This is a genomic window from Nonomuraea sp. NPDC047897 (assembly GCF_043204415.1).
Taxonomy (GTDB): domain Bacteria; phylum Actinomycetota; class Actinomycetes; order Streptosporangiales; family Streptosporangiaceae; genus Nonomuraea.
In genome coordinates, this window is the sequence record NZ_JBIDCC010000022.1 from 1 (window position 1) to 53,629 (window position 53,629).

Here is a 53,629-nt window from a genome sequence, read left to right on the forward strand (position 1 = left end):
TGAAAGATCTCCCATAACTCATCAGGCACCAGCCGCTGCAGGAACACTTCCACGACCCATACAACGAGCAACCACCAAATGAGTCACGCTCTAAGAGCCTGCTGACGAAGGGCTTTGGTGCTGTGGCAGGGTCAGGAGATCGCAGGCATGCGGTCATCTTCGGGTCATAGGCAATCCTCTGGGACGCGCGACGCGATGAACCGGCGGCCGTGGAAGCCGTGATGGACCGTGAAGAGGAATCGGGGGTTCGCCGAACTAGGGGTGTTCCAACGCAACCGCCTGAAAGGCCGGCATGCATGACAGCTCCCCCCAAAGATTCGGCGCCTCCCAGCGAGGGCACCGACGCGCAAGTGATAGAGGCGTCGTGGCGTCACCCTGACCGCTTCGGCGCCGTCTTCGATCGCTATTTCGCATCCATCCACCGCTATGTTCACCTGCGCTTGGGCGAGTCGGCCGCGGATGACCTCGCCGCGGAAGCCTTTCTGCGCGCCTTCCGCAGCCGGGACCGCTTTGACCTCACCTGCTCCAGCGCGCGGCCCTGGCTGTACGGCATCGCCTCCAACCTGGTCGCCGAGCACCGCCGCGGTGAGGCGCGCAGGTATCGGGCACTGGCCAGAAGCGCCGATGCCGCGGAGATCGCCAGTCACGACGAGCGCGTAATACAGCGGGTCTCTGCGGCGGTCATGCAACCGCGGCTGGCCGCAGGTCTCGCCAGGCTCTCGGCCGGGGACAGGGACGTCCTGCTGCTGGTCGCCTGCGCCCAACTCAGCTACGAGGAGGTGGCCGAGGCTCTCGGCATACCTCAGGGAACGGTGGGATCGCGTCTCAACCGTGCCCGCAAGAAACTCCGCAAGATCATCGGTCCCGCCGGGGAGGCACTGTGATGAACGAACTCGAATCGATCAAGGACCACCACGACAGCCTGCCCGAACCCGCGCCCAATGTGACCGCGCGTGCATGGGTGCTGGTGGCCGAAGAGATCGAGGCCGAGCGGATCGGGAGCGGCCACCGTCAGCCGGCGCGGTCACGTCGGTGGCCTCTTCACGGTTTCCCGGCCGGCTGGTGGGCGATGAGGGCCGGCGTGGCCGTGGGCCTCGCGGCGGCGGTGACCGCGGGCCTGGTCATGGTGCGTGGCGGTCACGACTCCGCCCCGTTCGGGACCCCTCCGGCCAGCGCCGCCGAGTTGCTCCGGCATGCGGCCTCGGTCGCGGCACGGGAGGATGTGCGGCCCGGGCCGGGGCAGTTCGTCTACGTCGACCAGAAGAACGTCACGTTCGCCTCCGGTTCAGAGGGCGAGTACACCCAGGACGTGCGCCGAGAGGTGTGGATGCCCGCCGGGGATCCCGGCAAGGCCCTGACGCGCTCGACGTACGGGCAAACACGCGCCACCAGCGGGCGCCCTGAGCACGTGCAATCCCCCGGAACGGTGGAGTATCAGCGTGCTGGGCAGTGCCACGAGCGCTCCTTGGGCCTACCGTTCCAAGCCGCCGATCTTCCCACCGATCCGGATCGGGTTCTGGCGAAGATCCGCCAGGACGCGGAGACGTTCGTCCGGTCGGACCAGCGCAGACGAGGAGAGACGGACCTGGGCGAGAACGAGATCAACATGCGGGTCGAGAAGGTCGTCGCGAGCTCGTTGCTCATGCTGGCGCAGGACCCGCTCACCTCCTCCCAGACCAGGGCCACGGTCTTCGGCGCGCTGTCGAAGCTGACGACCGTGACCATCGTCCCAGGCCTCACCGACCCCGCCGGACGACACGGGGTGGGTGCCTCGCTCAAGCTTGAGACCCCCGACGGCTGGGAACGTGGGGAGCTCATCTTCGAGCCGGCCACCTACCGGTTCCTTGGCTACCGGAGCTGGATCGGGCAGCAGGAGGGCGGGCGGGTCAGAGAGATTCCTGGCGCCAGTACGGCGGTGATGACAGTGAAGGTCGTCGACTCCATGCCGGAGATTCCGAAGGACGCCGGCAAGCCGATGTTCTGCTGACTCGATCATCACGAGCGGATCGCCCGTGCTCTCGGTGAACAGGCCTGACCTGGCTCAGGAAGGTCTGGACTGTGGGGTGAGCTGCGGCGTTCGGGGCAGACCGCTACCATTCACCAGATGTCAGGTTCGTCTGGTGTGGCGGCCCCACCTCGACCTGCGCCGTCGCCGGCCCCGAGGATGCCGTCGCCGTTCTCGCTCCCCCTGCACGCGCTGCGGCTGCTCGGCCGGTGCGGCCTCGCGCTGGCCCTGTGGTTCTCGGCGGGCGAGGTGGTCCGCTTCGGCCTGCTCTACGCCGCGACGGAGGTGGCGTACGGCGACTACCGGCAGGTCCGCCTCGTCATCATGACGACGCTGCTCACCCTCGTCGTGCTGGCGGCGATGACCGTCGTCACCGGCATGCTGCACACCCTGCGCGGCGCCCTGTGGGAGACGCGGGCCCGCGCGGCCGAGGGCGCGGCGGACGAGCCGTTCTTCACGGCGCTCGACCGGGTCGCCCCGGCCTTCGCCGTCCTCTACCTGGCCTGGGGCTTCCAGGTGGAGGACGCGCGCGACCTGGTGCAGATGGACCTGTTCCACCACGTCTTCGAGCTCACCGACGCCGCCTTCTTCGGTGAGAAGTCGCAGGTCGGGCGGGGCTTCATCGACATCGACTGGCGCGTGTCCGTCGGCACGATGGTCGTCGCCTTCGGCCTGAAGACGCTGTTCGCCAAGCTGGTGGAGAGGGGTGGCGGCGGCTTCTACGGCTTCGCCGCCGCCTTCTCCGAGTTCGCCTTCGTCTTCTACGGGCTCAGCGCCACGTTCGCGCTCGCCGAGGCGAGGTCGGAGTGGGTGGAGCACCGCGCGGTCGTGTCCGGCGCGGAGGAGGCGCTGACGAACGCCAAGAAGAACGTCCCGGTGGTCGAGGCCGTCACCACCGCCCTGGGCGAGGTGTGGCCGCTCCTGCTCAGCGCCGTGGCCCTCCCGCTCGTCTGGCTCACCGTGGCGATGCTCGTCTTCGGCACGTACGCCGACGACACCCGCTCCATGGTCAGCGGCACCCGGTTCGAGCGCGGCGTCGAGCGCCTCGAAGGCAGCCACGACCTGACCCGGAGGTCGGTCAACCGCCTCACCGGCGGATTCCAGGAGCGCTGGGTGCCGCTGGTCAACTCCCTGCGGCTGATCGTCAAGGGCGGCGCGCCGCTGTTCGGGATGATGTGCCTGTGCCACGTGGCCGTCACGGTGGGCGCGCAGTACGCCGACCGGGCGGTGCGGACGCTGATCGGCTCGCAGGTCGAGTGGGCGTGGTTCTACCTGGGGGCGCCGGTGTCGTTCGGCCGTGACCTGCTCGTGACGACGGTGACCATGGCGCTGCTGGCGGCCGCCTTCGACCTGGCGGCCACCCGGGCCCGGCTGCGCGGCGAGGCGTTCACCGCCGGAACCGCAGCGTCGTCCGATCCGGCTGGGGGCCCGTCGGCCGTTTGAACAGGTCGCCGGTCGGCGTGTCGGAGCGGTAGGAACTGGGCGTGAACGCCAGCTCCACCTGGTCCGCCACGGCCACCGGCACCACCGCGAGGCCTCGCAACGGGTACTCGCGGCCCACCTCCAGCCGGTCCGTCGGCCGGTCGCCGGAGCCCAGCTCGACGGCCCAGCTCCGGCCCGCCCGGTCGTGCAGCCTCAGGTCGGTCGGCAGTCCGGTCAGCGTGGCGCTGCCGTCGGACAGCACCTTCTGGGTGATGTCGATCTTCATCCAGGCGACGTCGGCGCCGTGCCTACTGCCCGCCGGGGCCTTCGTCCGGGCGACGGCGGCCTTCCACTCGATGTCGTGGACCCTGCCGGCCCGGCCGGCGGGCACCACGACCTCCGTGGCGTCCTCCTGCGTGGACACCTGCTCGTAGAAGAGGTAGCCGTCCACGGTGTGCGCGGTGACGGCGGCGAGCACGCTGACGACGGCTCCGGCGGCGAGCAGCGCCGCGCGTCCCCGCCGCCGGGGCGCCGCCTCCCGCACCGGCGGCGCGGCGGACGGCGGGGCTGCTGCGGGGGTCCCCTCCCGCGGGACCGGCGGAGCAGCCGGGGTAGGGGTCGGGGGCAGGGTCGGGGGCGGCGGCGCGGAGGGGCGCGGCAGCGGCAGCGCCGCCTCGCGCACGGCCGGCATCGGCTGGGTGACGCCTTCCCGCGACAGCGGCGGCCAGACCTGCTGGTCGGGATACGGCGTCCGCGTCGACCGCGCCGCCCGCCACGGAGACGGAACGGGCGACGGAGCGGGCGACGGGCGCGGCGGCGGAGCGGGAGGCGCGGGCGGCCCGCCGTCCCGGGGAGGGGTGTTCCTCGGCGCGAACCAGTCGCGCTCCTCTGTGCTCATGTCCGATCACTTCTCCACGAGGGAGTAGACGTCCTGCGGCGCGGCGGCGAGCCTGCGGGCGGCCTGCTCGTCAAGCCCTAGGTCGATCTCGGCCTCCGGCGCGTACGGCTCGACCGGCAGCGCCGACCCGGGCAGCGAGAAGACGACCCTGGCGTCCGGCAGCGCCGAGGCGGGCACCTCGAAGAAGAACGGCCCGCTGACCCAGATGTCGGGCTGCACCCACTTGTCGGCCAGCGTCCTGGCGGCGTCCACCCGGTCCGTCGCGGCGAACCTGCGCCCTTCGGCGTCCATCAGCACCGGCTGGGCCAGGTGGTAGGGCCGCAGGCTCGACTTGGCCGATGCCCGCACGACCAGGAACACCTGGTCCGTCTCGACGGTCTCGGTCGCGCTGACCTGGATCGCCTTGGCCGCGCCGACCGAGTCGAGCCGGACGGTGAAGCGCCGCGCGTCCACCGCCTGGCCCTTGTCACCCACGTACGTCAGCGGCGCCGAGGCGTCGTTCTCCGACAGCCCGAGCGACTGCAGCCCGACGGCGGCCCCCACGAGCAGCAGGCCCAGCGCGGTGTTGAGCGCCAGCGAGCCGCGGCGCCCGGTCCGCCCGCCGCGGCGGCCGCCGGCCGCCCGCACGGGCGGTTCGCGGGTGACGGTCATGCCGGCTCACCTGCCTCGACGGGCAGCGTCACCCGAGCCTTGACCTCCGGCACCAGCCGGCCGTCCGCGTCCTCGGCGACCTTCTGCCAGCGCTCGGTCGGGTCGTTGAAGCCCGGCTCGTAGGCGAAGCCCGCGACGTCCAGCGTGACCTTCTCCGGCGGCTCGTCGCCGTCCTTGAGCCGGTAGCGGACGATGACCGTGCTCTTGACCCCCGGATGGAGCTGGCGGGTCTCGCCTCCCTTGGCCAGGGCGAAGACGAACGGCCCGGCGTCCGCGGGGAAGGCGGGCGAGACCTTCACCAGCGAGCTGGCGAAGGTCTCGCCGAGCGCGGCCTGCTCCTGCTTCGACGGGGGCAGCCCGACCGGCGTCGTCTCGTTCCCCTTGTTCGTCACCTCGAACACCAGCTCCACGAACCGCCGGTCCTCGCCGAACGGCGAGTCGGCCGGCACCGCCCGCACCCGCGACGCCACGAACCGCGTGGCGTAGCGGCCCTGGTCGAGCACCGCGCCCTTGCCCAGGGCCGGCGGCTCGTCCGGAGCCTCGTTCAAACCGCCGAGCAGGGCGGTGACACCGAGGGCCGTGACCGCCACCAGGCCCACCACGGGCACCACCACCGGGCGCCCGGGCCTGTCGCTGCCGCCGGAGGGTTCGGTCATGGGTATGGATGGTAACGGCTCACAGTCGCACCATCCGCCGCAAAACTCCCTTCGGGCTGGTGTAATTGCCCAGAACCCTGCCGCAGTCGGGCGCGTAGCTCATACGCTGTCACGGAGCGGAGGATTCGAGCCCTACTCCTAACGACATATCGCGGCCGGAGGGTCACGTGGTGGACGTGCATCCCGAGCATGCGCAGCTCCAGGCGGACCGCATCTACCTGGGCTGGCAGTACATCCTGCTGCATCCCGACCCCGGCCCTCCGCCCAAACGCCCCTCCCCGGCCGACGAGACGCCCGCCCAAGGGCCCGACCCCGACCTGGTGCGCCGCGAGCGCCTGCAGCAGGACCTGCTCAACCGGCCGATGCGGATCTTCCGGCGGTTCATGCTGGTGCTGACCGTCCTGCTCCTCGTGCCGGCCTCGGCCGGCTACCTCGACTGGTCGTTCGCGCTGCTCGGCATGGTGGCGACCGGCGGTGTCGCGCTCATCTGCAGCTACGCGCTGGTCGAGGGCGACCGGGCGGTCCGCTACCGCATCCAGGAACAGCAGGCCCGCGCCGACCGGCGGCGGCAGGAACGCGACAGGGAACTGTTCCGCGCGCAGGAGGAGCACGCCCAGCGCTACCGGGAGTGGCAGGAGGTCAAGGAACGCCACGACCGCCAGCTCACCTGGTACGCCGTGGCCGTGCCCGACGACGTGGACCGCATCGACGTGGCGGGCGGCACGCTGCCCGGCTGGTCGGCGCTGGTCACGCTGATCGGCGCGACCCGCCTCTACAGCGGCGGCCACCTGACCGTGCTCGACCTGTCCGAGGGCGCCATCGCCAAGGACCTCATCGAGCTGGCCCGCCGGGGCGGCGACGAGCCGCTGGTGTGGGTGCTGCCGACCGACCTGCCCCGGCTCGACCTGGGCGCCACGCTGAAGCCCGAGGCGTTCGCCGACGTGCTCGCCCACGTGGTCAGCGTCAGCGAGGAGCACCGTTCCACCCGCGACCTGAGCTTCGACAACGCGATCCTCGAACGGGTGCTGGAGGTGCTCGGCGAGAACGCCACGATCAGCCAGGTGACCGCCGCGCTGCGGGCGCTCGCCCAGGTCGGCGACCCCCGCGACGACCTCAGGTACGGCCTCATCACCGCGACCCAGCTGGAGCGCATCGGCACGCTGTTCGGCCGGGGGGTGAGCGACCGGGTCGTCATCGAGCGGGCCTGGGCGCTGGAGTCGCAGCTGCGCAAGCTGGAGACCCTCGGCACGCAGGCGGTCCGGCTGCCGCCCGCCCGGCTGCGGGTGGTGAGCATGGACCGGCAGGCCGGCGTGTTCGGCAACCGGGTGCTCGGCACGTACGTGGCGACGGCCCTGACCCACATCCTGCGCCAGTCGCCCGCCTCCGACCGGCCCTGGTACCACACGATCATCGTGGCGGGGGCCGACAAGCTGCGCGGCGACGTGCTCGACCGGCTCATGGACGCCTGCGAGACGTCCCGTACCGGACTGGTGCTCACCTACCGCTCGCTCACCCCGACCGTCCGCGAACGGCTCGGCAGGGGACACGCGGCGGTGGCGTTCATGCGGCTCGGCAACGCCGAGGACGCCCGGATCGCCAGCGAGCACGTCGGCACCGAGCACCGGCTGGAGCTGGCCCAGCTCACCGAGACGATCAGCGACTCGCTCACCGGCCTCGACGGCGCCTACACCTCCACCATCGCCCAGGCCGACGGCAGGGCGGAGGCGCCCGGCGACGGCGCCACCGACCTGGCCGGGGACATCACCGAGTCGACCGAGTGGGGCAGGACCGCCGACAAGATCGGCGAGAGGGAGCGGGTGCTGCAGCGGTCCCGCGAGTTCCTCGTCGAGCCGCACCAGCTCCAGCAGCTCCCCACCACCTCCGTCATCGTCACCGACGCGACCGCGCAGGGCCGTCGGGTCCGGCTGGCCGACGCCAACCCGGCGATCCTCACCTTCCCCAGGACCACCCTCGGCGAGCTGGAGGACGTGCGCGAGTCCGTGCTCTCCCTCGACCCGGAGCAGGCCCGCGCGGGCGGCGAGGAGCCCCCGCCCAACCTCGGCCCCCCGCCGCCGCGCCTCGACTGGCGCAAGGACCGGACGTGACGCGGCCCCTGCTTACCGCAAGGGCCGGTAATGACATGGTCAATGTCAAGGTGACGGGCTGACGGTCGGCGGACTTTACTAAAGAACCGTCTGTGGGGGGATGAAATGCAGCCGAGTGTCTCGCTGAGCGGGCCCTGGTACCGGATCCAGTCCATCGCGGCGCCCTCGCGAAGCTCGTCGGCGGAGTGGGACTTCGTCACCGTGCTGCCCGCCGTGCTGTCCGCCGCCCAGCGTGACCGGCCGTTCGCCATCGGCTGGCTGTCGCGCGGCTCCGGCGCGCCCCTTGAGCTGATCACGAACGCGGGGCCGCTGTCGCCGCCCCGGCAGCCGCGCCGGGCCACCGGCGCGTTCGGGGCGCCGTCCGGGCCGCAGCCGCTGCTGTTCCCCGGCGGCGCGCGGGGCGTGCAACTCGGCGAGGAGTACCTCGCCGACCTGGCCGACCTGGTGTGGACGCCGTGCCCGGGCCGCCAGGCGCCGCCGCTCGGCGGCAGGCGCGAGTTCGACCCGGACGAGCTGAAGCGGCCCACGCTGTTCGAGTCGACGCTGATCACGCTGATGTCGCGGCCGTTCGCGTGGCTGGTGGTGGCCGAGCCGACCGACCTGCTCGACGCCGAGGTGGCCCACCTGCGCACCCAGCTCAACGTGTTGCGGCAGTACGGCGACGCCTCCGAGCGTTCCCGCTTCGACGCCGAACGGGCCGAACGCCGCATGCAGGAGCTCGACGCCTTCCGCGAGGCGGGGCTGTGGAACGTCCGGGTGCTGGCCGGCGGCGCGACCGCCGACGAGCTGCGCCAGATCGCCCCCGTGCTGGTCGGCTCGGTCGAGATGAGCCACCACCCCTACCGGCTGCGCAGCGCCCAGGGCGCGGTCTACCCGCTCGCCGAGGCGCTCGCCATCACCATGCAGGACCCGGCCGACGGGGCCGCCGCGCCGTTCGCCGCCACGGCGGGCGCGCTCGCGGCGCTGGCCGGGCTGCCGCGGCGCGAGGTGCCGGGTGTGCGGGTGCTGGACGCCGGCTTCTTCGACGTGACCTCCGAGGCCGACGACGGCGAGCTGGACCTGGGCGAGATCCTCGACGGGCAGGACCGGGGGGTCGGCTCGTTCCGGGTGCCGCTGGCCACGCTCAACCGGCACGCGTTCGTCACCGGCGCCACCGGCTCCGGCAAGTCGCAGACCGTCAGGCATCTGCTCGAACAGCTCAGCCGCGCCCGCATCCCGTGGCTGGCCATCGAGCCGGCCAAATCGGAGTACGCCGCCATGGCCGGCCGCGTCGAGGCGTACGGGCCGGTGACGGTGATCAACCCGTCGGCGCCCGGCGGCGTGCCGTTCAGCATCAACCCGCTGGAGCCCGAGCCGGGCTACCCCGTGCAGGCGCACATCGACATGGTCAGGGCGCTGTTCATGGCGGCGTTCGACGCGGAGGAGCCGTTCCCGCAGATCATGTCCCTGTCGCTGCAACGGGTCTACGAGGCGACCGGCTGGGACGTCGTCACCGGCGGGGCCGTGCCCGGCTCCAGGGTGCCGCCCAGCGTGCCGACGCTGGAGCAGTTGCAGCAGCACGCGATGGACGTGATCAAGGAGATCGGCTACGGCCGGGAGGTGCAGGCCGACGTCGAGGGGTTCATCTCGCTGCGGCTGCGCTCGTTGCGGGTCGGCTCGGCCGGGCGCTTCTTCGAGGGCGGCCACCCCGCCGACGTCGGCGGCCTGCTGGAGCGCAACGTCGTCCTCGCCATCGAGGACGTGGCCAACGACGAGGACAAGGCGTTCCTCATGGGCACGCTGATCATCCGGATCGTGGAGCACCTGCGGATGCGGGCCCGCACGGAGAAGTCGCCCGACCTGCGGCACGTCATCGTCATCGAGGAGGCGCACCGGCTGCTGCGCGACCGCGGCGCCGGCCGGGCCGCCACCCACGCCGTCGAGCTGCTGGCCGGCATGCTCGCCGAGATCCGGGCGTACGGCGAGGGCATCGTCGTGGCCGAGCAGATCCCCACCAAGCTCGTCCCCGACGTGGTGAAGAACACCGCGCTGAAGGTCGTGCACCGCCTGCCCGCCGAGGACGACCGGCAGCTCGTCGGCGCGGCCATGAACCTCAGCCCCGAGCAGTCACGCCAGGTCGTCTCTCTCCAGCCGGGCTGCGCGGCGGTGTTCGCCGACGGCATGGACCGGCCGCTGCGGGTCAGGGTGCCGCTCGGCGAGTCGCGCGAACGGCTGGCCGCCGGCCCGCCGCCGCCGATCCGCGGCCGCCGCTCGGCCGCCTGCGGCAGCCAGTGCCGCACCGGCCAGGCGTGCACGCTGGTCGAGCTGCGCGAGGCGGACGTGCTGGCCGACGCCCCCGACTGGGCGTGGCTGCGCATCTGGTGCGACACGGTGGTGCTCGCGTTCGTCACCAACCGGCCGCTGCCCGGCGTGCCCCGCGCCCTGGCCGCCGCCTGGTCCGAGCTGCCGGCGCGACGCCGCGAATGCCTGCTCGCCACCCTCGTCGAACGGTCTGTACGGCGGCGCGCCTGGTCGCTGCGGAGCTGGATCGACCCCGCGCTGCTGACCGAGAAGGCCGCCGAGAGCGCCACCCGGCTGCTCGGCCGGCTCGACAGCGGCGGCGAGCGGCCCGGCTCCCGGTGGGTCATCCCGCAGGTGCGCTGGCTGCACGAGGTCGACAGGCTCTTCCCGTACGACCGGCCCGCGCCCGACCTGCGCGCCCCGGCGCCGCCCCTGGAGTACGCCCTGTTCGGCCCGTCGCCGGGGCAGGACGCCGCCGACCCGGCGCCGGCGGGGGAGCCGGCCGAGCCCTCCCCGGCCGCGAACGGGCAGGGCGAGCTGCTCGGGCACCGCGCCAAGGCGTTGCGGCACCACCCGCTGTCCATGGAGATCGAGCACAACCGGGCGCTGGCCTGGCGGGTCGTCCTCGGCGACGACGAGAGCGAGAGCGTGCAGCGCGACGTCATGACCGTGGCGATCGGGCTCGACCCGTCGGCCCGGCTGAGGCACGTCGGCCAGACCATGGGCGCGGGCTGGCTCGAAGGGGTGCTGTCGTGGCCGCGCCGGTTCGTGCTGCCGTTCGAGGAGGAGGGCGCGCCCGAGATCAGTTTCGCCGAGCCGGGTCAGCCGCGTTCGGGCGTTGCGAGGGGAGTCGGGATGCCTCGGGCCGACTAGGATCCAATGCCATGACCCAGCTTCCCCTGCGGGCACAGCTCGCGAGCGCCCTGGGCCGCAGTGCCGCCACACTGTCCAGGATGACCGGGCGCGGCGACGGTTCGGTGATCGGCGGCCGGGTCGGCCTGATGCTGGAGCCCGACCTGCTGCGCAAGCTGGCCCGTGACCGCAAGCTGGCCCTGGTCAGCGCCACCAACGGCAAGACCACCACGACCCGGCTCATCACGTCGGCACTGCTGGACCTCGGCGAGGTCGCCACCAACGTGTTCGGCGCCAACATGCCGGCCGGCCACGTCTCGGCGCTGTCCCAGCACAAGGACGCCCCCTACGGCGTGCTGGAGGTCGACGAGAAATACCTGCCCGAGGTGCTCGACACCACCGGCGCGGGCGTCGTCTGCCTGATGAACCTCAGCCGCGACCAGATGGACCGGGCGGCCGAGATCTGGCTGCTCGCCCAGAAGTGGCGGCGGGCGCTGTCCGGCAGGCCCACCCACGTCATCGCCAACTGCGACGACCCGCTCGTCACCTGGGGCGCCTCGACCGCGGCCAAGGTGACCTGGGTCGCGGGCGGCCAGCGGTGGAAAGAGGACTCCTGGTGCTGCCCCGAGTGCGGCGGCCCCCTCGACCGCAAGGACGCCGACTGGGCGTGCCGCGAGTGCACCTTCCACCGGCCCGAGCCGCAGTGGATCGTCGACGACGAGGCCGTCATCGACCCGCGCGGGCAGCGGTGGCTGCTCGACATCCAGCTTCCCGGCCTGGCCAACCGGTCCAACGCCGTGATGGCGCTGGCCGTGGCCGAGGCGTTCGGACTGCCGGTGGAGCGGGCGCTGCCCCGGCTGCGCGAGGTCACGTCCGTCGCCGGCCGCTACACCATGGTGGAGCGCGACGGCCGGCACGCGCGGCTGCTGCTGTCGAAGAACCCCGCCGGCTGGCTGGAGGCGTTCGACGTCGCCGACCCGCGGCTGCCCGTCATCCTGTCGGTCAACGCGCAGGGTCCCGACGGGCGCGACACGTCCTGGCTGTGGGACGTCGACTACCGCATCCTGCGCGGGCGACCGGTGTTCGTCACCGGTGAGCGCCGCCTCGACCTGGCGCTCCGGCTCGACGTGGCCGACGTGCCGTTCGTGCTGTGCGAGACGTTCTCCGAGGCGCTGGCCATGCAGCCGCCCGGCCGGGTCGACGTGATCGCCAACTACACCGCCTTCCAGCAGATCCGATCGGAGTTCGGTCGTGCCGTCTGACAGCGTCCTTCGTATCGTCTGGATCTACCCCGACCTGCTCAGCACGTACGGCGACCAGGGCAACGCGCTCGTCCTGGAGCAGCGGGCCCGGCGGCGCGGCATCGAGGCCGAGATCGTGCACGTCCGCTCGGCCGACCCGGTGCCCGACTCGGGCGACGTCTACCTGATCGGCGGGGGCGAGGACCGCCCGCAGATCCTCGCCGCGCAGCGGCTGCGCAAGGACGGCGGCCTGCACCGCGCCATCGCCCGTGGCGCCGCGATGCTGGCGGTGTGCGCCGGCTACCAGATCATGGGCAGCACGTTCGGCGGTGAGGAGGGCCAGCCGGTCGACGGCATCGGGCTGCTCGACATCGCGAGCTTCCGGGGCCAGTCGCGCGCCGTCGGGGAGCTGGTCGCCGAGGTCGACTCCGCGCTGGGCCTGCCGATGCTGACAGGTTTCGAGAACCACATGGGCGTCACCAGTCTCGGGCCGGGCGTCCGGCCGCTGTCGCGCACGGTCGTCGGCACCGGCAACGGCGACGGCTTCGAGGGCTGCTACGCGGGCCACGTCATCGGCACCTACCTGCACGGCCCGGCGCTGGCTCGCAACCCGGCGCTCGCCGACCTGCTGCTGAGCTGGCGGGTCGGCGACCTGCCGCCGCTCGACGACACCCGTTACGAGCAGCTCCGCCAGGAACGCTTCAGCGCCGTCCTGCCGCGCTGACGCTGACCTGCTGCGCTTGACCTCCCGCGCTGATCTGCCGCACTGACGGGCGTCTCCGGCCCGCCCGTCAGGCCAGGTCGTCTGGACACTGACGATCGCGCAACCTTCCTCTCCCGCTCAGCTCGTGGATGGCTGCCCGTCCCGGCGGTCGTGTGTCATGCCAATCCCACGGACGGGAAGAAGCACCATGAGCTGACTGCGCATCGCCACCGCGGCCGCGATTCTCGGCGCCGCCCTGACCCTGCCGACGGCCGTCGCCCACGCTGACGAGTTCCGCGACGCCTCCCGCAACACCCTGGACCTGCGTGGACTCCGCTGTCGGCGATCCACCGCCGGCTGGCGCCCGGGCTGCTCCGTGACGCCGAGGCGAGGGGGCCCAGGAAGGCGTCCAGCTCAGCGGAGATGTATCCCTTGTCGGCGATGATGAGCAGGCCGGGGCGCTCGGCCACGAGATTCGGGTCGTGTTCGATGATGGCCATCAGCACCTGGCGTTCGGGCAGTCCGGCCGGGGTGCCGATCAGGTGCAGGCGCAGGCCCCAGAGCGCGAGTGGGAGCGGCAGTAGCCGTAGCCGGCCCACCTTGGCGCGCGGCGCCCGATCCATGCTGGCCGGAGCACACACGTTCCCTCAAGTACCGACAGCTTTGTCGGGTACCGACAAGAATGTAAGTATGAGTCGAACACGTACGTTCACCTGCGGCCTAGACGCCGCCATCGCCGTCACGGGCGGCAAGTGGAAAGGGGATCCTCTTCGCGCTGCAGGACGGCCCCCTGCGTTTCGGTGAGCTGCGGCGCGCGGTTCCCGGCATCAGCGAGCGGGCGCTGATCCTGCAGCTCCGCGAGATGGAGACGACCGGGCTGCTGCATCGCGAGGTCTATCACCAGGTCCCGCCGAAGGTGGAGTACTCGCTCACCGAGTTCGGTGGTTCGCTCAACGCGGCGATGGCGCCGCTTGGCGAGTGGGGTGAGGAGCACATCGAGCGCCTCGAAGCCATCCCGTGGGACCAGGTCAGGTGAACCGGCGTTCCGGCCTCGTATCCCCCGTCCGGGGGAAGGAGATGGCTCGCGCCGGGGAGGTCCGCGCGTCACCGCCGCGGGCACGATGGGTCGCATGACGATGGTGTGGGCCGGCCGATGGACCGGCTACGCGGCGGCCGGCTGGACCCTGCTCTATGTGGTGTCGAAGGCTCACTTCGCCCTTGAGGAACGGATCGGTGTCAGCGGCGGCCCACGGGTGGCCGCCGACGCGTACCGGAGCTATGGGCCGGGCGAGGTCGCACAGGCGCAATGGGCCAACGCCGCAGGCGGCGTCCTCATCGCCTTGCTGCTCCTGGCGTCCCTGACACCCGTCCGTCGGCGGTTGGCGCGGTGGACGCTGCTCGTGCTGCTGGGCATCTGCTCGGCCATGGCCGCCGCGGGCGCCATCGGCATGCTCGGCGGGGCGCTTCTCACCGACCGCGGCGGCGTGGTCTTCGGCGGCTACTGCGCGATATGGGCGGCCCTCCTAACCGCCGCGACCCTCGCCTTCCATCGCCGCGACAAGGCGTAGACGCGGGCCGCTCGCCCCGGGCCAACACGGAGGCAGTCACCGTCGATGCCCTGGCGCAGGAAGTCGGCGTGGTCGTTGTGTGGCGCGTACTCCTCCACCATGTGCACCATCACCCACCGCAGCGTGATCGTGCCGCGCCAGTGATCCGTACCGGTCACCTCCAGGGTCGGCGTCTCGGCCACGAAGCGGTCGGCGAAGTCGACTTCCTCCTGCCAGAGGCGCCATGCCTCGGCGCCGGGCACGGCGTCGTCGAACGCCGCGTCGGGGCTGTCCTCGGTGCTGAAGTGCAGATCGACCGTGCGACCGGCCATGTCCCGCCGGAACCACCGGCGCACGACGTCGGCCAGATGCCACACCAGCAGCGACAGGCCCGAGAAGGGCACCGAACGCTGGGCGAGGGCCTGCGGATCGAGCTCCGAGCACTTCAGATCAGCGTCTGGCGCTGCCAGCTCAGGCAGACGGCGAGCATGGCCTTCTCGTCGCCCGCCCACGAGGCCGCTGTCGCCACCGACTTGCCGGCCTGCGAAAGCGGGTGGCTGCAGATCCTGGCCGATGCCGCCTACGCCGCACAGCCGGCGGACGGGTCAGCTCATGCCAACCCACCCACCTTTAGTAGACCAGGGCCTGGGCGCCCTCGGTCACGGCCTCCTCGACGAACGCGGGAGCGCCGGCGATGCGGACACCGTCGATGAGGTCGTCGACCGTGATGTCGCGCCGGGCCGCGCACTGCGTGCACACCGTCACCCGGCCGGCGGCCAGGACGGCGTCCAGCAGGTCGGTCAGCGGAGCCGCGTGCGGCAGGCTGAACTCCTTGGCCCGGCCCGGCAGCGCGAACCACGAGGCCTCGCCGGTCAGCCAGAGGGACACGGGAACACCGCTCGCGAGCGCGGCCGCCGCGACCGTGAACGCCTGGTTGCAGCGCTCGGGGGCGTCGGCCCCCGCGGTCACCTTGATCACCAGTGATCGTGCCATGCCCGCCACCCTAATGCGCCCGCCGCGCCCGCGTCGCCCCAGGTGCTCCGCTGCGGGCGGAGCCTGCGGGCCGCCGGGGACGCCACTAGGGTGGGGCGGTATGGAAGAACCTGAGATGCATCCCAATCTCGAGCCGATCGCTTTTCTCATCGGCAGGTGGGAAGGCGCGGGGGTCGGGGGTTACCCGACGATCGAGAGCTTCAACTTCGGTCAGGAGATCGAGTTCGGCCACAACGGCAAGCCGTTCCTCAGCTACGTGAGCCGCACTTGGCTGCTCGACCAGGCCGGCGACCGGGTCAGGCCGCTGGCCACCGAGTCCGGCTACTGGCGTGCGCTGCCCGACCGGCAGCTTGAGGTGGTGCTCTCGCATCCGACCGGGATCGTGGAGATCTACGTCGGCGAGGTCGTCTTCCACAAGATCGAGCTTCAGACGGACGTCGTGGCCCGCACGGTCACGGCCAAGGAATACACCGCGGGCCGCCGGCTCTACGGGCTGGTCAACGGCAACCTCATGTGGGCCTACGACATGGCGGCGGTGGGGCACCCGCTGACCTCCCACATGTCGGCCGAGCTGAAGAAGGTCGCGTGAGCGGCCCGTTCACGGCCGACGTCGTCGAGGCCATCAAGCGCCACATGAACGACGACCACGGCGACGACGCGCTCGTCATCGTCCGGGGGCTGGGCGGGCGGCCCGACGCCACCCGCGCGACGACCAGCGGCGTGGACGCGGAGGCGATCGAGTTCACGATCGACGGCGGCGAGCTGGTGCGGGTGCCGTGGGGCGAGACGCTGACCGAGCGGCCCCAGGTCCGCATGGCCGTGGTCCGGCTCTACCGCGAGTCCTGCGCCACCCTCGGCATCCCGGCCCGCGGCGAGCACTGACCCGAGCGCTGACCTGGGAACGGGCATGAAAAAAAGGGCCCCCGGGCGTGCTTCCGCCTGTCGGACAGACGGGCTGGATGGACCATGGTCGGGAAGGATTCCCGCCCTCCAGCCGCCGGGGGCCCCGGTGGTTGCCTCGTATTCGCCGAACGGCGCGAGACGGGGCGTCCGCGTCGTCAGCGGACAACCACCTCGCTAGCCCAACTATGAATCACCATTGTTTGGACCACCTCCTTTCCGCGTACCCATGACGTTATGCGGACTCCTTCGGACCGGGCAAGCGAATTACCCGCGGCCGTAGACTCGGGACATGACCGACACGCAGTGGCACGAGGAACTCCGCGCGAAGGGTTACCGGGTGACTCCCCAGCGGCAGCTGGTGCTCGAAGCGGTCAAGGATCTCGGACACGGCACCCCCGAGGAGATCTGCGCCAGGGTCCGCGAGACCGCCCGGGGCGTCAACATCTCGACGATCTACCGCACGCTGGAGCTCCTGGAAGAGCTCGGCATGGTGACGCACACCCATCTCAGCCACGGCGCGCCGACCTACCATCTGGCGGCCGACGCCGACCACGTCCACCTGGTGTGCCGCGGCTGCGGCGAGGTCGGAGAGGTGCGGCCGGAGCTGGCCGAGGGGCTGGTCAGGGGGCTTGACGAGGAGCTGGGCTTCGAGGCCGACGTGCACCACCTGACCGTCTTCGGCCGCTGCCGCGCCTGCCGCTGACCGCGTACCGGGTCGCGCCGCCTCCGGCGGCGGTCGCGGGCGGCCGGGCGGCTAACCTGGAAGGCATGCGTAGCCCTCTGCTCGATCTCCCCGGCGCCGTCCCCGCCGAAGCGCCGGACGCCGACGTAGCCGCGCACTACGGCGACCTGTTCGCCGAGCAGCGCGCGCTGGCCAAGGGGGAGGCGGTCGTCGACCGCAGCAACCGCGAGGTGGTCCGCATCTCCGGCGCCGACCGGCTGAACTGGCTCAACGACCTGACCTCCCAGAAGCTCGACACCCTCGCCCCCGGCGAGTGGACCCAGACGCTCGACCTCGACCTGCAGGGCCGCATCCTGCACCACCTGACGCTGGTCGACGACGGCGAGAGCGTGCTGGCCCACGTCGAGCCGGGCACCGCCGACAGCCTCGTCGCCTACCTCGACCGGATGCGGTTCATGCTGCGCGTCGAGGTGTCACGCGCCGACGACCTGGCGGTGCTCTCCTCCGCCACCGAGGACTTCCTGGTGCCCCGCGCGGAGCTGGCCGAGCACCTGGGCCGGCCGCTGGCCGGGCTGTGGGCGTACGAGGCGCTGCGCATCGAGCGGCACCACCCGCGGCTCGGTCTCGACACCGACCACAAGACGATCCCGCACGAGCTGGGGCTGATCGGCACCGCCGTGCACCTCGGCAAGGGCTGCTACCGCGGCCAGGAGACGGTCGCCCGGGTGCACAACCTCGGCCACCCGCCCCGCCGGCTGACGTTCCTGCACCTCGACGGCAGCGTCGACACGCTGCCGCCGCACGGGGCGCCGGTGCTGTTCGAGGGGCAGGCGGTGGGCGTCGTCGGCTCGTCCGCCCGCCACCACGAGCTCGGCCCGATCGCGCTGGCCCTGCTCAAGCGCACCGTCCCGGTGGACGCCCCGCTGCTCGCCGGCGGCGTCGCCGCCGGTCAGGAGGTCATCGTCCCGCCGGACGCGGGCCGCAACGTGCAGATCGACCCGTCCCTGCGCCGCCGGGTGCGCTGACCCGGTCGGGCGAAGGCGCCCCGCACGCGCAGGCCGGGAGCGGCTAGACGTCCACGACGAGGGTGATCGGGCCGTCGTTGACCAGCGACACCTTCATGTCCGCGCCGAAGCTGCCTGTCGCCACCCGTGCCCCGAGGGCTCTCAGCTCGGCCACCACCGCGTCCACCAGCGGCTCGGCGACGGGCCCCGGGGCGGCGGCCTGCCAGGTGGGGCGGCGGCCCTTGCGGGCGTCGCCGTACAGGGTGAACTGGCTGACCACCAGCAGCGGCGCGCCCACGTCGGAGCACGACTTCTCGCCGTGCAGGATGCGCAGGCCCCACAGTTTGGCGGCGAGCCTGCGCGCCTCGGCGGGCGTGTCGGTGTGGGTGACGCCGACCAGCGCCAAGAGGCCGGGCTCGTCGACGGCCCCCACCGTGCGGCCGTCCACCACCACGGAAGCCGATGTCACCCGCTGTACCACTGCTCGCATGGGATCCCATTCTGGCGCAACGGACGGCCTCCGTAGACTCATGCCGGAAAGGGGCGAAGATGTCACTGGTGGTGGAGGTTGTCCGGTCCGGGTTCGTGGAGTCGCGGCACCATGCCCGGATGCTGACCGTCGACGCGGCCGGCCGGCCGGTGGAGGCGCACGGGGCGGTGCACGTTCCGGCGTCGCCGCGGTCCTCGATGAAGCCCCTGCAGGCGCTCGGCATGCTGCGCAACGGGCTGGACCTGACGGGCGAGCTGCTCGCGCTGGCCTGCGCGTCGCACTCCGGCGAACCGTTCCACGTGGAGGGCGTCCGCAAGATCCTGGCCGGAGCGGGGCTGGACGAGTCGGCGCTGCGCTGCCCCGAGGACTACCCGGAGGACCGCACGGTAGCCCGGCGGGCCCGCGTGCACATGAACTGCTCAGGCAAGCACGCCGCGATGCTCGCCACCTGCGCCGCCAACGGCTGGCCGCTCGCCACCTACCTGGAGCCGGCGCACCCGTTGCAGTGGGCGATCCGCGCCACGGTCGAGGAACTGACCGGGGAGCGGGTGGCGGCCACGGGCGTGGACGGCTGCGGCGCGCCGCTGCACTTCGTGTCGATGGCGGGCACGGCCAGGGCCTTCCGCGCGTTCCCGCTGGGGGAGACGGGCTCGTACGAGCGGCGGATCTACGAGGCCGTCACGGCGCACCCGGAGTGGACGTCGGGCACGCACCGCCCGGAGACGGCGCTGATGCGGGCCGTGCCGGGGCTGATGCTGAAGGCGGGCGCGGAGGGCTTCGAGGCGTTCGCGCTCGGGGACGGCCGCGCGGGTGCCGTCAAGGTCGAGGACGGCGCGGCACGGGCGCGCACGCCGGTGACGGTGGCGGCCCTGCGTTCGCTCGGCGTCGAGGTGGCTGACCCGCCGGTCACGCCGGTTCTGGGCGGCGGCCGGCCCGTCGGTGAGATCCGGCTCCGGCTCACCTGACCGGTCCTCTGCCTCCCTCTCGCCGGTACGGCGTGACCGGCACGGTCAGGGGCGGGGGCCGGTGGCGTCCCGGAGGATGGCGGCGATCTCCATCTGCCCGCGGCCGACCGCGTGCTCGAACGCGGTCACGCCGTGGCTGTCGGCCAGGTGCGGATCGGCCCCGGCGGCCAGCAGCAGCCGGACGATCTCCTGGTACGGCTCCGACCCGTCGCCCAGCACCACGGCCTCCAGCAGGGCGGTCAGGCCCAGGTCGTTGACGTGGTCGACGTCGATGCCGGTCGTGAGCACCTCGCGCACGTAGGCGACGTGGCCGCGCTCGCAGGCGGGAATGAGCGAGACGCCGCCGTAGCGGTTCGTGAGGGTCAGGTCGGGGCCGGCGCGCAGCAGCACCCGCATCATGGCCACGCTGCCGGTCACCCCGGTAACCAGCCACGGCGTGTCGTGCTGGGAGTCGAGGGCGTCGGGGTCGGCGCCGGCGGAGACCAGGATCTGCGCCACCTCGACGTGGTCGGCGGCGGCGGCCAGCAGCAGCGGGGTGCGCCGCCGGGCGTCGCGCGCCTCCAGGTCGGCGCCCTCGGTCACGGCCTCGCGCACGGCGGCGGCGTCGCCGATCGCGGCGGCGGTGAGAAGCTCTTCGTCGCGCACCCTAGGTCCTTTCGCCGCGGCCCCGGATCTGCGGCCCCCGATCTGCGGCCCCGAACAGCGGCCGGGTGCCGCGGGAGAGGCCGCCCCCGCACCCGGACGGCTACCCATCCGGCGGCCGGTCGCACCATCTGCCACCAGCGACAGCATCCGCCGCCGGGCCCCGTGACGTCCAGAGACGCCGCCGCGCGGCTCACAGACTCCTGAACTGGCGGGTCGCCGAGATGGCCCCCGACGTGGTCGTGGTGAACGTGCGCATCGAGCCGGCGAACTTCGACAGGTCCCACTCGGCGGGCCCGTGATACCAGTAGAGGTTGTCGGCCCGCTGCCCGTCGCCGGTGACCGAGGCGACGACCCGCGACCAGTGCTCCACCCCGTCGAAGATCACGGCGTACGGCAGGTAGCGGGAGAACAGCTCGACGCGGTGCTGCTCCGGCACCTCGCCCAGGTCGCCGGAGAAGAGATACTCGCGGAACGCCAGGGTGTGCGCCAGCGCGGCCGACCCCTTGGCGGTCTTGGCCGGCATGTACTGCCCGCCCACGGCCAGCGCCCCGCCCCCGATGACGACCGCGAGCCCGATCAGCCCGTACGTCGTCATCCAGGCCAGCGCGGCCGTGGCCAGCAGCCCGGCGACGACGAGCACCACGCCGAGCGTCGTCCAGCGGGTGCGCTCGGTGTCGGGCCGCCGGGCGAACCAGCCCTGCCGCACCACGTCGTCGTAGAGGGCGTCGCGCACCTCGCCCAGGTGGCTGGCGAAGGAGCCGGACAGGTGGGACAGCGGCACGGCGTCCCGCCCGTCGAAGATCGCGTCGTAGAGCGCCTGCTCGTACGGCAGCAGCGATCCGGGGGCCGCGGTGGGCAGCTTGACCAGCACCCAGTCGGGCGCGTCGTAGGCCTGCCGGGGCTGCTCGTCGATGCGGAGGTGGCCGCGGACGGCCAGGTCCACGATGGTCGCCGTCACGTCGATGACGTCGGCCTGCTCGTCCACCAGCGTGCCGATCTGGCCCGGCCGCACGCCGTCGGGCGGGCTGAAGTGGCCGTTCTGGACGGGGGCGGCCATGCCCTGCTCGTGGCCGATGACCCGGGCGTCGCGCCCGCGCGTCCAGTAGAGCAGGCCGGTGCCGCCGAGCATGAGCACCAGCAGCGCGACGAGCGCGCCGCCGGTGACCGTGTCGAGGGTGAAGGCGGCGGCCAGCGAGAAGCGCCGTTCGAGGATCGGCGCCCCGGAGGTGGCCCCTTCGGGGTAGCCGACGATGACGGTGAGCGCCTGGCCGGGCGCGAGGTCGTCCTGCTCGAAGACGGCCTCGGTGGCGCCGTGGTCCATGGAGGCGGCGGTGCAGCCGATGACGGAGGTCAGGTCGCCGGCGAAGCACGCCAGGTTCTGCACCTGGCGGGGGCCGCTCACCTCGACGGTGGCCTTGGCGACGGGGGTGTTCCACCCGCTGAGGGCGAACCAGCGCAGCTCCTGCGCCTCGCCCGTCGGCGTGACGGCGCCCTTGACGTCGTACTCGACGGTGGCGGGCGCGGTCACGGTGAGCACGTCGCCGGCCAGTTTGCCGCCCTTGACGTTGCGGATCTCGTAGATCCGGTCGTTGCCGTCGTCGTGGCGGGTCCTGGTGAGGAACGTCCGCTTCAGCTGGCCCGAAGCCCCGGCGATCTTCTCGACCACGTGGAGCGTGCCGTCCTTGCCGAGAGTCATGGTGATCTCGTCGGTGATCCCCGCCGCCGTCGCCGTGGCGGGCGTGGACGTCAGTGCCAGAACGGCCGCGCCCACGGCGGCGAGCACGCGCCTGATTCCCGTCATGGCCGCACATCGTATCGGGTGGGTATGACGGGAAATCGTCAGGACGGGCCGGGCCTGCCGGTGCCGAGCGCCTTGCTGAGGGTGCGGATCGCCTGCTCGACGGCGGCCGTGGCCGCGTTGGTCGAGCGGACGGGGTTGAGCATCATGAAGTCGTGGATGATGCCGTTGTAGCGGACGCTGGTCGTCGGGACCCCGGCCTCGGTCAGCCGGCGGGCGTAGGCCTCGCCCTCGTCGCGCAGCACGTCGTTCTCGTCCACGATCACCAGGGCGGGCGGCAGCCCGGCCAGCTCCTCCAGGTCGGCGCGCAGCGGTGAGGCGGTGCTCTCCGCCCGTTGCGCCGGGTCGGTCGTGTACGCGTCCCAGAACCACGCCATGGCCTTGGCCGTCAGGAAGGGGCCGTCGGCGAACCGGCGGTAGCTCTCGGTGTCCTGGGCGGCGTCGGTGACGGGGTAGTAGAGCGACTGGTGCACGAACGTGACGTCGCCGCGCCGCTTGGCGAGGATGGCCAGCGCGGCGGCCATGTTGCCGCCGACCGAGTCGCCGGCGACCGCGAGGCGTGAGCTGTCGAGCCCCTCGTCGGCGCCGTGCCGGGTGATCCACCGGGCGGTCGCGTAGGCCTGCTCGATCGCGACCGGGTACTTCGCCTCGGGCGAGCGCTCGTACTCGACGAAGACGATAGCGGCGTTCGCGCCGACGGCGAGCTCGCGGACGAGCCGGTCGTGGGTGCCGGCGTTGCCGAGGATCCACCCGCCGCCGTGGACGTAGAGGACGGCGGGCAGCACGCCGGTCGCCCCGGCGGGCTTGACGACGCGCACGCGCACGTCGCCCACCTCGGCGGGCACGGTGATCCACTTGTCGTCGACGTCGGGCTTGTCGACCGGCGCGGCCTGGATGTCGTCGAGGACCTTGCGGGCGGCCTCGGGGCCCAGTTCGTACAGGAACGGCGGGCGGGACGTGGCGTCCGCGATCTCCTGGGCCGCCGGTTCGAGGATCGGCTTGCTCATGTCGGCGTGTTCCCCCTGCTCGTGTTCGACTGCGTGCAGTCTCGACAAGGGGGATACGTCTGAGTGTGCTCCCTGAGCGGGTCCTCGAACCGTGCCGGTCAGCTCGGCGTCTCTACCAGGGGCCGTAGGGGCCGCTGCCGCCGCCGCGGCCGCCCATGCCCTTCACGGCGGGCTTGACGTCGACGATGTAGACGACGGCGGCGATGACCGCGGCGATCGAGAAGATGTTGACGGCTCCGAGGCCGATGAACTGCATCCCGCCCAGCATGAGGAACGCCTGAAGGAACGACCACGCGCCGCCCGCCGAGAACAGGGTGGCGAGCGCCAGGATGATCAGCCAGATGTTCTTCTTCAGCTTGCCTGCCGAGACGAACGCGTTGTCGGGCACCCGCAGCGCGTGCACCAGCGCGTAGCAGGCCATCCCGAAGATGCCGATGGCGAGCAGCAGGAAGAGAAGGTTGAGCCCGCCGTTGATGAGGTCCATGAGTTCGCTCCGCCCGACGCCCGCGATGACGGACCCAGCCTAATGGCCGATCCCGCCCGGCGGGCACCCCGCGAACGACGCAAGGCCCGTCCCCCGGCGGGGACGGGCCTCACGGCGTGGATCAGGACTGCGCCTTGGGCGCGGCCTTGGTGGTGCGGGTCTTCTTCGCGGGGGTCACGGGGGTGGCGACGGGCGGCTCGGCGGCCTCCGACACCTCCTCCAGCTCCAGCGCGGCCTCGCCGCTCACCTGGCTGACGACCTTGCGGCCGCGGGTGGCGAAGTCCTCGTAGACGAGGGTGGCGCGCTGGGTGAGCTGGTCGGCGTAGTCGCGGGCCTTGTCGGGGAGCTCCTTGGCGAAGCCCTCGGCCAGGTCGGCGTAGGTGCGCGCCCTGACGGGCAGCTCCTTGGCCAGGTCGCCGCGGCGGGCCTGCAGCTTCTGCAGCTGCTCGGGCAGCTCGCGCAGCTTCTCGACGGCGTAGTCGCCGACACCGGCGACGGCGTAGAACGGCTTGGAGTCGGTGAGCTTCTTGACCTCGGTGGCGAGCGTCATGGGTTAACCTTCCTTGGTTTCCTGGTTGACGGTGCCGTTGTCGCCGGACGCCGCGTAGGGCTCGAGGGCGGCGAGGAAATCCTTCGGCAGCGGCTGCTCGTCGTCCGTGACGGAGTCGCTCCGAGGGTGAGCGTTCTGGGAGGTCTGCTCATCCTCGGCGCGCTTCTCCTTGCGGAACGACTCGTAGATGTCGATCAGCACCTGGCGTTGCCGCTCGGTGAGATGCGTGTCGGCCCTGATCGCGGCGACGACGTCGCTCGGCGTCTCGCGGTCCTCGATGAGGCCCGCCTGCACGTAGAGCGCCTGCGCGGAGATGTGCAGACCCTTGGCGATCTGGTTGAGGATCTCGGCGCTCGGCTTGCGCAGACCGCGCTCGATCTGGCTGAGGTAGGGGTTGGAGACCCCTGCCGCCGCCGCGAGCTGGCGCAGCGAGATCTTCGCCTGCTGCCGCTGCTCGCGGATGTATTCGCCGATCGAGCCGACCTTCGGTAGTGCCATGCCTCCAGTGTGCCTCGCACTGCTTGCAATTGCAAACAGGGTGGCTAACTCCTGCAAGCATTCAGAGCTGGTAGACCCACAGGAAGGGCGCGGACGTGAGCAAGGTCACCGAGAGGGCGAGCATCCCGTAGCGCAGCCGCATCGGCAGCTCCGGGGCCGGCTTGACGAGCCTGTCGACCCTGGCCATGAGGCTGTTGGCGTGCACCCCGAGCATGCCCTGCGGCGTCGGCATGGCCCCCGCCGTGCCGAACCTCAGCAGCGCCGTCGCCAGCCTGCGCGGGCTGCAGTAGCGGCGGGCACGGTCGTCGGCCGCCATCTCGACCAGCAGCTCCACCTGAGCCTGCGCGTCGCACACCACCTTGGACCAGGGCAGCGCCCTGCGCAGCGCGGCGAACGGCAGGAGCACCAGGTCGTGGCGCTCGCGCACGTGGGCGGCCTCGTGCGCCAGCACGGCCGCCATCTCGTCCTGCGAGAGCAGCTTGAGCGCGCCCTCGCTGACCACCACCTGCGAGCGCAGCCCCGGCACGCAGTAGGCCGCCGCGCCCGGATGGTCGAGCACCCGCACGCCGGGCAGCACCGGGTTGTCGTGGGAGATCAGCGTGAGCAGCATGCGGTGGCGGCGGCGGGCACGCAGCGCCTGCACGCCGGCGGTGAGCAGGACCGCGACGAGCACGGTCAGCGCCGTCAGGCCCGCGACCATGGCGAGCACGTGCAGCGCGTCCCACGGCTCGCGCGGGGCCCGGCCGTCGGCGAAGGCGATCAGCCCCGGCAGCACGCCCATCCCGTACGGCTCGACGGCGTAGGCCAGCATCGCGCCGGTGGTCGCCAGGCCCCAGGTCACGCCGAGGGACTGCCAGAGGATGATCGCGATTCGGGGGGCCTGGGAGGTCCACCGGGCTGTCGTGAAACGCCAGGAGCCGACCGCGCACGCCGTGGCGAGCGCTGCCAGCGCCGCTGCCGTGATCACTCGTCCTCCAGCTCCGTAAGGGCTCTGCGCAGGATCTCCGCCTCCCGCCCCGTCACGGCCTGGGCGAAGCGGGTCAGGGCGGCCGACCGGTCGCCCGTCATGTCCAACGCCTCCAGCATAAGCTCGGCGATGTACGCGTCGCGGGTCGCCGCGGGAGCATAGCGCCATGCCCGGCCGTCACGGGTGCGCTCCAGGAAGCCCTTGCGCGTGAGCCGGTCGAGCACGGTCATGATCGTAGTGGGGGCCAGGTCGCGGTCGGCGATCAGCCTGCCGACCTCGCGGGCGGTGAGCGCACCGCTCTGCGCCCAGAGGATGTCCATGATGCTGCGTTCGAGCTCGCCAAGACCCTTCACACTCACCAGCGTAGTACTACACCCTGTCGAGCAGGCATCCGGGAAAGGTGACATCGACCTCACGTGTGTCGCGACGGGCCTCGATCAGGGCGCGACCGCGGCCCACGGCAGCGTCAGCTCGCCGAGCCGCCAGCGCGCCGTCCCGCCCAGCGGCGGATGCCGTGGCACCGGCCAGGAGCCGCTCAGCTCGGCGACCGCCGCCAGCCACCGCTGGCGCGCCCCGTGCGCGCCGTACGGGGCGCTCACCGCCCACGCCCGGTCGAAGTCGCGCAGGAAGGCGTGGATCCGCTCGCCCGGGACGTTGCGGTGGATCAGCGTCTTGGGCAGCCGGTCCGCCAGGTCGGAGGGCCGGTCGAAGGCGTCGAAGCGGGCCGAGAAGGTCAGCGTCCGCGGCCCCTCGCGCGACAGGCCCACCCAGACCGCCCGGTGACCCACCTCCGAACAGGTGCCCTCCACCAGCACGCCGCCGGGCGCGAGAGCGCCGCACAGCACGTCCCAGTAGTGCCACGCCTTCGCCTCGTCGTACTGGCGCAGCACGTTGAAGGCGCGCACCAGCACCGGCGGGCGCGGCACGGGCAGCTCGAACCCGCCCAGCGCGAAGCTCAGCCCCGGCCGCTCGTACGGCTTGGCCAGGGCGACCCGGGCCGGGTCGATCTCCAGGCCCGTCACCTCCACGTCGGGCCTGATCCGCCGCAGCCTGGTGAACAGCTCCAGCGTGGTGGCGTGCGAGGCGCCGTAGCCGAGATCCACGACCAGCGGCCGATCGGCGCCGCGGAGCAGCGCCCCGTGCGCCGCGGCGATCCACCGGTCGGACCGCCGCAGCCGGTTGTGCGCCGTCGTGCCCCTGGTGATGGAGCCGACCGGTCTAGCCACCGACCCGGTGCACCTTGTGCTGGGCGGCCTGGGCGCGGGGGCGCATGACGATCCGGTCGATGTTCACGTGGGCGGGGCGGGTGACGCACCAGGCGATCGCGTCGGCCACGTCGGCCGAGGTCAACGGGTCCGGGACGCCCTCGTAGACGCGGGCGGCGGCCGCCTCGTCGCCGCGGAAGCGGGTCACCGCGAACCCTTCGCTGCGCACCATGCCGGGGGCGATCTCCACCACCCGCACCGGCTCCCCGGCCAGCTCCAGGCGGAGCGTGCCCGCCATGGAGGACTGGGCGTGCTTGGCCGCCACGTACCCGCCGCCGCCCTCGTACGGCACCAGCCCCGCCGTGGAGGTCAGCAGCACCAGCACCCCGTCACCCGACGCGACGAGCCGGGGCAGCAGCGCCCGGGTCATGCGCAGCGTGCCCAGCACGTTCGTGTCGTACATCCGCTGCCAGTCCTCGGGCCGCCCGTCCGCGACGCTCTCGGCCCCGAGCGCGCCGCCCGCGTTGTTGACCAGCACGTCGCAGCGGTCCAGCGAGGCGGCCAGCGCGTCGACGGACTCCTGCGAGGTCACGTCGAGGGTGACCGGCCTGATCGAGGGGACCTCGGCGGCCAGCGCGTCCAGCCTGTCGCGCCGCCTGGCGCCCGCCACCACGTCGTAGCCCTCGGCGGCCAGCCGCCTGGCCGTCGCCTCGCCGATCCCGCTGCTCGCGCCCGTCACCACAGCCGTCTTCTTCATGGCCCACATCCTGCCAGGGCGCCGCCTCGGGACCCCGCCGTGACCCTTTGTCGGGAATGCCGGAAAGATTCGGGCAGTTGTCCATCGTTTGGAGGTGGTGTCGGGTGAGGCGACGACGGGTCAACCGGGTCGCGACCATCAGCATGCACACGTCACCGCTGGACCAGCCCGGCACGGGCGACGCCGGCGGCATGAACGTGTACATCGTCGAGTCGGCCAGGCGGCTCGCCCAGCTCGGGGTGGAGGTGGAGATCTTCACCCGGGCCACCGCGCGTGACCTGCCGCCGGTGGCCGAGCTCGCCCCCGGAGTCCTCGTCCGCCACCTCACCGCCGGCCCGTACGAGGAGCTGGACCGCGCCGACATGCCGGGCCAGCTCTGCGCGTTCCTGTCCGGCGTGCTGCGCACCGAGGCCATGTACGACCCCGGCCGCTACGACGTCATCCACTCCCACTACTGGCTGTCCGGCCAGGTCGGCTGGCTGGCCAAGGAACGCTGGGGCGTGCCGCTCGTGCACACCATGCACACCATGGCCAAGGTCAAGAACCAGCTCCTCGCCGCCGACGACAAGCCCGAGCCGCAGGCCCGCGTCCTCGGCGAGCAGCAGGTCGTGGAGATCGCCGACCGGCTCGTCGCCAACACCGACGACGAGGCCCGCGAGCTGATCGACCTGTACGGCGCGCACGAGGACCGCGTCGCCGTCGTCAACCCCGGCGTCAACCTCAATGTCTTCGAACCCGCCCCCCAGGGCGCCGCCCGTGGCCGCCTCGGCCTGCCGCAGGACGCCCGCGTGCTGCTGTTCGTCGGCCGGATCCAGCCGCTCAAGGCCCCCGACGTGCTGCTGCGGGCCGCCTCCCGCCTGCTCATCGAGGACCCGTCGCTGCGCGAGCGCCTGATCGTCGCCTGCGTGGGCGGCCCGTCGGGCAACGGCCTGGCACGCCCCTCCCACCTCACCGAACTGGCGGCCGAGCTGGGCATCTCCGACGTGGTGCGTCTGGTGCCGCCCGCGCCCCAGCGCGAGCTCGCCGACTGGTACCGCGCCGCCGACGTGACCGTCGTCCCCTCCTACAGCGAGTCGTTCGGTCTCGTCGCGCTGGAGTCGCAGGCGTGCGGCACGCCCGTGGCCGCCGCGGCAGTCGGCGGGCTGCGCACCGCCGTGCGGGACGGGGTGTCCGGCGTGCTGGTCGACGGCCACGACTCGCACGAGTGGGCGCGCACGCTGCGCCGCTTCGTCACCTCGCCGCGCTGGCGCGCCGAGCTGTCGGAGGGTGCCCGCCGGCACGCCGCGGGCTTCGGCTGGCAGGCCACCGCCTCGCACCTCATGGAGGTCTACTCGGGCGCCGTCGGCCACCTGCGCAGCGTGCCCGTCGCCTCGTGCGGCGCCTCGTGAGGCGTCTCGTAGGGTGAGCGGCATGCGCGATGTCGTCCGGGCCGCCCTGGAGGCGGCCGAGGTCCCCTACGACGAGCCCCGGCCGGGCGCGTTCCTGGCCAGGCTCCCCGGCCAGCACAAGCTCGCCACCATGACCTGGCTCATCGTCGGCGAGCAGGTGCTGCACGTCGAGGCGTTCTTCTGCCGCCAGCCCGACGAGAACCACGCCGAGTTCTACCGGTGGCTGCTCGGCAAGAACGGCGCCACGTACGGCGTGCACTTCTCCGTCGACTCCGTCGGCGACGTCTACCTCGTCGGCAGGGTGCCGCTCGCCGCCGTCACCGAGGAGGAGATCGACCGGCTGCTCGGCTGCGTGCTGACCTACTCCGACGACTGGTTCGACCGGGCGCTGGAGCTCGGCTTCGCCTCCTCGATCCGGCGCGAGTGGGAGTGGCGGGCCAAGCGGGGAGAGTCGCTGGCCAACCTGCAGGCCTTCGCCCGTTTCGCCGACCCGGCCCGCTCCGGCGGCTGACCGCCTGCCCCCGTCCCCGCGGGCGAACCATAGGATTGGCCGCATGGCGACTTTGGTGCTGCTGCGGCATGGCGAGAGTGACTGGAACGCGAAGGGCCTGTTCACCGGCTGGGTGGACGTGAGCCTGTCGGCCAAGGGTGAGGACGAGGCCCGCCGGGGAGGCAGGCTCCTCATCGAGGCCGGCGTGCGCCCCGACGTGGTGCACACGAGCCTGCTCACCAGGGCCATCCAGACAGCCCAGCTCGCGCTCGGCGAGGCCGGCCTGCCGTGGCTGCCGGTGCGGCGCTCCTGGCGGCTCAACGAGCGCCACTACGGCGCCCTGCAGGGCAAGAACAAGGCGCAGACGCGCGAGGAGTTCGGCGACGAGCAGTTCATGCTCTGGCGCCGCTCCTACGACGTGCCGCCGCCCCCGATCGCCGACGGCGACGAATACTCCCAGGCCGGCGACCCGCGCTACGCGCTGCTGCCGCCGGAGCTCATGCCGCGCACCGAGTGCCTCAAGGACGTCGTGGAGCGCATGCTGCCCTACTGGTACGACCAGATCGTCCCCGACCTCGCCGCCGGCCGCACGGTGCTCGTCGCCGCGCACGGCAACTCCCTGCGCGCCCTCGTCAAGCACCTCGACGGCGTCGGCGACGAGGAGATCGCCGGGCTCAACATCCCGACCGGCATCCCGCTGCGCTACGAGCTCGACGACGACTTCAGGCCGCTGGTGCGGGGCGGCGAATACCTCGACCCCGAGGCCGCCAAGGCCGCCATCGAGGCCGTGGCCAACCAGGGCCGCTGAGGCCGCTCGTGCCCCCCGGCCCGGCGTCTCAGCTGGGCCGGGACCCCGTCACCAGGTAGACGACCGCCTCGGCCACCCGCACCGCGTGGTCGGCGTACCTCTCGTAGTAGCGCCCGATCAGCGTGATGTCGATCGCCGGCTCCACGCCGTGCTGCCAGTCCTTGGCCAGGATGCTCCTGAACAGCTTGCGGTGCAGCCTGTCCATGGCGTCGTCGTCGTGCTTCAGCTCCAGCGCCGAGTCGACGTCGCGGGTGGCCACGCAACTGCCCGCCTTGGTGACCAGGTTCTCGGCGATCTGCCCCATCTCCACGATCGTCGAGCGCAGCTCCGGCGGGATCGCCGAGTCGGGGTGCCGCAGCCGCGCGACCTTGGCCACGTGCACCGCCAGGTCGCCCATCCGCTCCAGGTCCGTGCCCATGCGCAGCGCCGTGATGATCATCCGTAGGTCGACGGCCACCGGCTGCTGCCTGGCCATCAGCTCCAGGATGGACGTCTCGATCTCGTTGAAGAGCGCGTTCACCTCCTCGTCCCGGCTGATCACGTTCTCCGCGAGTTGCAGGTCGGAGTCGAGCAGGGCCGTGGTGGCACGGGAGATCCCCGAACGGACCAGCCGGGTCATCTCGACCAGCTTGTCCGTCAGCGAGTCGAGTTCCTCGTGGTAGGCGTCGCGCATGCCGCCACCGTACGCGCGCGTGGATGAACGAACCCCGACACGTAAGTGAACTTTCCGGGAAAGGAGGCGTTCATCCCCAGGTGACGGGTCGGACGGCCGATGGCCGCCGCCTACCATCGAAGACATGAGTGAGATGGCCATGAGCCTCGCCGCCCTGGCCGGCTTCATGGTGGGGGCCCTCGCGGTGCTGTTCTACCGCAACCAGATCGAGGCACCGCACCGCACACAGCCGACCGGCGAGGCCGACACGGGCTCGCTGCCGCAGGGAGTCGCCTCGGTGCTCGCCGTCCTGCCCTCCTCGGCCGTGGTGCTGGACGCCGAGGACCGGGTGCTGCGCGCCAGCTCGGCCGCCCGCGCGTTCGGGCTGGTCAAGGGAGAGAGGCTGATGGCCGCGGAGCTGCTCGCCCTCGCCAGGCAGGTACGCCGCGACGGCGAGATCCGCGAGACCGAGATCGACGTCGCTGGTCACAAGTTCGGCCAGGAGATCACCAACTTCGCCGTGCGCGTGGCGCCCCTCGGCTCCCACGGCCAGGTGCTGGTGCTCGCCGAGGACCAGACCGAGCGGCGCCGGGTCGAGGCCGTCCGCCGCGACTTCGTCGCCAACGTCAGCCACGAGCTGAAGACCCCCGTCGGCGCGCTCAGCCTGCTCGCCGAGACCATCCAGGACGCCGCCGACGACCCCGAGGCCGTCACCCGCTTCTCCGGCCGCATGCAGCACGAGGCCGCCCGGCTCACCTACCTCGTCCAGGACCTCATCACGCTGAGCCGCATCCAGGGCGCCGAGCCCATCCCCACCCCGGAGCAGGTGGACATCGACCTGGCCGTCCACGACGCCATCGACCACTGCAACACCCGGGCCGGGGCCAAGGACATCACCCTGGTCGCCGGCGGCGCCGAGGGGCTGCGCGTCTGGGGCGACGACGAGCTGCTCGTCACCGCGCTGCGCAACCTCATCGACAACGCCGTCGCCTACAGCCCCGAGCACACCCGCGTCGTGGTCAGCGTCAGGGCCGCGGGCGACTCCGTCGAGATCAGCGTCAGCGACCAGGGCATCGGCATCCCCGAGGAGTCCCTGGAGCGCATCTTCGAGCGCTTCTTCCGGGTCGACGCCGCCCGGTCGCGGGCCACCGGCGGCACCGGCCTCGGGCTCGCCATCGTCAAGCACGTCGCCATGGCCCACGCCGGCGAGGTCTCCGTGTGGAGCAAGGAAGGCTCCGGCTCCACGTTCACCCTGCGGCTGCCCGCCTTCGGCGGCACCGCGGTAGCCGTACCCAGCACCAGCCCCCTGGAGGCAGCAAGATGACCCGAGTTCTCGTGGTGGAGGACGAGGAGTCGTTCTCCGACGCCCTGTCCTACATGCTGCGCAAGGAGGGGTTCGAGGTCTCGGTCGCGACCACCGGCCCGGAGGCGCTCGACACGTTCGACCGCACAGGTGCCGACCTGGTGCTGCTCGACCTGATGCTGCCCGGCCTGCCCGGCACCGAGGTGTGCCGGTCGCTGCGGCAGCGGTCCAAGGTGCCGGTCATCATGCTGACCGCCAAGGACAGCGAGATCGACAAGGTGGTCGGGCTGGAGCTCGGCGCCGACGACTACGTGACCAAGCCGTTCTCCTCCCGCGAGCTGGTCGCCCGCATCCGCGCGGTCCTGCGGCGCCAGGGCGACGTGGTGGAGGAGATGGACACCGCCGTGCTGGCCGTCGGCCCGGTGCGGATGGACGTCGACCGGCACGTGGTCGCCGTCCGGGGTGAGCAGGTGCAGCTCCCGCTGAAGGAGTTCGAGCTGCTGGAGGTGCTGCTGCGCAACGCCGGCCGGGTGCTGACCCGCGGGCAGCTCATCGACCGGGTGTGGGGCGCCGACTACGTGGGCGACACCAAGACTCTCGACGTGCACGTCAAGCGGCTGCGCGCCAAGATCGAGGCCGATCCGTCCAATCCGCGCTGCATCCTCACGGTCCGCGGCCTGGGCTACAAGTTCGACGCCGCGGAGGCCTGACCGGCCCGCTGCGCCGATCCCGAAGACCGCCCGGCCTTCCGCTGACGGTCCGGGCGGTCGAGGCGCTCGGGGGCGTCTCCGAGCCCTGCCGGCTCGCTTCGCCGGCTCGCCCCACGGCCCTGCTGGACCGCTTCGCCGGCTCGCCTCACGGCCCGGCCCCGCCGAGGCGCGCTCCCGCGGCCTCGGGAGTGCCACGCAGGGCCGACTCGGCCGTACGACACCGTCAGGGCCGCGCAGGAACGCGGTGCCCTGACGGTGCGCCTGCGGGGCGGGTCAGTGGCCGGACTCGGCGTGGGCGGAGGGCGTGGCCGAAGGCGTGGGCGTCGGGGCGGCGGTGGCGCCGGGAGCGGGCGGGTACTCCTTGTACTCGCGGCTGCGCGTGACCACAGGCACGTCCATGGACACGACGCCGGCGTTGGCGAAGGTGAGGTCCAGCTTGACGCTCTCGCCGCCCCTGAGGGCCTTGGAGAGCCCCTCGATCATGATCTGGGGCGTCGGCTTGCCCGTGTTGACGAGCTGCTGGCTGGGCAACTGGATCGGCGCCGTGAGCTTGACGGCGCCCAGCGAGCCGGCGGAGACCTGCTGGAGCGTGTCGGGCGCGCCCGCGGTGTTGATGATCGACAGGTAGACCGGGGCCGAGCCGCGCCAGGCGAGCTGTGCTCCGGAGTCGGGGCCGAGGACGAACGCCTGGGGGATCTGGATGCCGCGCGAGCCGTAACCGCCGTTCTCGATGAGAGCGGCGCCTTCCACGGGGGCGTACGGCTTGTTGGTGTTGGCGTCGAATCCAGCGGCACAGCCGGCAAGGACGGGTGCGGCCAGGAGCGCGGCGGCTGCGGCAATCCAGCGACGGCTGGTCACGGGCGGGTTCTCCTTGGTATCGCGCGAGCGGGATGGGCAGCGCCTACCTTATCCACCTGATTCCATGGTCATTTCCACACCCCCGCAGGTCATTAGCCGTGTCGGCATATGAGATTCATAGAGTTGACCGCTTGTCAACCCCTAATATGCGCCTTTGACCTGCAGTTATGGTGATTTCACTGTTCCGGGAGCCTGTGGATGCGTGGTACTCTGGAGTACAGCGGAAGGGGTACTTGTCACATGACTTTCCAGGTCGGCGACACTGTCGTCTACCCCCACCATGGGGCTGCTCGGATCGAGGCAATCACGAAGCGATCCATCAAGGGTGAGGAAAAGACCTACCTGGTGCTCAAGGTCGACAAGGGCGACCTTACCGTCCAGGTGCCAGCCGAAAACGCAGAACTCGTCGGCGTGCGCGATGTCGTGGGTCAGGAAGGCCTTGAGCGGGTTTTCGATGTCCTTCGGATGCCGCACACGGAGGAGCCGACCAACTGGTCTCGCCGTTACAAGGCCAATCTGGAGAAGCTCGCGTCGGGGGACGTCAACAAGGTCGCCGAGGTCGTTCGGGACCTGTGGCGGAGAGACCGCGAGCGCGGCCTTTCCGCGGGTGAGAAGCGCATGCTGGCCAAGGCTCGCCAGATCCTGGTGAGCGAGCTGGCTCTCGCCGAGAAGACCAACGAGGACAAGGCCGAGGCCCTGCTCGACGAGGTTCTCAACTCCTGAATACCAGCATTCCACGGGTGGGCGTCGGGGTCGACGTTCACCCGTTCGCTTCCGGCCGCGAGCTCAATCTCGCGGGCCTGCACTGGCCCGGCGAGACCGGCCTCGCGGGCCATTCCGACGGCGACGCCGCCGCACACGCGGCCTGCGACGCCTTGCTCTCGGCCGCGGGTCTGGGTGACCTGGGCGGCCTGTTCGGCACCTCCGACCCCCGCTGGGCGGGGGCCTCCGGCGTCGCCCTGCTGGAGGAGACCGCACGCCAGGTCCGCGCCGCCGGTTACGAGATCGGCAACGTGGCGCTCCAGGTGATCGGAAACCGGCCGAAGCTGGCGCCACGGCGCGCCGAGGCCGAGAAAGTGCTCGGCGCCGCCGTCGGGGCGCCGGTGAGCGTCAGCGCGACCACCACCGACGGGCTCGGGCTGACCGGGCGCGGCGAAGGCGTCGCGGCCATCGCGACCGCGCTCGTGGTCAACCTGCTCGGGGCCTGAGACGTCTTCTGTCGGGATGTGTTGCGGCATCCCGGCGGGCTGCCCCCAGCTCGTCGTGCGACGAAGGCGACGGTCCGTCACCGGCGCGGTACGGACCGTCGCCTTTCTGCAGGGGTAATGTCGTGTTTCGCCGGGTAGGTCCCCTTGTGGCATATGAACACTTCGGGGGGAGTCCATATGATCGGCGCGATCGTGTCCGCGATCGTCATCGGCGCCATCATCGGTGCGCTGGCTCGACTGATCGTTCCCGGCAAGCAGAACATGTCCATCGGTCTGACGCTGGTCGTCGGCATCGTGGCCGCGCTGATCGGCACGCTGATCGGCTCCATGCTCGGCCTGACCAACACGCGGGGTATCGACTGGCTCCTGCACATCCTCCAGCTCGCGCTGGCGGTCGTCGGGGTGCTCCTGGTCACCCGGCTGCGTCCCGGAAGAACCGGAGGACCCGGAGGAACCGGAACCACACACGCCTGACCTGCGTATTCACGATCGCTGCGCATATTCGCCGGGTAAAGGGTATTGACCTCCTCGTGAGAGTGAACGGCTCACCCTCAGCGGGAGGTTACATACCATGACTATCCAGTCCATCCTTGGCGCGATCGTCATCGGCGCTGTGATCGGCGCAGTCGGCCGTCTGCTGCTTCCCGGCAGGCAGGCGATCGGCTGGATCCTCACGGTCGTCGTCGGTATCGCCGCCGCGCTGGTCGGCACGCTCATCGCACAGGTTCTCGGCGTCGAGACGACCCCGGGCATCGACTGGATCGAGCTGGTGATGCAGGTCGTCCTCGCGATCGTGGGTGTCGGCCTCGTCGCCGGCATGAAGCGCGGCAGCACCCGCCGGAGCATCTAGCGGCGGACCGCGCGCCAGAGCCGGCGCATGGGACATGCGGAAGACCCGCTCGGTCAGTTCCGAGCGGGTCTCCGTCATGCCGTGAGCCGTCCGGCTGCGTCACTCCTCCGGGGGGAGGGGCGTGCTGCGCAGGCGGCGGGCGGGGGCCTCGTCGTGGACGACGGGGTGCGGCGCGGTGTCCTCCATGGCGGCCGCCCGGTCGGCTTCGGAGTCCCGGGTGCCGCCCTCGTCACCGCCTGAGCGCTGTCCGGGGGCCTCGTCCCCGGGCGCGGTGCCCTCGTCGCGTGCGGCCTCGTCGGTCGCGGGCTCGTGGCGTGCGGGCTCCTCGCGTACTGGCTGGTCCTGTACCGGCTCCTCGCGTACCGGCTGGTCGCGTGCGGGCTCCTCGCGTACCGGGTGGTCGTGTACCGGCTCCTCGCGCCGAGGCTCCTGGCGGTCGCCCGCGACGCGGACGTCTCCCGTGCGACGCGCACCGCGCCGCGGAGACGTGTCGGCGGGGTCGGCGGCCTCGCGGCCGTGGCTGGGGTCGGGGCCGCGGTTCGCGGCAGGGCGGTCGGTGAACACCCGTACGGGCTGCGTGTCGGCGTCCTTCTCGCTGACCGGCCGGGGGTGGACCAGGACGTCGGTCGGCTTCACCCGGTCCCCCCAGCGGACCGGCCGCCGCCCGGTCTCCCCGGCGCGCCCGGCCTCGGCGGGACGGTCCGTCGCACCGTCGGCCTCCACCAGGCGTTCGCCGCCGCCGGCCCGCTCGCCGCCGGCCCGCTCGCCGCCGGCCCGCTCGCCGCCGGCCCGCTCGCCGCCGGCCCGCTCGCCGTCGGCCGGCCCGTCGTCCTTGCCTCGCCCGCCGTCACCGGCAGAGCCCGTGCGTCCAGTCCGGACAGGCCGCTCGCCCTCGCGGGAGCTGCCGGCGTCCACGCGAGGCTCGCTCTCCTGTGAAGGTGCGGGCCGGGCGGGCGCCTCGTAGGCCACCGGTCCGTCCGCGCGTGCGGGCGGCTCGTGGCGAGCGGGGGAGTCGGTGCGGGAACCGGGCACCGGGGCCGGCTGCGGAACCGTGCCGGGGACCCGGTCGACGGGCGGCGTCTCCGGCGCCGCCGTGGGCCCCACCACTGGTGTGGGCTCCAACACGGGCTGCGCCGGCGGCTCCAGCGGCGGCGCCTCGGCGGCGCCGCGGCGGAAGGGCACAAGGTCGTCCTCCGTGCCGGCCGCGCCGTCACCGGCGCCGGCGGCGCGGCGATGCGGGGCGTGCTTGATGAGCAGCAGCCACAGCCACAGGCCGAGCGCCAGCATGACCCACGGCGCGACGGCCACGCCCACCGCCGCGGCCCGTACGTCCACGTCGAACCGCAGAGCAGTCGTGACGTTCGCGGCGGCGGCGGCCACGATGAGCAGGACCAGCACGACCGCCGCCTGGACGCGCACGAGCAGGCGGGCCGAGCGCAGCAGCAGGACGCTGATCAGCGCCACCGCGAGCAGCGCGGCGAAGCCCGCCGGATAGAGGTAGGCGAGGTCCGGCCGGGCCTCACCCCGGATGGCCAGCGCCCGCAGGTCGTCGAAGGAGAGCGCGCACGCGGCGCCGGTCAGGGCGGCGACCGCGACGCCGGCCAGGGCGATGCCCAGCCGGCGGAGCGTAGAGGGGGGAGTCACGTCCATGGCGTTTCGAGCCTACAGAACAATGGTGTCAGGGACCGATCAAGGAGACACGCATGGCGGAGCTGCCAGAAGAGGTGCGCGCGCTGTTCGACGCGCCCAACTACGTGACGGTGACCAGCCTCAACGCCGACGGCGGGCCGCAGAACACCGTGGTGTGGGCGCGCACCGACGGGGACGACGTGCTGTTCTCGACCGTCTCGGGCCGGCAGAAGCCGCGCAACTTCGCCCGCGACCCGCGCACCAGCCTGCTCGTCATCGACCCGGACAACCCCTACCGGTACGCCGAGGTGCGCGGGCGCGTGACCATGGACGAGGACCCGGACGGCGCTCTCATCCAGGAGCTCTCGCGGAAGTACACGGGCCGGCCGTGGCAGGACGCGCCCGGCACGCGGCGGCTCATCGTCAGGGTCACGCCGGAAAGGGTCATCCTGCGAGGGTGATTATTCGGCATGTGAGGGCGGCTGAGGCGTTAGCCTTGCGTTCGTGAGCCTGCACCTGTACGACACCAGCACGCGAGCCGTCCGCGAGTTCGTTCCGGTCGAAGCCGGCCGGGCGTCGATCTACCTGTGTGGGGCGACCGTGCAGGCACCGCCGCATATCGGACACATCCGCTCCGGAGTGAACTTCGACGTGCTCCGGCGCTGGCTCATGCGCTCCGGCTACGAGGTCACGTTCTGCCGCAACGTCACCGACATCGACGACAAGATCATCAGGGTGTCGGCCGAGGAGAGCGTGCCCTGGTTCGTGGTGGCCGAGCGCAACCAGCGGGCCTTCACCTGGGCCTACGACACGCTCGGCTGCCTGCCGCCCACCGTCGAGCCGCGCGCCACCGGGCACGTGCCCGAGATGATCGTGCTGATGGAGCGGCTGATCGAGCGCGGTCACGCCTACGCCTCCGGCGGCGATGTCTACTTCGACGTCATGTCGTACGCCGACGACTACGGCAGGCTCTCCAACCAGAAGCTGGAGAACATGCGGCCGGCCGCCGACACCGACGACGAGTCGTGCAAGCGCGACTCGCGCGACTTCGCTCTGTGGAAGGGCGCCAAGCCCGGCGAGCCCACCTGGCCGACCCCGTGGGGGCCCGGCCGCCCCGGCTGGCACCTGGAGTGCTCGGCGATGGCCACCAAGTACCTCGGCGCGACGTTCGACATCCACGGTGGCGGCATCGACCTGACGTTCCCGCACCACGAGAACGAGATCGCCCAGTCCCAGGCGGCCGGTGACGGGTTCGCCCGCTACTGGATGCACAACGGCATGCTCAAGATCGGCGCCGAGAAGATGAGCAAGTCGCTGGGCAACTCCCTGCTCATCCCCGAGATGGTGCAGAAGGTGCGGCCGGTCGAGCTGCGCTACTACCTCGCGGCGCCGCACTACCGCTCGTCGATCGACTACTCGGAGGAGGCGCTGCAGGAGGCCGCCGCCGCCTACCAGCGCATCGAGGGCTTCGTGACGCGGGCCGCCGAGGTCATCCACGACGTCGACGCCGACGCGCCGCTGCCGCAGGCGTTCGTCGAGGCGCTGAACGACGACCTGGGCACTCCCCAGGCGCTCGCCGTGGTGCACGAGGTGGTGCGCGAGGGCAACGTGGCGCTCGCCCACGGCGACAAGGAGGCGGTCGCCCGCCTGCTGGCCGAGACGCAGAACATGCTGGACGTCCTCGGCCTCGACCCGCGCTCGGCGCAGTGGCGCTCGGCCGGGTCCGACCTCACGCCGGTGGTCGACGCGCTGGTGAAGGTGGCGCTGGAACAGCGCCAGGCGGCGCGGGCCCGTAAGGACTACGCGGCGGCCGACGCCATCCGCGACCAGTTGGCCGCAGCGGGCGTCACCGTCGAGGACACCCCGCACGGCGCCCGCTGGGAGCTCACCCGCTGACGAGGCCGGGCGCCGGGTGGCCGAACACCCGGCGCTCCAGGCTCGCGTACACCGGACCGAGCACCGCCAGGATGACCCGGCCGGCGAGGCCGTTGCGGCGCTTCAGATGCCGCTGCTCCTCGGGCGTCGCCACCCGCGCCAGCCACGGCAGCATCCGGGCCAGCCTGGCCGGCCCGAGCGACCGCCACATGCGCCGTTCGGCGACCGCGTAGTCGTCCATGGTGACGTAGTTGCGGATCATCGGCAGGATGTCCTGCTCCAGGTAGCGGAAGTGCTCGTCCATCGCGTCGCGCGTCTCGCGCAGGGCGACGGCCAGGCCGGCCGCGTGCGCCGTGGGCGTGCGGGCGAAGTCGTCGACGGTCATGCGCAGATGCTCGACGAGCGGGGCCAGCCGCCTGCGTTCGGCGCGGTAGGGGTCCATGTCGATGGCCGCGCCGGCCGACGCGCCCACCAGGGGCCATACGATCCGCGCCTCGCCCCGGCCCTGCTGGGCCAGCTCGTGGCAGAGCACGGTGACGTAGCCGCGGACGGCGCCGGCCCGGCGTCGCGTGATCACCGCGTCGCCGGGCGCCGCCCGCGCGACGTCCTCGGCCAGGGTCGTGGCCAGGTCGGCGAGTCTTCCCAGGTCGGTGCGCCACGCCCGGTGGACGATGCGCGCGCACATGAGATCGGGGTACGGGTCGCCCGGCAGGCGCCGGGCGACGCTCGCGTCCCCTGTCCGGTCCAGGTCGGTCATGCTTTCCTCTCTTGCTGTAGCGGTGCTCGCTCTAGCGGTCCTTGCCGCGACGCTTGCTGTTGTGAGGCTTGCCGCCATGACGCCTGCCGTCACGGCGCGGTCAAGCCGTGTACGCGGCGAGCAGGTTGAGCCCGCCGCGTACCGCCCGCTCGAACTCCTGCACCGATCCGGCCGACTGAGCCAGCACGTAGGCGCCCTGCACCACCGCCACGAGGGCGGCGGCCACGTCGGCGGGAACCATACCTCCGACGAACTCGCCCTGCTCAAGGCCCTCCTCAAGCAGCTCCTCGATCCGGCGGCGCAGATAGGCGAACGTCTCGCCCAACGGCTCCCGCAGGGCAGGACTCCCCGCCACCTCCGGATCATGTGCCAGGCGCCCGACCCGGCACCCGCGCAGCACGTCACGCTCGCGGAGCAGGTAGGCGGCGATCCGCTCGTACGCGGTGCCGGGCTGCGAGAACTTCTCCTCGGCCTGCGCCCGCAGCTCCTCGGCGCTCCGTCGAATGGCCTGGAGCGCCAGGTCGGGCTTGCCGGCGAAGTGGTGGTACATGCTTCCCTGCCCGGCCCCGGCGAGCTGCTGGATCGCCTTGGGGCTGGTGCCCACGTATCCGCGTTCCCAGAGCAGCTGTTGTGCGCTCTCGATGAGTCGTTCCGCTGTGCCCATCTGAACGAGTGTACCTACCGGTATGTACAGCCACAACCCTTGCGACGTCTTTGACCAGCGGAAACACCCGAACCCCCGCTCCGCCCACGATCCGGCACCATCCGGACGCCCGGCGCCCCGCGGCCTGGCCCGTTTCGCGCGGGATGAGACGCCTGCCGGTCCGAGTACCCTTGTTGCCATGGCAGCTGGGGGTAGGTCGTCGGGCAGGCCCGCGAAGAAGAAGGGCCCGTCCAAGGGCGCCGGAGGGCAGAGACGCCGCGGCCTCGAAGGCAAGGGCGCGACCCCGCCCGCCGAGATGCGCCACTGGTACAAGGACAAGGCGCGCACCGAGCGCATCACCCGTGAGGAGCGCGGCGGCCAGCGCCGCCCCGCCGCACCCCGGCAGCGCCGCTCCGACGACGCCCCCGAATACATCGGCGGCCGCAACCCCGTCCTGGAAGCCCTGCTCGCCGGCGTGCCGGCCAACGCCCTCTACGTCGCCCAGCGCATCGACAACGACGACCGGGTCCGCGACTCCATCAAGATCGCGACCGAGCGGGGCATCGCGCTGCTGGAGGCCACCCGCGACAAGCTCGACCGCCTCACCGAGCAGTCCGTCCACCAGGGCATCGCCCTGCAGATCCCGGCCTACGACTACGCCCACCCGGCGGAGCTCGTGGAGATCGCCCGCGACGCGGCCGAGGTGCCCCTCATCGTGGCCCTCGACGGTGTCACCGACCCCCGCAACCTCGGCGCCATCGCCCGCTCCGCCACCGCCTTCGGCGCCCACGGCCTGATGATCCCCGCCCGGCGCTCGGCCGGCGTCACCGGCGGCGCCTGGAAGACCTCGGCCGGCACCCTCGCCACCCTCCGCGTGGCCCGCTCCGCCAACCTCACGGCGGCCCTGCGCGAATACCGTGACGCCGGCCTGTTCGTCATCGGCCTCGACGGCGAGGGCCGCACCGACATCGGCGACGTCGGCCTCCTGTCGGAGCCCCTGGTGATCGTCGTCGGCTCCGAGGGCAAGGGCCTGTCCCGCCTGGTCCGCGAACACTGCGACGTGGTCGCCCGCATCCCGATGAGCACGGCGGCCGAGTCGCTCAACGCAGGGGTGGCGGCGGGAGTGGCACTCTACGAGGTCGCTCGTCACAGGCGCCGCTAGCGTCTACACTGATAGGCCGCGCCGACGTAGCTCAATCGGCAGAGCATCTGTCTTGTAAACAGAAGGTCAGGGGTTCGATTCCCCTCGTCGGCTCTGCACCGGAAGGCCCCTGAACAGGCATGACGCCGTCAGGGGCCTTCTGCCTTCCGGTCGTCAACCGGTGTCTTCAGCGCCTTCGGAAGTCACCTTGGGAGCCACCGGGATCCGTCCATCCAGGAGAGCTGGAGATGGCCTCCGTGGCCGCGCGCCGGTCGCCCTCCAGCAGGCCGTTTCACCGGGTAGTGGGCTGGCCGTACTTCCGCGCATTCCTGTATCCGCAACTTGTCACTGCCCGGGTCACGATCATGTCCTCGACGACAGGAGCGCACGCGAGCGCCATGAACAAAGCTCCCGACATCGATCGTGAGCTTCCGCACCATATGTACACACCAGCTCGGCGGAATCGCCATCAGCGAACGTTAGGATCACGCGGTGGACACAACGAGCGATCTTCCCAATGCGTCTCGCCTGTGCGCTCCGATGAACGTCAGCGGCAGGGCGTGGGGGACGGTCGCCGCATTGCTGGGGCTGGGGACGGTCTATGCGACGAGTGCTCCTGGGTGGCATTTCGCGTGGCTCATGCTCGTCGGTGTCGGTTGGCTGTTGTTCGGCGTCGGTTGGCTGATCGTGCTCGGTGTCGTCCTTGTCAGGCGGGGGAAGCCAGTCGCATTGCGTCGTAACTGGACGTTCTGGGCCGTGCCGCCTCTGGTCGTGGCGTTGGTCGGCTCGCTGGTCCACGTCGGTGCGCCGCTCAGGATGCGTTTCGAGTTGTCACGCGGCAGTCTCGACCACTTTGCGAAGACGGTGTCAGAGGGGACCCCGCCGGGGAAGCTGAGTTGGATCGGTCTGTATCCCGTCGAGTACCTTGAAGGAACCCACCGGGCCTTCGGCTTCATGATCGAGAACACGGGCTTCTTCGGAAGTTACGGCTTCGCCTGGAGTCCGAGTGGAGAGCCGGACATCGACGCGCCAGGCTACTACCGCCACTTCGACGGCCAGTGGTACATCTGGATCGACGATTGATAGACGATTCGTCCGTCTCGGGCGCCCAATCGCTCGCCAAGGCATGGTAGGTCGGCGAGGTGGTTTCTTGGCCTTGCTAGGAGCCACCTTGGGAGCCACTCGAATAGACGATCTACGGTGAACGACCGGGCCTTCCGCGACCAGCAGAACGAACGACTCTGAAGACCGTTTGGGGACTTGTAAACAGAAGCTTCGGGGTTCGATTGCCCCCCGTGGGCCCCGAGGTGGAAGCCGCATAAGCTTGGAATCCACGAGGGTGGGCTCGGCGTAGCTTCCGGCTTTGCGACTACGTCACCTTCGCCGCCAGGGGCTCCAGACGGTCCTTGGTCTCTGGGTGTTGGCGCCGCTGGGAGGATGGGTCTGGCCGAGCTGGGACTGCTGGCTTTGTGACGGCATCAATCGTTGAACCTGGGGTTGTGTTTGTGACAGTACCCCTCGGATGATTCGCTGCTTGCCCGGTTGCTGGCCTTGCTGCGGATCTTGGTATACGAACAGATCCATAAGTTTGCTGAAGTTCCATTCAATATAGGGTTGTGCGCGCTTCCATTCGCGGAACTCGACCCTTAGAAGTAGCCAGGCGATGAGAATGGCGACGATCAGCGCTGTCGCGATACGGTCGAACCAGAGTGCTGCGTAGGACCAATCCGCCTTGTCCCAGTGCAGCATATTGTTGTGTCGTGTTATCCATCCGTATATAGATAGTGCGCCGCAAGCGATAGCTATAATAAGGAGCCATTGTATGTGCTTGAAGTTGTTCTCGCGCTCCTTGGTGAGATAGGTGTAGAATCTGTAATCTGGTTTACTGTTTTTAACTTCTCCAGCAAGTATACGCTCTTGCTCTGAGGAAGGGTGGCGGACGATCACGTCCGGCTCGAAGCCGATAGGGTGCCGCTTCATGGTCCGATGAAACCCGGAGGGGAATTCCCGCACAATCGTCGCTGCCTCATCGTAGAGCTCGATGAGATTGTTACTCAGCAACCGAATGGTGATGCGATTGTTGAATTCGAGCGACATTAGTCCCCACAGGCGAGGTCTAGGTGCGAAGGCAATGGGGTCTCCTGCGTCCACCTCTCTGGCGAGGCTTGCATTAGCGACTGCAAGATTGTGGAGAAGCTCTGTTCGCATCTGGATTCCCAGGCCGTGATTCACCGGCAGCCACCCCAGCTCGCACAGGACACTTCGCAGCTCGTCATGAGTTATGGGTGGGCTGCTTCCGTCCCGGCCTGCGGCATTGAATCGCAGCGTTAGGCGCATATTGTCATCGTATCGCGATAAACACATAATGTGGTTAAATGGATGGCTGATTATGGGTCATGTCGTCAAATATGTATCGCTACGGAAAATCTATGTGAGAGTAGCCCTCTCTTTATGGGTACTAGCCTCGATCTTTCGTGCGCCCGGCAGGACGGAGGTGAAGCCGTGACGTAGCGGCTGATCTGTCCGTTCGTAAGCTCGTCGTCGCTTGCCGGTGGGAGTCCGGTCCGGGTAGCTGCCAGGGGGCCCGGGTAGCAGGCTGGCGGTTTCGTCTGGAAACGGGCGGGGTCGAGGCCCAGCGCCAGAGGCCCTTACACGGGGGCAATGAGGCGGTCCGTAGCATGAAGCGAGGGCCTGCGGCGTCGTTAGAGGTCCCGGCCGTGAGGTCGGGAACAGGGGAGAGCTGAGCGTGCCCTCGTGACCTGGACCGCTATCCTGGCTGGCTATGGAGGTACACCGCCATTCCTTGGACGGCGCGGTGCGGCGTCTGCGGGAGCCGGTCGACCAGTTCGGGAGGCACACCGGCGCGCTGCTGTCGTCCATCGCGGGGGGCTCCCGCTCGCCCTGGGGCATCGGTCTCATCGGCACGGTGATGGACCAGGTCAACGAGCGGCTGGGTGAGGCCTGCGCCCACCTCCACGACAACCTGTCAGCCGTCGGAGCGGGTGTACGGGAGATGAGCGAGCGGTCGGCCGTCACGGAGCTGGCCGCCGAGCAGGTGATCGACGAGGCGCTTGCTTGGCGGTGATGTTGCCGCCTCCGCTGTAGGCGGCGTTCTCCATGCTCGGCGTACCGTGGCCGACCGAGGACGAAGACGGCCTGCGCGAGTGCGCCGCCGCCTACAGAGGGTGCGGGGAGACGCTGGCCACCGACGTGATCCCGGCCGCGCACGGTGCCATCCGGTACGCGAACGTGGGCAACAGCGGCGCCCACATCGACGCTTGTTCAACGGCTTCTGGGCCGAGTACCACCAGGACGGCGACGACAGCGCCCATCTGCAGAGCCTCGTCACCACCATGAATGCTCTGGCCGACAGCCATGACCTGGCCGCAGTGCTCGTCGAGCTGGTGAAGAAGCTGCTGATCGCGATCGCTGCGGCAACGGCCGTGATGCCGGCGTGGGCTGCCGCCACTTTGCCGTTCACCGGCGGCATGTCGGCCCTGACGGCCCGCGCGTACATCAGCGGCGCCCGGTTGCTCGCCCAGCGGGCCGTGGTGCTGTTCCGCCGTCAGCTCGACCGGTTCTTCGGCGGGCGGCTGGCGGAAGGCGTCAACAAGCGCCTCGCCCGGATCCTTGAGGCGGCCGCCCCACAGCAGCTCGGGCTTCGAATGCGGTTGGGGGGTCGTCCCGACCCGCTGCGGGCCGCCGCGGACAGGAGCGTGAAGGTCGGGGCGATCTCGCCGAAGCCGGTGTGGCGTCAGGATCGGCTCATCCTCAGACGGGCCGACGACCGCCACCCGGACGACATCTTCGGTGCGGGCTTCCACCCACGCAACCCGGCGAACACCGATCTGGAGTCCCACCTGCGGTTCGAGCCGTCGGCGTTCGTCAGCACCACGAGGCTGGACAACCCCATGGACATCTTCCCGGCCCGATACCTCTACGATGTGGACGCGCCGGGCGGTATCGACCTCGCCGAAACCATGGGCAGCGCCCTGCGCACGGGGCACCAGCGGGAAGTGGCGTTTCCCGGCGGGGTCGAGGGACGCTTCGTCAGGGGCGTACGCTCCTACGATGCCGAGACCGGCACTTTCGGTGACTACCTCACCAACCCCCACTACCGGCCCTGAGCCACTCCCTTGTGTTCGCCGGTCAGATGATCGGGACGTGGAGCGACCGGAAATGCTCTCGGTGGGCTCCTGGTGCGCTCCTGAGCGGACTCGCGACACCGAGAGCGACATTCACCTGTCCGGGGACGGTGTGCTTATTCCTGGGGACGGGCGCGGCTGCGGGCCGCGCCCGCTCGCTGTTCTAGCAGAGGTCCAGCTTGTCGTACCGTGCGATGGTCAGCGGGGCGAGGAACTCTAACGTCTTACCCGCACCGATGTTGCCGCACTTGTCGGGCGCCCACTTCCATACCACCTTGACGTTGTACTTGCGGCTGCAACCGTTCTTCACTCTGACGTAGTGGAAACCGAGGTGGTTGATGCCCTCTGCCGTCTTCTTGACGCAACTGGGGGCCGCGAGTGCGGTTTCCGCACTCGCGGCGCTCACTCCGGAGGCCAGCAGGAGCGCGACCCCCGAGGCCACCGTGCACAGCTTGAGGCCGGTTCTCATCGCCGAGTCCCTTCGTTGATGATCTTCTGTCGTGGCAAAGGATACTGACGGCCGCATGCGCTGTCGCGAGAACAGCGACGAGCGCTGGATCCGCGCGGCCGGCGCGCGCGGCGGGCCTCCCCGTCTCCGCGGTGAGCTGCAGTGCCGGCAGATGGCATAGCCCGTCACGGGTGTTCGTCGAACTGTCACTGCCCGGCAGGGTTGAGGGTGGAATGATCGACCTGTGGCTGAATCGACCTATCTGAACGTGAGCGCGCAGGGCGTCAAACGCGTCGCGTACGATCTTGAGCCGGTCCAGGAGCGGCTCAGGATGCTCAAGGAGACGGTTCCCGAGGCCGGCCTTTCGTGGCACGCGTTGGGTGTGGTCGGCATGCCCGCCGCTTGGCGTTACGGCTTCGTGGTGGACGGGTTCGGCGGCAAGGTCGGCGATCGCATCACGCACCTGGATAAGCTGGCCGGCGATCTCATGACCACCGCCGACGGGTATGTGAAGACCGAGGACGCCAACCTGAAGACCCTGATCGGCGGCCTCACGAGATCGCACGACGGATACGATCTTCACCAAGACCCGGACTCTCGGGTCAGAGATCATCGGCCTGAGTGGGGCGAGCCGGGAATCTCCGACGACATGCTCTCGTCGCACAACCTCCTGGACATGCGCAGCGGGGGGTTGATGGCCGGAGCGACAGCCTCGGCCGTCTTCGCGGGGCTCTATCCCGACAGCGGTCCCTACTCGAAACGCGGCCTGGCCCTGGACGCCGCACACAGGAAATACGAGTACGCGCGACGGTGGAACGGGGACGTCGCAAGCGCTGAGCGCGAGTACTCAAGAGCGGCGAAGCTCAGTGCGCGTTCCAACGCCGTCATCTCGGCTGCCACGAAGCTGAGCTTCTCCGCGCTGCTGGGCTTCGCGCTCTCGCTCGCGACCGCCATCCCGGACGACCACGCCCTCGACACGGCGATCGGCCGGTGGACCGAAATGGCCGAGGATCTCGACGAGATCTTCGGCGCGAACAGCGTGCACCACAGGAAGGCGCTCGCCGAGGCGTGGGACAGTGAGGCGCTGGCACCTGCCGACAAGAAGCTCCGTGACTTCTTCACCGCCGGATATCGTCTGGCCGACCAGGCGGTCGCGCAGGCCAACGCGCTGCAGGATCTCGTGAAGGCGCAGAACCGCCTCCACGACCTCGCGCTGACTGTCTCCTACGCAGAGCTCGCCATCATGTTCGGGTTGGCCGTCGCCGCCTTCGTCAATCCCCTGGGGAAGGTCGCGCTGGCCATGGAAGGGGCCAAGCTGTCCAAATTCATGATCGCTGTTCACGCGGCGATCGCGGCGGCCGGCATGGCATATCTCGCCGTCATCACCAAGGGCGATTCCGACGACGCGCCGCCTCCCGCCAGGACGTGACGGTGTTCGGCGAGTCAGCGGACCGCTCCGAAGGGGGCCTTCGAGGCTTTCTGCGTCGCTAGGCTCCCCAGATGACCGACATCCAGCGCCTGGTGGCCGACGCCTACGGCGACGGCCGTTCCCCGCCGTACAGGATGAGGCCGACCGTAGGCGCGGCCGGTCACCTGGGGTCCATGGGCGCGCCAGGCTCGTGGCGCCCACCATCGGACGCCCACTGTCGCAAGGGAGCGTGCTTTCGGGCGTGTGGGGTGTTCGCCCAGGTCGGGGACGGTCCGGGTGGTGGGGCCGCGATGAAAACCGGGTGACAAGGCGGACCTCTTGCCGGAATGCTGGGGCGGGCGATGAGTTTTGTCGGTGGTGTCTGTCAGTCTTCACATGACCACCACTTCCTGTGAGTCGCCAGGCTGCGACGCCAGCCATCCCCCTGTCATGTTCGACAACCCCGATCGAGGTACCGTGCCCAGCCCACAGCTCGACTCACCCGCCACCCCCGCGGCCACCGCCCCAGGTCGCACCCCGGCCGTGATCCGGCTGTTGGTGCTCGCCACCTTCGTGGTCATCCTCAACGAGACGATCATGATCAACGCGATCCCGCGGCTGATGGGCGCGCTGCACATCACCGAGCAGACCGCGCAGTGGCTCTCGACCGCCTTCATGCTGACCATGGCCGCTGTCATCCCGATCACCGGATGGTTCCTGCAGCGGGTGTCCACCCGCGGCGCCTACACCACCGCGATGGGCTTGTTCCTGCTCGGCACGGCGTTGGCCGCCGTCGCGCCGACCTTCGAGGTGCTGCTGGGCGCCCGCATCATCCAGGCGTCCGGCACCGCTGTGATGATGCCGCTGCTGATGACCACGCTGATGCAGGTGGTGCCCGAGGAGGACCGGGGCCGGGTGATGGGCAACGTCACCCTGGCCATCTCGGTCGCGCCCGCCATGGGCCCGACGGTCTCCGGGGTGATCCTCCAGTTCGGGTCCTGGCGGCTGCTGTTCGCCGTGGTGCTCCCCATCGCCGCCCTGATCACGTGGCGCGGCCTGAAGCAGCTCAAGAACGTCGGAGAGCCCCAGTTCAGCACCGTCGACTGGTGGAGCGTGGTGACCGCGGCCGCCGGCTTCGGCGGCCTGGTCTACGGGCTCAGCCGGTTCGAGGGAGGTGACGTCAGCGTCGCCGCCGCGATCGTGGCGGCCGGTCTGGTCGCCATCGCCGTCTTCGTCGTCCGCCAGCTGTCGTTGCAGAAGCGCGGTGTGCCGCTGCTCGACCTGCGCACGCTGCGGCACCGCACCTACACGGTGGCGCTGATCATGATGTCGGTGGCGTTCATGGCGATGCTCGGCTCGATGATCCTGCTGCCGCTGTACCTGCAGAACGTCCGCGAGCTCAGCGCCCTGCAGACCGGGCTGCTCGTGATGCCGGGCGGCCTCGCGATGGGCTTGCTCGGTCCGACCGTCGGCCGCCTGTTCGACCGGTTCGGCGGCCGGGTCCTGGTGATCCCGGGGGCGATCGCGATCACGCTGGCGCTCACCGGCTTCACGCAGGTCACGATGACCATGCCGTTCTGGCAGCTCCTCGGTCTGCACGCGCTGCTGATGGTGGGGCTGGCCGCGACGTTCACCCCCGTGTTCACGCTCGGGCTCGGAGCGGTTCCACCGCCGCTCTACTCCCACGCCAGCTCGATCCTGAGCACGCTGCAGCAGGTCTCCGCCGCCATCGGCACCGCGCTCGTGATCACCGTGATGAGTGCGCGGGCCGATGACCTGAGGGCCGCGGGAGCCACGGAGGCGCTCGCCAACCTCGACGGCATGCGGCTGGCCTTCATCATCGGGGCGGTGCTCTCCGTGGTCGTGGTCATCACCGCCCTGCTCCTGCCGGCGCGGGCGGACCGCAAGGGCGAGATCGAGGAGGCTCCGCCGATGGCGGCGGCGTGATCACTGTTGAGGGCGGGCCTGGTCGGCTGCGATGATCACGACGGTCCTGTCACCCTCTGCACCACAGGAGCACCCTTGTTCAAGCGTCGTGCTTTGACCTTGTCCGCAGCCCTCGCCACGTTGGTGGTGTGCGTCGCCGTCCCCGGCGCGGCGGCGACGGATGATCCGACTGATCCGGGGCCGGTTTACCGCACGGTCACGGACAAGAGCGGGCTGCTGGCCTTGCAGACCCATGGGCGTCCGGACGGGCAGGACATGGTCTTCCGGATCTCGGGCTCCGTCTACGCCAACATCGAGGGCAACGCCTACGATCCGCGGCTGCGCCATGGCCAGAAGCTGTTCAATCTGGAGGGCTACAACATCCGGCGCCTGTACCGGGTGCCCGGCACCACGCAGCTCTACCAGCTCTCCCGCGAGATCGTCTTCTACACCGACCCCGCCGATCCTACGAAGGTCCTGCGGGAGTGGAAGAACCCGATCGACCTCCGGACCTACCCCGTCGTCCCCATCAACAACGACACGGTGAACTTCGGCCCGTTCAACGTCACGCCCTCCTACGCGGGCCCGCCGATGCGGGAGGTGCACGACGAGACCGTGTGGACCAGCGACATCCCGGTCCGCACGGACTTCAAGCTCGCGCTGGGCGAGTCGTTCGGCCTGGTGAACGGTGTCTACACGGCCCAGGAGATGTTCGACTTCTACGTCGACGCCCGCGAGGTCGCGGCGCGCACGGTCGTGGGCACCGTCCCCAGGGGCGCGATGAAGACCAAGATCAGCTGGTCGAGGACGAGTCCGTGGGCGCCGTTCATGTGCCTGCCGGAGACCGACGTCCGCGGGCAGCTCACCTACCACGCCCGCAGTTGGTCGCTGCACTCCTACCGCGACCTTGAGCCGTGGCTGCGCGCGGAGGTCGAGGCCGCCTATCCGCTCTACAAGGCCGCCCCCACCGCGCCTGGCCCGAGCGAGAACTCCTGGACCTCCTTCCACGCCAAGCAACTGGGCGGCGGGGCCACTACCTGGGCCGGCTGGTGCGCCGCGCAGGGCAAGGCGTAGGATGCCGGACCGGTCGTACGGCGGCCGCAGCGGGCCATGAGCTCGGCCGGGCCACCTCGGCCGTAACTCGACCGGGCACCCCGGTCGGGCCACCTCGGCCGTGAGCTCGGCCGGACCACCCGGCCGAGCGTCGCGCCGTCGTGGACGGACGCTGTCTGGCGCCAGCCGACGGATGCTGTCGGGCGCTAGCGGACGGCGCAGAGGAGGCGGTTGTTGCCACGCTGCCAGAGGGTGCCGACCTCGGCGAAGCCGGCCTTGCGGAGGGCTTCGACGTGCTGGGAAAGCAGGTGGGACTCGGAGCCGTGGTGGCTGGCGCCGGCTGTGGTGCGGGCGGTGTCGAGTTCGGCGAAGCGGGGGTCGGCGGCGATGGCGTCCCACCACTCACGCCAGTCCTCCGGCCGGCCGCCGTTGGCGAAGACGCGCTCGGTTTCCCGTTCGTGTACGGCGCGCTCCAGCCGGCCGATGGCCGGGGTGTCGTCGTCGGAGTCGAGGTGGTCGCCGTTGAGCAGCACCCCGCCCTGCCGCAGTACGGTGGCCAGTTCGGCGTACATCGTCTGCAGCTCCGGCTCGGAGATCCAGTGCAGCGCGGTCGTGCTGACCGCCGCGTCGGCCGGGCGGTCCAGCCCCAGCGAGGCGCTCCAGCCGGGTACGCGCAGATCGAGGGAGTGGAACGTCAGGTGCGGGTAGGCGGCCCGGCCGAGGCCGAGCAGCAGCGGGTCGGCGTCCACGGCGACGACCTTGGCCTGGGGCAGCCGTTCCACCAGCCGGGCTGACAGCGAGCCGGGGCCGCAGCCGAGGTCGATGACCAGGGGGTCGGGGCGGCCCAGCGCCTCGACGGCGTCGATCAGCACGGTGAAGCGCTCCTCGCGGTCGGGCAGGTAGCCCTCCTGCTGGCGGTCCCAGCGCGCGATCCACTCCTGTGCGGCATCGTGAGTAAGCACAGCCGACTCCTTGTCACTGTCGTCTAGACTTTCGTCAGTCACAAGCTAGAGCAAAAGGTGTAACCGGTCAATTGGATTTCAACAGTCACACAGATGCCGTGGTCCGCGTCACGGTCACCCTGGTGAACGAGCTGACCCCGGGCGAGCGGCGCGGGCGCCCCGCCCCGCTCCCTGACGACCTCGCCGGGGCGGCGGGCCGGGCGCTCCGCGACGTCTATCCGGGCCAGCGTGACGTCACGGCGGCCGAGGCCACGGAGCTGGCCGAGGTCGCGGCCCGGCTGCGGGAGGTGTTCGAGGCGATGGCGGCGCAGGATGTCGACGCGGCCGCCCACCGGGTCAACGCCCTGCTGGAGGAGACCCGCGCCCGGCCCAGGCTCGAACGGCACGACGGCGAGCCGTGGCACCTGCACTTCCACGGTCCCGGTGGCACCATGGCCGCCGACTGGGGGGCCAGTTGCGCCACCTCGCTGGCGATCGTGCTGGGCGGTGAGTTCGGCGACCGGCTGGGCGTGTGCACCGCGCCGCACTGCGACCGGGTCTACGTGGACGTCTCGCGCAACGGCACTCGCCGCTTCTGCTCGACCGCCTGCCAGAACCGGGTGAAGACGGCGGCGTTCCGGGCCAGGGGCAGGGCGGGGTGAGCGAGCGCCCCCTGCTCCAGCTTTCCGGGCCGCCCCTGCTCCAGTTCCCCGGGCCGCCCCCTGCTCCAGCTCCCCGGGGGCGGCCCGGGGAGCTGGAGCCCGTTCATTCGGCGGCCAGTCGTTCCGCCTCTTCGTGCAGCGCCGTGGTGAGGAGCAGCTCCAGGTGGAGCTCCTCCAGATCCGGCGCCGCGAGACCGTCAAGGACGCGCATGTGGGCCTCCCTGTGAAGGAGGACGCCTCACGGGCCGCGACGGTTCACCGCTCGCGCGAATATCGGCCCGCCCGTACGTGACGGGCCACCCATCCCCAAAGCCGTCAGGCGACCCCCGACAGCCCCGCGGACCGTCCGTCCCGCATCTGGGCCTGCATGATGTCCTGCCGTTCGGCGTTGATGCGCCGGCAGAGGGCCACGTAGGCGGTCAGCACCTTGCTGTAGGACTGCCGCGCCTCGTCGAGCTGGGCGCCGAGGGCGAGGATCCGCACCGGATCCCCGTGCAGCTCGGCCTCGGCGAGCAGCGCGCGCGCCTCCTCCACGATCTCCTCGGCTCGCATCCTCGTACGGCGCAGCAGTGCGGAGCACTCGTGGAGCTCGGCCAGCCGCGCCGAGGAGACGATGAGCTCGGCGGCACGCACGGCCGAGTCGGTCGACCCGTGCCTGCGGAGATCAGATGCCATTCCCGCCACCTCCCCGGTCAAGGTTGCCTAAGCGTAGACGCGTGGAGGCCCTCGGCGGATCACCGCCGGACGGTCGGAGTAAGCCACTCCTACCGGTGTAGAACTTCTCTCCTCCGCGGGGGAAAACCCTGTTCCTGAATGTAATTCGACGTTGACGGACTGTGACCGGTCGCTGGTGATGGCTGGGATCATCTGCGGCAGACCGTCGTCGGCGGGGACGGGGGGCGCGTACGTCGAAGTCTGCGATACGGCCGCACGACCTCCCGGCGCGGTCACATACTGAAGCCGAATGGACGCGGACAGTAGCTATCGAGGGGCGTGGCGTGGCCATGACGACAACGGGCACTGACGGCGGCGGCGAGGACGCGGTGGATGTCAGCGTGGTGGTCCCGGTCCGTGACTGCCGGCCCTACCTCGACCGTTGCCTGACCTCGGCGCTGGTCCAGCGAGTGAAGAAGGAGATCGTCGTCGTGGACGACGGCTCGACCGACGGCAGCGCCGAACTGCTCGACCTGTACGCGGCCTACCACCGCGCCAGCGTCAAGGTGGTGCGCCTGGAGGGCTCCTCGGGCGGCGCCGGCCGGCCGCGCAACATCGGCCTCGAACACGCCACCGGCCGTTACGTCTTCTTCTGCGACGCCGACGACTACCTCGGCCCCGAGGCGCTGGAGCGGATGGTCGCCATGGCCGACCGCAACGGCTCCGACATCGTGCTCGGCAAGATCGTCGGCCATGGTCGGCGCGCCCCGGC

59 protein-coding genes and 1 tRNA gene (1 of these 60 cut by a window edge) are annotated in these 53,629 nt (G+C 71.0%); 35 read left to right on the top strand and 25 right to left on the bottom strand.

Features of this window, described 5'->3' with window-relative positions:
- The first annotated feature begins 296 nt into the window (after positions 1-296).
- The 3 genes from ACGF0J_RS34785 (at position 297) to ACGF0J_RS34795 (ending at position 3,448) form a co-directional block, all read left to right on the top strand.
- Entirely contained in the window at positions 297-884 is a 588-nt protein-coding gene (locus tag ACGF0J_RS34785) for an RNA polymerase sigma factor (RefSeq protein WP_393152941.1), read from the top strand.
- The gene (locus ACGF0J_RS34790; protein WP_393152943.1) at positions 884-1,987 is read left to right on the top strand and encodes a CU044_5270 family protein; all 1,104 of its coding nucleotides are present in this window, start codon (positions 884-886) and stop codon (positions 1,985-1,987) included. The genes ACGF0J_RS34785 and ACGF0J_RS34790 overlap by 1 nt, the downstream gene beginning before the upstream one ends.
- Before the next feature lie 117 nt (positions 1,988-2,104).
- The gene (locus ACGF0J_RS34795; protein ID WP_393152945.1) at positions 2,105-3,448 is read left to right on the top strand and encodes a hypothetical protein; all 1,344 of its coding nucleotides are present in this window, start codon (positions 2,105-2,107) and stop codon (positions 3,446-3,448) included.
- Here ACGF0J_RS34795 and ACGF0J_RS34800 read toward each other — a convergent pair.
- The 3 genes from ACGF0J_RS34800 to ACGF0J_RS34810 are packed head-to-tail and all read right to left on the bottom strand — an operon-like array spanning position 3,393 to position 5,632.
- Positions 3,393-4,325 carry a hypothetical protein gene (locus ACGF0J_RS34800; protein ID WP_393152947.1) on the bottom strand — a complete coding sequence of 311 codons (933 nt, stop codon included), beginning with the start codon at positions 4,323-4,325 and terminating at the stop codon, positions 3,393-3,395. The two genes, ACGF0J_RS34795 and ACGF0J_RS34800, sit on opposite strands and share 56 nt — an antisense overlap.
- Before the next feature lie 6 nt (positions 4,326-4,331).
- On the bottom strand, positions 4,332-4,976 hold the full coding sequence (locus ACGF0J_RS34805; RefSeq protein WP_393152949.1) for a hypothetical protein: 645 nt from the start codon (positions 4,974-4,976) through the stop codon (positions 4,332-4,334).
- Entirely contained in the window at positions 4,973-5,632 is a 660-nt protein-coding gene (locus ACGF0J_RS34810; protein ID WP_393152951.1) for a hypothetical protein, read from the bottom strand. The genes ACGF0J_RS34805 and ACGF0J_RS34810 overlap by 4 nt, the downstream gene beginning before the upstream one ends.
- A gap of 167 nt (positions 5,633-5,799) precedes the next feature.
- On the opposite strand from ACGF0J_RS34810, the gene ACGF0J_RS34815 reads away from it, so the two are divergent.
- From ACGF0J_RS34815 to ACGF0J_RS34840, 6 genes are all read left to right on the top strand, one after another.
- Entirely contained in the window at positions 5,800-7,737 is a 1,938-nt protein-coding gene (locus tag ACGF0J_RS34815; RefSeq protein ID WP_393152953.1) for a hypothetical protein, read from the top strand.
- A 105-nt stretch (positions 7,738-7,842) separates the two neighbouring features.
- Positions 7,843-10,890 carry an ATP-binding protein gene (locus ACGF0J_RS34820; RefSeq protein WP_393152955.1) on the top strand — a complete coding sequence of 1,016 codons (3,048 nt, stop codon included), beginning with the start codon at positions 7,843-7,845 and terminating at the stop codon, positions 10,888-10,890.
- A gap of 11 nt (positions 10,891-10,901) precedes the next feature.
- A complete protein-coding gene (locus ACGF0J_RS34825; protein ID WP_185088071.1) occupies positions 10,902-12,131 on the top strand; it encodes a MurT ligase domain-containing protein in 1,230 nt (409 codons plus the stop codon).
- The gene (locus tag ACGF0J_RS34830; protein WP_393152957.1) at positions 12,121-12,834 is read left to right on the top strand and encodes a type 1 glutamine amidotransferase; all 714 of its coding nucleotides are present in this window, start codon (positions 12,121-12,123) and stop codon (positions 12,832-12,834) included. Before ACGF0J_RS34825 ends, ACGF0J_RS34830 begins: the two co-directional genes overlap by 11 nt.
- 784 nt (positions 12,835-13,618) lie before the next feature.
- On the top strand, positions 13,619-13,849 hold the full coding sequence (locus ACGF0J_RS34835; RefSeq protein ID WP_393153146.1) for a winged helix-turn-helix transcriptional regulator: 231 nt from the start codon (positions 13,619-13,621) through the stop codon (positions 13,847-13,849).
- Between the two features lie 94 nt (positions 13,850-13,943).
- Entirely contained in the window at positions 13,944-14,381 is a 438-nt protein-coding gene (locus tag ACGF0J_RS34840; protein WP_393152959.1) for a hypothetical protein, read from the top strand.
- Here the strand turns inward: ACGF0J_RS34840 and ACGF0J_RS34845 are convergent.
- Positions 14,312-14,872 carry a DUF664 domain-containing protein gene (locus ACGF0J_RS34845; protein WP_393152961.1) on the bottom strand — a complete coding sequence of 187 codons (561 nt, stop codon included), beginning with the start codon at positions 14,870-14,872 and terminating at the stop codon, positions 14,312-14,314. The two genes, ACGF0J_RS34840 and ACGF0J_RS34845, sit on opposite strands and share 70 nt — an antisense overlap.
- A gap of 118 nt (positions 14,873-14,990) precedes the next feature.
- Complete coding sequence (locus tag ACGF0J_RS34850; RefSeq protein ID WP_393152963.1) at positions 14,991-15,353, bottom strand: DsrE family protein; 363 nt, start codon at positions 15,351-15,353, stop codon at positions 14,991-14,993.
- Positions 15,354-15,468: 115 nt separating this feature from the next.
- Between ACGF0J_RS34850 and ACGF0J_RS34855 the strand changes: the two genes are divergently transcribed.
- The 4 genes from ACGF0J_RS34855 (at position 15,469) to ACGF0J_RS34870 (ending at position 17,963) form a co-directional block, all read left to right on the top strand.
- Positions 15,469-15,942 carry an FABP family protein gene (locus tag ACGF0J_RS34855; RefSeq protein WP_393152965.1) on the top strand — a complete coding sequence of 158 codons (474 nt, stop codon included), beginning with the start codon at positions 15,469-15,471 and terminating at the stop codon, positions 15,940-15,942.
- A complete protein-coding gene (locus tag ACGF0J_RS34860; RefSeq protein WP_393152967.1) occupies positions 15,939-16,235 on the top strand; it encodes a DUF2470 domain-containing protein in 297 nt (98 codons plus the stop codon). Before ACGF0J_RS34855 ends, ACGF0J_RS34860 begins: the two co-directional genes overlap by 4 nt.
- Positions 16,236-16,545: 310 nt before the next feature.
- Positions 16,546-16,959, top strand: a complete 414-nt coding sequence (locus tag ACGF0J_RS34865; RefSeq protein WP_393152969.1) for a Fur family transcriptional regulator — start codon at positions 16,546-16,548, stop codon at positions 16,957-16,959.
- Between the two features lie 65 nt (positions 16,960-17,024).
- A complete protein-coding gene (locus ACGF0J_RS34870; protein ID WP_393152971.1) occupies positions 17,025-17,963 on the top strand; it encodes a YgfZ/GcvT domain-containing protein in 939 nt (312 codons plus the stop codon).
- 43 nt (positions 17,964-18,006) lie between these two features.
- On the opposite strand, the gene dtd is transcribed toward ACGF0J_RS34870, so the two are convergent.
- Positions 18,007-18,432, bottom strand: a complete 426-nt coding sequence (gene dtd / locus ACGF0J_RS34875) for a D-aminoacyl-tRNA deacylase (protein ID WP_393152973.1) — start codon at positions 18,430-18,432, stop codon at positions 18,007-18,009.
- 59 nt (positions 18,433-18,491) lie between these two features.
- On the opposite strand from dtd, the gene ACGF0J_RS34880 reads away from it, so the two are divergent.
- On the top strand, positions 18,492-19,397 hold the full coding sequence (locus ACGF0J_RS34880) for an asparaginase (RefSeq protein ID WP_393152975.1): 906 nt from the start codon (positions 18,492-18,494) through the stop codon (positions 19,395-19,397).
- A 45-nt stretch (positions 19,398-19,442) separates the two neighbouring features.
- Here ACGF0J_RS34880 and ACGF0J_RS34885 read toward each other — a convergent pair whose 3' ends face one another.
- The 10 genes from ACGF0J_RS34885 to ACGF0J_RS34930 form a co-directional block, all read right to left on the bottom strand.
- Positions 19,443-20,042, bottom strand: a complete 600-nt coding sequence (locus ACGF0J_RS34885; RefSeq protein WP_393152977.1) for an ankyrin repeat domain-containing protein — start codon at positions 20,040-20,042, stop codon at positions 19,443-19,445.
- Positions 20,043-20,232: 190 nt separating this feature from the next.
- Positions 20,233-21,843: a DUF2207 domain-containing protein gene (locus tag ACGF0J_RS34890; RefSeq protein WP_393152979.1), complete on the bottom strand. Its 1,611-nt coding sequence runs from the start codon at positions 21,841-21,843 to the stop codon at positions 20,233-20,235.
- Positions 21,844-21,881: 38 nt separating this feature from the next.
- Positions 21,882-22,847 (bottom strand): alpha/beta hydrolase, encoded by a 966-nt coding sequence (locus ACGF0J_RS34895; protein ID WP_393152981.1) that lies wholly within the window; start codon positions 22,845-22,847, stop codon positions 21,882-21,884.
- Positions 22,848-22,959: 112 nt separating this feature from the next.
- Positions 22,960-23,331, bottom strand: a complete 372-nt coding sequence (locus ACGF0J_RS34900) for a DUF2516 family protein (RefSeq protein ID WP_393152983.1) — start codon at positions 23,329-23,331, stop codon at positions 22,960-22,962.
- A 121-nt stretch (positions 23,332-23,452) separates the two neighbouring features.
- Positions 23,453-23,881 (bottom strand): hypothetical protein, encoded by a 429-nt coding sequence (locus tag ACGF0J_RS34905; protein WP_393152985.1) that lies wholly within the window; start codon positions 23,879-23,881, stop codon positions 23,453-23,455.
- Positions 23,882-23,884: 3 nt separating this feature from the next.
- A complete protein-coding gene (locus ACGF0J_RS34910) occupies positions 23,885-24,379 on the bottom strand; it encodes a helix-turn-helix transcriptional regulator (protein WP_101785699.1) in 495 nt (164 codons plus the stop codon).
- Positions 24,380-24,440: 61 nt separating this feature from the next.
- Positions 24,441-25,346: a M56 family metallopeptidase gene (locus ACGF0J_RS34915; protein WP_393152987.1), complete on the bottom strand. Its 906-nt coding sequence runs from the start codon at positions 25,344-25,346 to the stop codon at positions 24,441-24,443.
- Positions 25,343-25,699 carry a BlaI/MecI/CopY family transcriptional regulator gene (locus tag ACGF0J_RS34920; protein ID WP_393152989.1) on the bottom strand — a complete coding sequence of 119 codons (357 nt, stop codon included), beginning with the start codon at positions 25,697-25,699 and terminating at the stop codon, positions 25,343-25,345. Before ACGF0J_RS34920 ends, ACGF0J_RS34915 begins: the two co-directional genes overlap by 4 nt.
- An 84-nt stretch (positions 25,700-25,783) precedes the next feature.
- Positions 25,784-26,572 (bottom strand): class I SAM-dependent methyltransferase, encoded by a 789-nt coding sequence (locus tag ACGF0J_RS34925; protein ID WP_393152992.1) that lies wholly within the window; start codon positions 26,570-26,572, stop codon positions 25,784-25,786.
- The gene (locus ACGF0J_RS34930; RefSeq protein ID WP_393152994.1) at positions 26,565-27,308 is read right to left on the bottom strand and encodes an SDR family NAD(P)-dependent oxidoreductase; all 744 of its coding nucleotides are present in this window, start codon (positions 27,306-27,308) and stop codon (positions 26,565-26,567) included. The genes ACGF0J_RS34925 and ACGF0J_RS34930 overlap by 8 nt, the downstream gene beginning before the upstream one ends.
- Positions 27,309-27,451: 143 nt before the next feature.
- Between ACGF0J_RS34930 and mshA the strand changes: the two genes are divergently transcribed.
- From mshA to ACGF0J_RS34945, 3 genes are read left to right on the top strand one after another with little or no spacing between them, the layout of a single operon-like run.
- Positions 27,452-28,696, top strand: a complete 1,245-nt coding sequence (gene mshA / locus ACGF0J_RS34935) for a D-inositol-3-phosphate glycosyltransferase (RefSeq protein WP_393153148.1) — start codon at positions 27,452-27,454, stop codon at positions 28,694-28,696.
- A gap of 22 nt (positions 28,697-28,718) precedes the next feature.
- Entirely contained in the window at positions 28,719-29,207 is a 489-nt protein-coding gene (locus ACGF0J_RS34940; RefSeq protein WP_393152996.1) for a YbjN domain-containing protein, read from the top strand.
- A gap of 43 nt (positions 29,208-29,250) precedes the next feature.
- The gene (locus ACGF0J_RS34945; protein WP_393152998.1) at positions 29,251-29,994 is read left to right on the top strand and encodes a phosphoglyceromutase; all 744 of its coding nucleotides are present in this window, start codon (positions 29,251-29,253) and stop codon (positions 29,992-29,994) included.
- A 28-nt stretch (positions 29,995-30,022) separates the two neighbouring features.
- On the opposite strand, the gene phoU is transcribed toward ACGF0J_RS34945, so the two are convergent.
- Positions 30,023-30,667, bottom strand: coding sequence for a phosphate signaling complex protein PhoU (gene phoU / locus ACGF0J_RS34950; RefSeq protein WP_393153000.1), 645 nt, complete (start codon positions 30,665-30,667; stop codon positions 30,023-30,025).
- A 133-nt stretch (positions 30,668-30,800) separates the two neighbouring features.
- On the opposite strand from phoU, the gene ACGF0J_RS34955 reads away from it, so the two are divergent.
- On the top strand, positions 30,801-31,970 hold the full coding sequence (locus tag ACGF0J_RS34955; protein WP_393153150.1) for a sensor histidine kinase: 1,170 nt from the start codon (positions 30,801-30,803) through the stop codon (positions 31,968-31,970).
- A complete protein-coding gene (locus ACGF0J_RS34960; protein WP_393153002.1) occupies positions 31,967-32,659 on the top strand; it encodes a winged helix-turn-helix domain-containing protein in 693 nt (230 codons plus the stop codon). Before ACGF0J_RS34955 ends, ACGF0J_RS34960 begins: the two co-directional genes overlap by 4 nt.
- 273 nt (positions 32,660-32,932) lie before the next feature.
- Here ACGF0J_RS34960 and ACGF0J_RS34965 read toward each other — a convergent pair whose 3' ends face one another.
- Positions 32,933-33,517, bottom strand: a complete 585-nt coding sequence (locus tag ACGF0J_RS34965) for a copper chaperone PCu(A)C (RefSeq protein WP_393153004.1) — start codon at positions 33,515-33,517, stop codon at positions 32,933-32,935.
- Between the two features lie 240 nt (positions 33,518-33,757).
- Between ACGF0J_RS34965 and ACGF0J_RS34970 the strand changes: the two genes are divergently transcribed.
- The 4 genes from ACGF0J_RS34970 to ACGF0J_RS34985 all read left to right on the top strand — a co-directional run bounded on the left by ACGF0J_RS34970 (position 33,758) and on the right by ACGF0J_RS34985 (position 35,575).
- Complete coding sequence (locus ACGF0J_RS34970; RefSeq protein ID WP_043624891.1) at positions 33,758-34,240, top strand: CarD family transcriptional regulator; 483 nt, start codon at positions 33,758-33,760, stop codon at positions 34,238-34,240.
- A 17-nt stretch (positions 34,241-34,257) separates the two neighbouring features.
- Entirely contained in the window at positions 34,258-34,725 is a 468-nt protein-coding gene (ispF, locus tag ACGF0J_RS34975; protein ID WP_393153006.1) for a 2-C-methyl-D-erythritol 2,4-cyclodiphosphate synthase, read from the top strand.
- A gap of 177 nt (positions 34,726-34,902) precedes the next feature.
- Positions 34,903-35,199 carry a GlsB/YeaQ/YmgE family stress response membrane protein gene (locus tag ACGF0J_RS34980; protein ID WP_393153008.1) on the top strand — a complete coding sequence of 99 codons (297 nt, stop codon included), beginning with the start codon at positions 34,903-34,905 and terminating at the stop codon, positions 35,197-35,199.
- A gap of 97 nt (positions 35,200-35,296) precedes the next feature.
- On the top strand, positions 35,297-35,575 hold the full coding sequence (locus tag ACGF0J_RS34985) for a GlsB/YeaQ/YmgE family stress response membrane protein (RefSeq protein ID WP_393153010.1): 279 nt from the start codon (positions 35,297-35,299) through the stop codon (positions 35,573-35,575).
- A 99-nt stretch (positions 35,576-35,674) separates the two neighbouring features.
- On the opposite strand, the gene ACGF0J_RS34990 is transcribed toward ACGF0J_RS34985, so the two are convergent.
- Entirely contained in the window at positions 35,675-37,225 is a 1,551-nt protein-coding gene (locus ACGF0J_RS34990; protein WP_393153012.1) for a hypothetical protein, read from the bottom strand.
- Positions 37,226-37,278: 53 nt separating this feature from the next.
- On the opposite strand from ACGF0J_RS34990, the gene ACGF0J_RS34995 reads away from it, so the two are divergent.
- A complete protein-coding gene (locus ACGF0J_RS34995) occupies positions 37,279-37,665 on the top strand; it encodes a PPOX class F420-dependent oxidoreductase (protein WP_393153014.1) in 387 nt (128 codons plus the stop codon).
- A gap of 43 nt (positions 37,666-37,708) precedes the next feature.
- The gene (gene cysS, locus ACGF0J_RS35000; RefSeq protein WP_393153016.1) at positions 37,709-39,100 is read left to right on the top strand and encodes a cysteine--tRNA ligase; all 1,392 of its coding nucleotides are present in this window, start codon (positions 37,709-37,711) and stop codon (positions 39,098-39,100) included.
- Here the strand turns inward: cysS and ACGF0J_RS35005 are convergent.
- Together ACGF0J_RS35005 and ACGF0J_RS35010 are read right to left on the bottom strand one after the other, a co-directional pair.
- Positions 39,090-39,836, bottom strand: a complete 747-nt coding sequence (locus ACGF0J_RS35005) for a hemerythrin domain-containing protein (protein ID WP_393153018.1) — start codon at positions 39,834-39,836, stop codon at positions 39,090-39,092. The two genes, cysS and ACGF0J_RS35005, sit on opposite strands and share 11 nt — an antisense overlap.
- A 100-nt stretch (positions 39,837-39,936) precedes the next feature.
- Positions 39,937-40,500, bottom strand: coding sequence for a TetR/AcrR family transcriptional regulator (locus tag ACGF0J_RS35010; RefSeq protein ID WP_393153020.1), 564 nt, complete (start codon positions 40,498-40,500; stop codon positions 39,937-39,939).
- A gap of 178 nt (positions 40,501-40,678) precedes the next feature.
- On the opposite strand from ACGF0J_RS35010, the gene rlmB reads away from it, so the two are divergent.
- The 3 genes from rlmB (at position 40,679) to ACGF0J_RS35025 (ending at position 42,703) form a co-directional block, all read left to right on the top strand.
- Complete coding sequence (rlmB, locus tag ACGF0J_RS35015) at positions 40,679-41,641, top strand: 23S rRNA (guanosine(2251)-2'-O)-methyltransferase RlmB (RefSeq protein ID WP_393153022.1); 963 nt, start codon at positions 40,679-40,681, stop codon at positions 41,639-41,641.
- A gap of 20 nt (positions 41,642-41,661) precedes the next feature.
- A tRNA-Thr gene (locus ACGF0J_RS35020) sits at positions 41,662-41,734 on the top strand.
- 378 nt (positions 41,735-42,112) lie between these two features.
- On the top strand, positions 42,113-42,703 hold the full coding sequence (locus ACGF0J_RS35025) for a hypothetical protein (RefSeq protein ID WP_393153024.1): 591 nt from the start codon (positions 42,113-42,115) through the stop codon (positions 42,701-42,703).
- A gap of 291 nt (positions 42,704-42,994) precedes the next feature.
- Here ACGF0J_RS35025 and ACGF0J_RS35030 read toward each other — a convergent pair whose 3' ends face one another.
- Positions 42,995-43,957 carry a hypothetical protein gene (locus tag ACGF0J_RS35030; RefSeq protein WP_393153026.1) on the bottom strand — a complete coding sequence of 321 codons (963 nt, stop codon included), beginning with the start codon at positions 43,955-43,957 and terminating at the stop codon, positions 42,995-42,997.
- Positions 43,958-44,402: 445 nt separating this feature from the next.
- On the opposite strand from ACGF0J_RS35030, the gene ACGF0J_RS35035 reads away from it, so the two are divergent.
- Together ACGF0J_RS35035 and ACGF0J_RS35040 are read left to right on the top strand one after the other, a co-directional pair.
- The gene (locus ACGF0J_RS35035; RefSeq protein ID WP_393153028.1) at positions 44,403-44,705 is read left to right on the top strand and encodes a hypothetical protein; all 303 of its coding nucleotides are present in this window, start codon (positions 44,403-44,405) and stop codon (positions 44,703-44,705) included.
- 193 nt (positions 44,706-44,898) lie between these two features.
- Positions 44,899-45,747 (top strand): hypothetical protein, encoded by an 849-nt coding sequence (locus ACGF0J_RS35040; protein ID WP_393153030.1) that lies wholly within the window; start codon positions 44,899-44,901, stop codon positions 45,745-45,747.
- A 181-nt stretch (positions 45,748-45,928) separates the two neighbouring features.
- On the opposite strand, the gene ACGF0J_RS35045 is transcribed toward ACGF0J_RS35040, so the two are convergent.
- Complete coding sequence (locus ACGF0J_RS35045; RefSeq protein WP_393153032.1) at positions 45,929-46,234, bottom strand: hypothetical protein; 306 nt, start codon at positions 46,232-46,234, stop codon at positions 45,929-45,931.
- A gap of 223 nt (positions 46,235-46,457) precedes the next feature.
- On the opposite strand from ACGF0J_RS35045, the gene ACGF0J_RS35050 reads away from it, so the two are divergent.
- The 3 genes from ACGF0J_RS35050 (at position 46,458) to ACGF0J_RS35060 (ending at position 50,621) form a co-directional block, all read left to right on the top strand.
- Entirely contained in the window at positions 46,458-47,642 is a 1,185-nt protein-coding gene (locus ACGF0J_RS35050) for a hypothetical protein (protein WP_393153034.1), read from the top strand.
- A 456-nt stretch (positions 47,643-48,098) separates the two neighbouring features.
- Positions 48,099-49,568, top strand: coding sequence for an MDR family MFS transporter (locus ACGF0J_RS35055; RefSeq protein WP_393153036.1), 1,470 nt, complete (start codon positions 48,099-48,101; stop codon positions 49,566-49,568).
- A gap of 93 nt (positions 49,569-49,661) precedes the next feature.
- Positions 49,662-50,621, top strand: coding sequence for a DUF1838 family protein (locus ACGF0J_RS35060; RefSeq protein ID WP_393153038.1), 960 nt, complete (start codon positions 49,662-49,664; stop codon positions 50,619-50,621).
- Between the two features lie 185 nt (positions 50,622-50,806).
- Here ACGF0J_RS35060 and ACGF0J_RS35065 read toward each other — a convergent pair whose 3' ends face one another.
- Positions 50,807-51,562: a class I SAM-dependent methyltransferase gene (locus tag ACGF0J_RS35065; RefSeq protein ID WP_393153040.1), complete on the bottom strand. Its 756-nt coding sequence runs from the start codon at positions 51,560-51,562 to the stop codon at positions 50,807-50,809.
- A 71-nt stretch (positions 51,563-51,633) separates the two neighbouring features.
- Between ACGF0J_RS35065 and ACGF0J_RS35070 the strand changes: the two genes are divergently transcribed.
- Entirely contained in the window at positions 51,634-52,203 is a 570-nt protein-coding gene (locus ACGF0J_RS35070; RefSeq protein ID WP_393153042.1) for a CGNR zinc finger domain-containing protein, read from the top strand.
- A gap of 315 nt (positions 52,204-52,518) precedes the next feature.
- Here the strand turns inward: ACGF0J_RS35070 and ACGF0J_RS35075 are convergent, their stop codons facing one another.
- The gene (locus ACGF0J_RS35075; protein ID WP_393153044.1) at positions 52,519-52,878 is read right to left on the bottom strand and encodes a hypothetical protein; all 360 of its coding nucleotides are present in this window, start codon (positions 52,876-52,878) and stop codon (positions 52,519-52,521) included.
- A 329-nt stretch (positions 52,879-53,207) separates the two neighbouring features.
- Between ACGF0J_RS35075 and ACGF0J_RS35080 the strand changes: the two genes are divergently transcribed.
- Positions 53,208-53,629, top strand: partial view of a glycosyltransferase family 2 protein gene (locus ACGF0J_RS35080; RefSeq protein ID WP_393153152.1) — the 5' portion only. It continues 1,426 nt past the right edge of the window; 422 of the gene's 1,848 nt are visible here — the first part of the coding sequence; it begins with the start codon at positions 53,208-53,210; its stop codon lies off the right edge, out of view.

Excerpts from the sequence above, each read along its gene's own strand:
- ACGF0J_RS34945 (WP_393152998.1), top strand. The coding sequence starts at position 29,251 with ATGGCGACTTTGGTGCTGCTGCGGCATGGCGAGAGTGACTGGAACGCG.
- ACGF0J_RS34970 (WP_043624891.1), top strand. The coding sequence starts at position 33,758 with ATGACTTTCCAGGTCGGCGACACTGTCGTCTACCCCCACCATGGGGCT.
- ACGF0J_RS34865 (WP_393152969.1), top strand. The coding sequence starts at position 16,546 with ATGACCGACACGCAGTGGCACGAGGAACTCCGCGCGAAGGGTTACCGG.
- ACGF0J_RS34820 (WP_393152955.1), top strand. The coding sequence starts at position 7,843 with ATGCAGCCGAGTGTCTCGCTGAGCGGGCCCTGGTACCGGATCCAGTCC.
- ACGF0J_RS35075 (WP_393153044.1), bottom strand. The coding sequence starts at position 52,878 with ATGGCATCTGATCTCCGCAGGCACGGGTCGACCGACTCGGCCGTGCGT.
- ACGF0J_RS34825 (WP_185088071.1), top strand. The coding sequence starts at position 10,902 with ATGACCCAGCTTCCCCTGCGGGCACAGCTCGCGAGCGCCCTGGGCCGC.
- ACGF0J_RS35005 (WP_393153018.1), bottom strand. The coding sequence starts at position 39,836 with ATGACCGACCTGGACCGGACAGGGGACGCGAGCGTCGCCCGGCGCCTG.
- dtd (WP_393152973.1), bottom strand. The coding sequence starts at position 18,432 with ATGCGAGCAGTGGTACAGCGGGTGACATCGGCTTCCGTGGTGGTGGAC.
- ACGF0J_RS34790 (WP_393152943.1), top strand. The coding sequence starts at position 884 with ATGAACGAACTCGAATCGATCAAGGACCACCACGACAGCCTGCCCGAA.
- ACGF0J_RS34990 (WP_393153012.1), bottom strand. The coding sequence starts at position 37,225 with ATGGACGTGACTCCCCCCTCTACGCTCCGCCGGCTGGGCATCGCCCTG.
- ACGF0J_RS34905 (WP_393152985.1), bottom strand. The coding sequence starts at position 23,881 with ATGACGCTCGCCACCGAGGTCAAGAAGCTCACCGACTCCAAGCCGTTC.
- ACGF0J_RS35045 (WP_393153032.1), bottom strand. The coding sequence starts at position 46,234 with ATGAGAACCGGCCTCAAGCTGTGCACGGTGGCCTCGGGGGTCGCGCTC.
- ACGF0J_RS34850 (WP_393152963.1), bottom strand. The coding sequence starts at position 15,353 with ATGGCACGATCACTGGTGATCAAGGTGACCGCGGGGGCCGACGCCCCC.
- ACGF0J_RS34805 (WP_393152949.1), bottom strand. The coding sequence starts at position 4,976 with ATGACCGTCACCCGCGAACCGCCCGTGCGGGCGGCCGGCGGCCGCCGC.
- ACGF0J_RS34910 (WP_101785699.1), bottom strand. The coding sequence starts at position 24,379 with ATGGCACTACCGAAGGTCGGCTCGATCGGCGAATACATCCGCGAGCAG.
- ACGF0J_RS35030 (WP_393153026.1), bottom strand. The coding sequence starts at position 43,957 with ATGCGCCTAACGCTGCGATTCAATGCCGCAGGCCGGGACGGAAGCAGC.
- ACGF0J_RS34880 (WP_393152975.1), top strand. The coding sequence starts at position 18,492 with ATGTCACTGGTGGTGGAGGTTGTCCGGTCCGGGTTCGTGGAGTCGCGG.
- ACGF0J_RS34795 (WP_393152945.1), top strand. The coding sequence starts at position 2,105 with ATGTCAGGTTCGTCTGGTGTGGCGGCCCCACCTCGACCTGCGCCGTCG.
- ACGF0J_RS34870 (WP_393152971.1), top strand. The coding sequence starts at position 17,025 with ATGCGTAGCCCTCTGCTCGATCTCCCCGGCGCCGTCCCCGCCGAAGCG.
- ACGF0J_RS34960 (WP_393153002.1), top strand. The coding sequence starts at position 31,967 with ATGACCCGAGTTCTCGTGGTGGAGGACGAGGAGTCGTTCTCCGACGCC.
- rlmB (WP_393153022.1), top strand. The coding sequence starts at position 40,679 with ATGGCAGCTGGGGGTAGGTCGTCGGGCAGGCCCGCGAAGAAGAAGGGC.
- ACGF0J_RS34810 (WP_393152951.1), bottom strand. The coding sequence starts at position 5,632 with ATGACCGAACCCTCCGGCGGCAGCGACAGGCCCGGGCGCCCGGTGGTG.
- ACGF0J_RS34980 (WP_393153008.1), top strand. The coding sequence starts at position 34,903 with ATGATCGGCGCGATCGTGTCCGCGATCGTCATCGGCGCCATCATCGGT.
- ACGF0J_RS34900 (WP_393152983.1), bottom strand. The coding sequence starts at position 23,331 with ATGGACCTCATCAACGGCGGGCTCAACCTTCTCTTCCTGCTGCTCGCC.
- ACGF0J_RS35010 (WP_393153020.1), bottom strand. The coding sequence starts at position 40,500 with ATGGGCACAGCGGAACGACTCATCGAGAGCGCACAACAGCTGCTCTGG.
- ACGF0J_RS34785 (WP_393152941.1), top strand. The coding sequence starts at position 297 with ATGACAGCTCCCCCCAAAGATTCGGCGCCTCCCAGCGAGGGCACCGAC.
- ACGF0J_RS34840 (WP_393152959.1), top strand. The coding sequence starts at position 13,944 with ATGACGATGGTGTGGGCCGGCCGATGGACCGGCTACGCGGCGGCCGGC.
- ACGF0J_RS34855 (WP_393152965.1), top strand. The coding sequence starts at position 15,469 with ATGCATCCCAATCTCGAGCCGATCGCTTTTCTCATCGGCAGGTGGGAA.
- phoU (WP_393153000.1), bottom strand. The coding sequence starts at position 30,667 with ATGCGCGACGCCTACCACGAGGAACTCGACTCGCTGACGGACAAGCTG.
- ACGF0J_RS34930 (WP_393152994.1), bottom strand. The coding sequence starts at position 27,308 with ATGAAGAAGACGGCTGTGGTGACGGGCGCGAGCAGCGGGATCGGCGAG.
- ACGF0J_RS34800 (WP_393152947.1), bottom strand. The coding sequence starts at position 4,325 with ATGAGCACAGAGGAGCGCGACTGGTTCGCGCCGAGGAACACCCCTCCC.
- ACGF0J_RS34895 (WP_393152981.1), bottom strand. The coding sequence starts at position 22,847 with ATGAGCAAGCCGATCCTCGAACCGGCGGCCCAGGAGATCGCGGACGCC.
- ACGF0J_RS35035 (WP_393153028.1), top strand. The coding sequence starts at position 44,403 with ATGGAGGTACACCGCCATTCCTTGGACGGCGCGGTGCGGCGTCTGCGG.
- mshA (WP_393153148.1), top strand. The coding sequence starts at position 27,452 with ATGCACACGTCACCGCTGGACCAGCCCGGCACGGGCGACGCCGGCGGC.
- ACGF0J_RS34995 (WP_393153014.1), top strand. The coding sequence starts at position 37,279 with ATGGCGGAGCTGCCAGAAGAGGTGCGCGCGCTGTTCGACGCGCCCAAC.
- ACGF0J_RS34985 (WP_393153010.1), top strand. The coding sequence starts at position 35,297 with ATGACTATCCAGTCCATCCTTGGCGCGATCGTCATCGGCGCTGTGATC.
- ACGF0J_RS34955 (WP_393153150.1), top strand. The coding sequence starts at position 30,801 with ATGGCCATGAGCCTCGCCGCCCTGGCCGGCTTCATGGTGGGGGCCCTC.
- ACGF0J_RS34890 (WP_393152979.1), bottom strand. The coding sequence starts at position 21,843 with ATGACGGGAATCAGGCGCGTGCTCGCCGCCGTGGGCGCGGCCGTTCTG.
- ACGF0J_RS34940 (WP_393152996.1), top strand. The coding sequence starts at position 28,719 with ATGCGCGATGTCGTCCGGGCCGCCCTGGAGGCGGCCGAGGTCCCCTAC.